Source organism: Streptomyces sp. NRRL S-87, from assembly GCF_000719335.1.
GTDB lineage: Bacteria > Actinomycetota > Actinomycetes > Streptomycetales > Streptomycetaceae > Streptomyces.
Genome location: NZ_JOGB01000036.1, coordinates 1 through 57671 on the forward strand (window position 1 = coordinate 1; position 57671 = coordinate 57671).

Sequence of the window (57671 nt, forward strand, 5' to 3'; positions counted from 1 at the left end):
CCAACCGCGCGACACCCGCACCCGCCAGCCACCGCGCCACACGGCCACCCAGCGCACCCGTACCACCGGTGACCAGGACCGTCCCCGACGGCTCCCACGACCGGTCGTCCTGACCGGAAGCAGCCCGGACGAGCCTGCGTCCGAACACACCCGACGACCGCACCGCGACCTGGTCCTCACCCGCCGCACCACCGGCCAGCACACCGACCAGCCGACGCATCGCCCGCTCGTCCCACACCTCAGGCAGATCGACCAGACCGCCCCACCGCTCCGGCACCTCCAGCGCGGCCACACGACCCAGGCCCCATGTCTGGGCCTGAACCGCGGACACCAGCCGGTCCGAACGGCCCACCGACACCGCACCCCGGGTCAGGCACCACACCGGCGCCCCCACCCCGGCATCACCCAACGCCTGCACAAGAGCAGCCGTGGCCACCACACCGGCGGACCCGGACTCGTCCAGGGCCAGGAGCGACACCACACCGGCAATGTGCTCGGCCTCGCAATCGGCCAGCAGACCCGCCAGCACGCCACGGTCGCCACCGTCCGCCCCGACCACGACCCGACGGACCTGCGCACCACGCCCGGCCAGCGCCGCTTCCACCGGCGCGGCGTCCACACCAGCGGCTTCCGCGGTCACCACGACCCACGTACCCGACAGCCGTGCGCCACCGGCCGCCGTGTCCGTCAGGGGCTTCCACGAGACCCGGTAGCGCCAGCCGTCCACCTCGGAGCGGGTGCGTACCCGGCGCCGCCAGGCGGACAGGGCCGGGACGACCTCGATCAGGGGCTGTTCACCGTCCGCGTCGAGTTCGAGCGCGGCGGCCAGGGCGGCCACGTCCTGCTGCTCGACCGCCTCCCAGAACGCGGTGTCGGCCGGGCCGGTGCCCGGACCGGAGACCCCGGCCGGCCCGGCGGCGGGGGCGTGGGCGTCCATCCAGTAGCGCTGCCGCTGGAAGGCGTACGTCGGCAGCTCGACGCGGCCCGCGCCGCTCCCGGCGAAGAACGCGGACCAGTCGACGTCCGCGCCCCGTGCGAACACGCGGGCGACGGCGTCGAGGAGGGTGAGGGTCTCGGGACGGCCGGAGCGCAGCGCGGCGGCGAGGACGGGGGCCGCGGGGGCCGGCGCGTCGGTGAGCAGGCAGTCCTGGGCCATGGCCGTCAGGACGGGGTCGGGTCCCAGCTCCAGGAAGGCGTCGGCGCCCCGGTCCCGGAGGGTGCGGACGCCGTCCACGAAGCGGACCGGCTCGCGCACGTGCCGCACCCAGTGCTCGGGGTCGGCCAGTTCGGCGGCGGTGGCGGCGGTCCCGGTGAGGAGGGAGACGACGGGGACGGTGGGGGTGCCGTAGTCCAGTACCTGCGCCACGCGGCGGAACTCGTCGAGCATGCCGTCCATGTGCGGCGAGTGGAAGGCATGACTCACCGTCAGCCGCTTGGTCTTGCGGCCCCGGGCCTCGAAGGCCTCGGCGACGGCGGTGGCCGCGTCCTCGTCGCCCGCGATCACGACCGACCGGGGGCCGTTGACCGCGGCCACGGCCACGCGCTCGTCGAGGAGGGGCAGGAGTTCGTCCTCCGAGGCCTCCACCGCGATCATGGCTCCGCCCGCCGGCAGGGCCTGCATCAGCCGGCCGCGGGCCGCGACCAGCATGCACGCGTCCTCCAGCGAGAACACGCCCGCCACGTGGGCGGCGGCGATCTCTCCCACGGAGTGCCCGGCCAGGAAGGCGGGGCGCACGCCCCACGACTCGACGAGCCGGAACAGCGCCACCTCCAGCGCGAACAGCGCGGGCTGGGTGTAGGCGGTCTGGTGCAGGAGGGCGGCCTCGGGGCTGCCCTCCTCGGCGAACAGGACGTCCAGGAGGGGGTGTTCCAGTTGCTCGGCCAGGTACCAGCAGGCGTCGTCGAGCGCGTCGGCGAAGACCGGGTGCGTCGCGTACAGTTCGCGGCCCATGGCGAGGCGCTGGCTGCCCTGGCCGGTGAAGAGCACGGCGGTGCGCCCCGCGGCGGGCTCCTCCCGGACGACGCTCGCGGGCCCGGTGCCGCCGGCCGGGGCACCGGCGCCGGCCGTGGCATCGGCGGCGGTGCTGTCGGCCAGGGCGTGCAGGCCGTGGCGGAGCGCGGTGCGGTCGCCGCCGAGGACCACGGCCCGGTGCTCGAACCGGCCGCGGGTGGCGACCAGGGAGTGGCCGATGTCGAGGGGGGTGGCCCCGGGGTGGGCGTCGGCCCAGTCGGCAAGGCGGCGTGCGGTGGCGCGCAGGGCCTCGGGGGTCTTGGCGGACAGGACCCAGGGCAGGACCTCGGGTGCCGGCGTCGCCTCGGGGCCGGGCTCGAGACCCGCCTCGGGCTCGGTCGCGGGCTCTCCGTCGGACGCTTCCCCTACGGCCGGGTCCTCGACGGACTCGTTCCTGACGGCCCCGTCCCCGACGGACGCGTCCCCGGCGCCCGCCTCCTCCTCCACCCGCTCGCCGGTGGACGGGGCTTCGGCCGGCGCCCCCTCGGCCGGCGCCCCCTCGGCCGGCGCCCGCTCGGCCGGCGGCTCCTCGATGATCGCGTGGGCGTTGGTGCCGCTCATGCCGAACGAGGAGACGCCCGCGCGGCGGGGGGTTCCGGAGGCCGGCCACTCGACGGCGTCGGTGAGCAGCGAGACGGCTCCGGCCGTCCAGTCGACGTGCGGGGTGGGGGCGTCGACGTGCAGGGTGCGGGGCAGCACGCCGTGCCGCATCGCCATGACCATCTTGATGACGCCGGCCACGCCCGCGGCGGCCTGGGTGTGGCCGATGTTGGACTTCAGCGAGCCGAGCAGCAGGGGGCGGTCCGCGGGGCGGTCCTGGCCGTAGGTGGCGAGCAGCGCCTGGGCTTCGATGGGGTCGCCGAGCCGGGTGCCGGTGCCGTGGGCCTCCACCGCGTCCACGTCGCCGGACGACAGGCCGGCGTTGGCCAGGGCCTGCCGGATGACGCGCTGCTGGGCGGCGCCGCTGGGGGCGGTCAGGCCGTTGCTGGCGCCGTCCTGGTTGATGGCGGTGCCGCAGACGACGGCCAGCACCTGGTGGCCGTTGGCGCGGGCGTCCGAGAGCCGCTCCACCAGCAGCATGCCGGCGCCCTCGCCCCAGGCGGTGCCGTCCGCGGCCGCGGCGAAGGGCTTGCAGCGGCCGTCGGGGGCGAGGCCCCGCTGGCGGCTGAAGGAGACGAAGGAGCCGGGGCTCGCCATGATCGCGACGCCGCCGGCGAGGGCGAGGGAGCACTCGCCGGCGTGCAGGGCCTGGACGGCGAGGTGCAGGGCGGCCAGGGAGGAGGAGCAGGCGGTGTCGACGGTGACCGTGGGGCCCTCGAAGCCGAAGGTGTAGGCGATGCGGCCGGAGGCGACGCTGGCGGCGTTGCCGGTGACGAGGTAGCCCTCGAACCCGTCGGCGGCGTCCTGGAGACGGGGCCCGTATTCCTGGGTTTCCGCGCCGACGAATACGCCGACCTGTCCGCCGCGGAGCGCGGCGGGGTCGACTCCGGCCCGGTCGAACGCCTCCCAGGAGGTTTCCAGGAGCAGGCGCTGCTGCGGGTCCATGGCCGTGGCCTCGCGCGGCGAAATTCCGAAGAACGCGGCGTCGAATTGGTCGGCGTCGTGGAGGAATCCGCCTTCGCGCGTGTAGCTGGTGCCGGCGCGGTCGGGGTCCGGGTCGTAGAGCCCGTCGAGGTTCCAGCCGCGTCCGGTGGGGAATTCGGAAATGGCGTCGGTGCCGGTGGCGACGAGGTCCCAGAGGGATTCGGGGGAATGCACGCCGCCCGGGAACCGGCAGCCGATGCCGACGATGGCGATGGGTTCGTCGCTGCTGACGGCTGCGGTGACGGGGGCTTCGGCGGGAGCCGCGCCGCCCCGGAGGAGGGTGTGGACGCGCTCGACGAGGCGGGCCGGCGTGGGGTGGTCGAACGCCAGCGTGACGGGCAGGCGCAGGCCGGTGGCCGCGACGAGCCGGGCGTGCAGGTCGACGGCCGCGAGGGAGTCGAATCCCAGGTCGATGAAGGAGCGGTGCGGGTCGAGGACGTCGGGGGCGGCGTCACGCAGGGAGGCGGTCACCAGGGCCGAGATGCGGTCGAGCAGCAGGGTGTGCTGCTCTCCGTCGGTCAGTCCGGTGAGGAGCTCGCGCCAGTCCTCTGGCGTGGCGTCGCCACGGAGGTCCCGGTTTCCGTCGGCCGGGGAGGCGCCGTCGGTTTCGGCTGCGAAATCCGGGGACTCGTTCAACATCGCGCGCTCCATCAATCCGTGCAGAGAAAACCGGGGATCGGTCATGACCCTGGCACGGAGATGTCGCGGCAGAAACCCCTATCGGTCCCCTAGCGGCCCCTAGTCCGATTCCCGGGGCGACCGCTGTGGGGCGACCGGAAATCGTCCGGGCGGAAAGCGGCCGGAACGCCGGCCCGGCGGACGTTGTCATACGGCGGACCTATGCGGGTGCGACCGCATAATAATGCCGCCGCTATTCGGAATTGACAAGAATGGTGGATGGGACGTCGCGGGCGCCCGCGAATGGGCACCGCGGGGGTCGGACGCGGGGTCGGACGGCCGCCCTCCCGCCGCTCCTGAGGGGGCGCCCGTCCGCCGGACGGGCGGGGACGGCCGCGTGCGTGCGGTCCCCGCCCGCGTCCCCTCCCCTACGGGCCCCTAGCCCCTAGAAGGGCCGGGGCTCGGACCGGTCGGGGACCGGCACGGCGCGTGCGGCCCGCGGGGGTGCGCGCTACTGGGTGCCGGCCGTGGTGCGGGGACGGTGTTCGAGGAACGGGGCGAGGAGGTCCGGGACGGCTTCCTCCGCCAGGGCCAGTCCGTCGGCCACGGCCACGTCGCGCACCTTGTAGACGCCGGTCCCGGCCGCGATGGCGGCGCCCAGGGTGAGCAGGCCGGCCCGGCGCTGGAAGGGCGAGCGGGTGATGGACCAGCCGATGATGCCGTCGCGCCGGACGGCCGCGGTGCGGCGGGTGAAGGTGCCGGACCGGGTGACCAGGTAGCGGCCGTGCACGGCGTGCCCGAGGTTGCGGTACGCGTCGTACGCCAGGGCCGTTCCGGCGGCGAGGAGCACCAGTCCGGTGATCCAACCGGCGTGCACCAGGGCGGGGGTGAGCCACAGGCCGGGACCGGCGAGCAGCGCCGCGGCCGCCGCGGACCAGATCACGGCGCGGTTGATCCGGCGGCGCAGCGCCGCTCGGGGGTGCGGGGCGAGCTGCGCCGCGGTCGTGGGGGCGACGGTCTCGCCCAGGACGTCGGCGGCGACGCGGCGGGCCAGGGCCAGTGGGACGGGCGGGGTGAGCCGGCTGCGGCTGCTGTTCTCGTCCTCGTCGCCGAGGCCGCTGGCGACGGCCTTCACGCGGGCGCCCCCGGCCCAGCGCAGCAGCAGCGGCTCGGCCACCTCGGCGCCGCGCAGCCGCTGCTCCTCGATGCTGACGGAACGGGTGATCAGCAGGCCGCGGCGGACCCGCAGCAGGCCGGGCTCCTCGCGGTCCAGGCGGTAGCCGCCCCAGCCCTCGATGAACGTGGCGGTCGAGCCGGCGACCCCGACGGCGACGACGACCAGGGCGGCCACGAGGAGGCCGTACCAGAGGGGGACGGAGCCGAAGCGTTGCTGGAGGTCCTTGACGATGCCGAGTTCCAGGGGGTCGATCTTCATCTCGTGCAGGGTGCGGTACACGCTGCCTGCGGCGATGAAGACGCCGCCGACGCCCCAGAGGGTCAGGGGGGCGTACCGCAGCCAGGCCCAGTCGAGTTCGGCGATCGTGGGGTCGGCGTCCGCCTCGGGGTGGTGCACGCCCTGGGCGGTCCGGCGGAGTTCGGTCAGCCGCCGGCGCAGTGCGGCCGCGTCGGCGAGGCTCAGGCCGTCCAGGGACAGCCCGCCGTCGGCGGAGCCCTGGTCGCCGGTGGCGACCTTCAGGGAGGTGAGGCCGAAGATCCGGTGCAGGGGGTTGGCGGTCAGGTCGACGCTGCGGATGCGGTCGGCGGGAACGGAGCGCTCGCTGCGGAAGAACCGGCCCCTGTGGACCTCGACGCGGTCGGCGGTGACCCGGTAGCGGGTGGTGGCGAGCCGCATCAGACCGATGCCGGCGATGACCAGGGCGGTGATGAGCAGCGTGCCGAGCGTGATCAGGACCTGGAGGGTGACCCGGCCGTCGTCGAGGAGGAGGGTCGCGGCGAAGGTGGCGAGCGGCGTTCCGATCACGCTCAGGTTGACCAGGAGGAGGCGGGGGTTGAGCCGTCCCCACTCCTCGTCCGGTGTGCCGGCCCGGGCGGGCGCGGCGGCGTCCGGCATCATGTGGCGTCTCCCGGTACGGACTGGGTGGACCTGGTGAGCTGTTCGACGAGTTCGGCGGCCCTGCCGTGCTCGAGGCCCTTGATCTTCACGGCGCCGGCCGAGGAGGCGCTGGTGACCGTGATCCCGGAGAGTCCGAACATCTGCTGGAGGGGTCCGCGCAGGAGGTCGACGGTCTGGATGCGGGAGAGCGGGACGACCCGCCACCGCTGCCAGAGCCAGCCCGAGGCGGCGTAGACGGCCTCCTCCGTGGTCTCCCAGCGGTGCACGCGGTAGCGCCAGAGGGGCATCGCGCCCATGTACAGCAGCCCCGGGACCAGGGTGCCGAGGAGCAGCCAGACGAAGACGAACCGGGCCGGCGGGATGGACAGGTAGAGGATGCCGAAGACGAGCGGCAGCGGAAGGGCGAACAGCGAGGACTGGAGGGTCCACCAGCCGATCGCACGCCTGTCGACCCGGTTGCGAGGCGGACGGAGCCTCAGTTCTGTGTTGTGTAGCACTGCTTCACCCTAGTTCGTTGATGATCTTGAACCGACGCCGGTCGGAAGCCCGCGCATCACGGCCGGCCCGCCGTGCGCACCGCGTGCCAGCGGGACAGCAGGACGGCCGTCCGGGCCGCCACCGCCGACAGCGACATCACGGCGAGCGCGCTCACGAGCACGTCCCTGCCGCTGAGTTGGTGCTCGGTGGTGAACCGGTCGAGGCGCGCGGCGTACCAGTGCTCGCTGCCGTACGCGAAGAGGACCTGCACGGTGACGAGGAGGGTCCAGACCGCCGCGTGGGCGGGACCGCCCAGGCTGCGGGCCTCGCCCGAGCCGCCCCGGTGGGCGGGGAGCAGCGAGCCCGCGACGAGCCCGCAGATGGCGCCCACGCCGATGCCGGCGAGGTGCAGCGACGGGTCGTTCCCCGCCGTCGGAAAGGAGTCCACGCACGCCACGGCGGCCGCGGCGGCCACCAGCATGGGGGCGGCGACCCTCACGGCGGTGATGCGGCGGTTGCCGGAATCCGTCGCGAGGACGGCCAGCAGGATCGACCCGCCGGTGATGAGTGCCGCCGCGAACTGCCCCACGTCCCCGCCCCGCCCTTCCCGTACCGTCCCGGTGCTCCCGGTGCTCCCGGGCCCTTGGGCGGCTCTCCCTCCGCCGGTTCCACCGTAGGTCGGCGGTCGGCGCGCCGGTACCGACCGATCGGTGGGACCGGCTGTCCACCGATCGACGGACACCGGCGGGGCTCGTGGTAGGACTGGTGGCGTGCACATAGAAACGGACGAGGAGACCGAGGACCCGCGCACGGCCGCGCACCACGGCACCGACTCGGAGCGGCGCTGGTTCGGCCTGTGGGACGGCTACTTCGCGATCTCCTACCTCGTCACCGTCGCCCTGCTGTTCGCCTCCGACGAGGACCAGACCCACCGGGCGTTCGCCATCGGTGCGCTGACGCTGATCGTTCCCTGGTACGCAGGTGTCGGCCGCAGGCCGATGGTCCTGCAGACGAAGGGCCGGCGCAACGCGGTCTTCTCGGCCGGCCTGTTCCTGCTCTTCGCCGCGTCCGGCACGCTCGACCTCGCGGGTTCCTTCGCGCTGTTCGCGGTGGTCCCGATGCTGATGATGAGCCTGCCGATGCCGTCCGCGATCGTCCTGGTCGTCGTGGCCAACCTGTGGCCGGTGACGGTGGTGTGGCTGCGCGGGGGCGAGTTCGACCCGCACATCCTCTCGGTGCTGCCGATCTCGCTGCTGGGCATCGCGCTGTCGGTGCTGCTCGGCCTCTGGATCACGCGGGTGGTGCGGCAGAGCGCCGACCGCGCGGAGCTGATCGCGGAGTTGCGGCGCAGCCGGGAGCGCGAGGCCCTGCTCTCCCGCCAGGCGGGGGTGTCCGCCGAGCGGGAGCGGCTGGCCCGGGAGATCCACGACACCCTCGCGCAGAGCCTGACCAGCATCATCAGCCTGGTCCAGGCCGCCGAGTCGGAGGTGGAGGACAACCCCGAACGGGCCGTGGCCCGGCTCGGGTTGGCCGGCCGGGTCGCGAAGGACAGCCTCGCGGAGGCCCGTGGCTTCGTCTCCGCGCTGACCCCGCCGGCGCTCCGGGAGAGCTCGCTGGTGCAGGCCGTGCGCCGGCAGGCGGACCTGCTGCGGGAGGAGACCGGGCTGACCGTGCGGTGCACGGCCCGGGGTGCGGAGCAGCCGCTTCCGATGGCGGTCAACGTGGTGCTGCTGCGGACGGCGCAGGAGGCGTTCGCCAACGTGCGCAAGCACGCCCGGGACGCCCGTAGGGTGGAGGTGCTGGTCGCGTACGTGCCGGACGCGGTACGGCTCGTGGTCCGCGACGACGGCGCGGGCTTCGACACGGACGGCGAGTGGGACGGTTTCGGGCTGCGCGGCATGCGGGCCCGGGTGGAGGAGATCGGCGGGATGGCACAGGTCAGCAGCGGCTCGGGAGAGGGCACGCTCATCGAGGTGACGGTGCCGTGCGGCGCCGGGGCGCAGGAGCGGGTCGATGGCTGAGCGCGCGCCGGTACGGGTGCTGCTCGCCGACGACCACCCGGTGGTCCGCGAGGGCCTGTCCGCCATGCTGGAGCTGGACGGGGGCATCGAGGTCGTGGGGCAGGCGGGTTCGGGCGAGGAGGCCGTGCTCCAGGCCGCCCGGTTGGAGCCGGACATCGTCCTCCTGGACCTGCGCATGGGTGCGATGGACGGGGTGGCCGCGACCGGGCACATCCTGCGGGCGCTGCCGCGGACGAAGGTGGTCATCGTCACCACCTACGAGGACGACGCCGACATCCTGCGCGCGGTGGAGGCGGGCGCCGCGGGCTACCTGCTCAAGGGCAGTTCGCGGGAGGAGCTGGTGCACGCGGTGAAGGCCGCGGCGCGCGGTGAGACGGTGCTGACGCCGTCCCTGGCGCCGAAGCTGTTCCGGGCCAGGGTGGCGGAGCCGCCGGTGCTGTCGGAGCGGGAGCGGGAGGTGCTCCAACTGGTCCGGCAGGGCCTGACCAACGCGGACATCGGACGCCGGCTGTTCATCGGCGAGGCGACGGTGAAGACGCACCTGCTCCGGTCGTTCAAGAAGCTGTCGGTGTCGGACCGGACCGCCGCCGTGATGGCGGCCCTGGAGCGCGGCCTGCTGTCCTGATCCGGACCGCGGACGGACGGGCGGGCGGACGCGCCGACGGGCTGACTCGCCGACGGGCGGACGGACCGACGGGCGGACTCGCGGACGGCGGCCTGGCAGAGGCACGGGGTGCGGGGCGGGGACCCCGTACGGCACCCGCCGCCGGGCCCGCCGCTCACACACACCGCCGCCCCCGCACCCCCCGCACCCGTTAGGCGATGCCGGGCAGGCTCAGGTCCCACAGCCGGGCCGGCAGGTCCCGGCGCCGCTTCACCTGGAGCTTGCGGTAGATCCGGGTCAGGTGCTGCTCGACCGTCGAGACGGTGACGTACAGCTTGGTGGCGATCTCCCGATTGGTGTGGCCGCGCGCAGCGAGCAGCGCGACCCGGGCCTCCGCCTCGGACAGCACCTCGGCCTCGCGGGGCGATTCCGCCTCGCGTCCGGCGACCGCCGCGGGCTCGCCGTCGCCCTGGCCGGGGGTGAACTCCTGGCACAGCGGCTGCGCCCCGCAGGACTTGGCGACGTGCCAGGCCTTGCGTACGAGCATCCGGGCCCGGTTGAAGTCGCCCGCGGCGCGGTAGGCGCTGCCCAGCTCCCCCAGCGTCCGGGCCAGTTGCAGCCGGTCGTCGCCCTGTTCGAGGATCTCCACGGCCTCGGTGAGCCGCTTCAGCCGGTACGCGAGGTCACCGCTGGTGCGGGCCAGCGCGTACAGCAGGGACCCGCGCGGCCTGCTCCCGGCCGGCCCGGCCTCGCGCAGCCGCTGCTGCTCGACGTACTCCCGGGCCCGCGGCACGTTGCCCAGGGCCAGCCAGGCCTCGGCGGCGTCCAGCCGCCACGGCGCCAGTTCCACGCCGTCCATGCCCCACGCCTGCATCAGCTCGCCGCAGGTGAGGAAGTCGCGCAGGGCGGCGTGGTGGCGACCGGTGGCGAGGTGGGCCCGGCCGCGGGCCCGGAGGTAGTGCAGGCCGATGTGCGTCTCCAGCATCGTCTCGGGGACGGGCTGTTCGAGCAGGCCCATCGCCTCGTCGAGGTTGCCCATCCGGGTCTCGGCCTCGATGAGCACGGCCAGCGGCAGGGCGATGCCCACACCCCAGCACGGCACGGATATCAGCGACATGGCCCTGCGGGCCTGGGCGGCCGCGCCCGGCAGGTCGCCCTGCCGGAGGGCGGCCTCGGCGCGTACCGCGCCGAGGACCGCCTGCCAGGTCGGCGCGCTGCGGGTGGCGCACTCGCCGAGCAACCGGTCGGTCCAGGCGAGGGCGAGGTCGATGCGGCCGGCGTAGACGAGGGCGAGGACGGCCAGGACGAGGGGCGTGAGGGTGCGGTCGCTCAGGTGGTAGCGCTGCAGCACCCGGGTGGCCTCGACGACGGCCGCCTCGCCCTGGCCGCCGCACATCGCGGTGCGCAGGGCCTGGCCGGCGGGCACGTGCGCGTCGTCCGGCATGTCGTAGGGGGCGGCGGCCGTGCCGGGGGCGGACGTGCCCGCCGGCGGGTGCGGAGCTGCGCCGTGGAGGGGGTCGGGGTGACCGGGGTCGGCGAAGACGGCCGCGACCGGGGGGCTCACGACGGACAGCCAGCTCTGCGCGGCGGCGAGGGTGCCGGCAGCGTAGGCGAACGGCACCTCCGCCTCCCGGGCCTCGCGGGCGGCGGCCTGCAGGCCGTGCACCGCCTCGGCGGCCTGCCGCGCCTCTCCCATCCAGGCCAGGCAGGTCACCGCGTGGAGGAGGTCGCGGTCGGTGAGCCGGCCGGCGCAGAACTCGCGGGACAGCTGGCGCAGATGGCTCTCCGCGGCGACCGGGCTGCTGCGCCAGACGATGCTGACGAGGCGGGACTTCAGGGCGGTGCGGCGGGGACCGTCGGGGCAGGAGTCGACGGCCAGTTCACCGCAGCGCAGAGCGAGTTCGGGGTCGTCGTCGACGAGGGCGTACTCGGCCGCGTCCTGGAGGACCGGGATGGCCCAGTCCTCCGCCGGGGTACGGGCGGCGAGCAGGTGCCGGGCCACGTCGAGCGCGGCCGCCCCCTCCTGGTGCAGCAGGCCGGCGGCGCGCCGGTGGAGGGCGGACAGTTCGCCGGGCGGGGTCGCGGCCAGCACGGCGTCGCGGGTGGCGGTGTGGCGGAAGGCGCCGTCGCGCAGCATCCCGCACCGGTTGAGGTCCTGGACGGCCAGTTCGACGGTCTTGGCGTGGGTGCCGCTCACCCGGCTGAGCAGGGTCGGCGCGCAGGCGTCGCCGAGGACGGCGATGCCCCGTGCGACGGGGACCGTTTCGGGGTCGCCGCGGTGGAGGCAGTCCAGTACGGCGCGTTCGAAGGTCTCGGCGGGTGCCAGCGGCTGGAACGGCTCGCTGTCGCCGAGGGCGGTCACACCGTCCGCCAGCAGGGCCTTGACCAGCAGGGGGTTGCCGCCGGTGGTGTCCTGGCAGTCCGCGGCCAGTCGCTGGGCGGCGGCGGTGGAGAGGCGTTCGGCCAGGATGCGGCCGGTGCCGTCGGCGCTGAGCAGGGGGAGCCTGATGCTGGTGCAGTTGGGCTGGCGCTGCAGTTCGGCGTGGAAGGCGAGTTGGGCGGGCAGCAGGCGCACCGCCTCGGTGAGCACGATGAGGACGCCGGCCTGGCGTACCCGTCGGGCCAGGCAGAGCAGGAAGGCGCGGGAGAGCTCGTCGCCGTGGTGGACGTCGTCGACCGCGATGACCACGGTGCGGTCGCGGGCGATGCGCAGCAGCGAGGCGCAGACGTGCGGGAGGACCTGCATGCCCGCTTCGACGCCGGCCGCGGTGTCCCCGTGCGCGACCGCGCCGCGGGGGTACGGGACGCCCGGGTGTCCGGCGCCGTACCCGGTGGCGGGGTGTCCGGGGTCCGGGTGCACGGCGGCGGGCCGGGTGGGGCCCTCGGCGCCCGGGAGGCAGGGGGTGCTGACGGCGTCGAGCAGTGCGGTGGCCTCGGCGTGCACCACGGGGTCCAGCGGGGCGGCGCTGTCCAGGATGCGGCGCAGGATGCCGAAGGGGAGCCACCGTTCGGCGCGCGACCCCGCGGCTTCCAGGACCAGCGCCCCTTCGGACAGGGCGTGTTCGGTGAAGCGTTCCAACAGGGTGGTCTTGCCGCCGGCGACCGGACCGCTGACGACGGCGACGCGGCCGCGGCCCCGGTCGGCGCTGCCGAGCAGCTCGGTCAGCGTCTCCCACTCCTTCTCACGCTCGACCGGTGCTGCCACCGCGGCGCTTCCTTCCCCCCGGCTACCTGAGACTGCCCTGAACTGCACTGCGTCGTGCCTCCTCGTGCTCCGCCGGGCGGGCGGGTATTCCTCTGGGGCGGTCCGTGCGGGATCGGCCTCTCGTTGCGGGGAGGCGGCCGGTCCGGCGTCGGAGTCCCTGCTGTCGGTTCGCAGCCGGGCCCGCCGTCGGTCATGCGGCGGGCCCGGCGGGCGGCTCAGCCCTGGTGGGCGGTGGCCGCGAGCCTTTCGGAAATGATCTTCAAGACGTGCGCCTGGTGCTGGGCCAGGAAGAAATGGCCACCCGGGAAACCGTGGATGTCGAACCGGCCCGTGGTGTGCGCTTCCCAGGATTCCGCCTCTTCCCGGCTGGTGCGCGGGTCGGACTCCCCCGTGAGTACGGTGATGTCGGCATTCACCGTGTCGCCGGGCGCCGCCCGGTAATTCTCGACGGCGGTGTAGTCGCTCCGGATGGCGGGCAGCACCATGCGGAGGATCTCCTCGTCGCCGAGAATCGCGGCGTCGGTTCCGCTGAGCTCGCGCATTTCGGCCACGATGCCGTCGTCATCGCGCAGATGGACGGTTTCGGGGCGGAAACTCGACGGTGATCGGCGTCCGGATGCGAAGACGCGGACGGGCGTGATGCCGTGGTCGCGCTCCAGTCGGCGGGTCACCTCGAACGCGAGGACGGCGCCCATGCTGTGGCCGAAAAGGGCCGTCGGCCGGTCCACCCAGGGCACGAGTGCGCTGGTCAGGGCATCAGCGTAGGCATGCATGTCGGTGAACCCGGGCTCGTGGCGGCGGTCCTGGCGTCCCGGGTACTGCACGCAGAGGACGTCCACGGCCGGGGCCAGGGCCCGGGACACGGGGAAGTAGAAGGAGGCGGATCCGCCGGCGTGCGGCAGGCAGACCAGTCGGATCGGGCTTTCGTCCGCGGCGTGATAGCGGCGGATCCAGCCATCGGCATTCTGCTGGGCGATCAAGGGGATGAAAACTCCGGCTTCCGGTCCGGACGCGGCGGGTGAGTTCGGTTATCCGCACCCATTCGCCGCCTCCGCACGCACGTTCCATTGCCTTATGTCTAGCAGAACGACCAGACGGCTCGTACCCCTACCCTGAACCCCTAGAGAAGTACTGGACGCCCCTTGGCGACCGAAAAACGCCAGCGGTGGCCGGAAATCACCGAGCAAGAAATGGCACGGGTCCCGTCGCGCGGGCACGGCGCCACGGCACGACGGGTTCCGGAGCCACCCGAGCCCCTCCGGGTGGCACGGCTACCGGTCGCGGGTGACGCTCCAGGCCGGCATGTGCTCGAAGAACGCCACCGCCTCCGGCCGCCAGCGCTCCCGCCACGTGGCCGCCCGGGCCGCGGCCTCGCGGGCATGGCGTTCGGCGTCGGCCCGAAGCTGCCGGTCGACGCCGTGCGTGCGCGCGACGCGGCGGATGCGGTCGAGGGTGTCGTCGTCGCAGCCCGGATCTCCCAGGGCTGCGTCGACCAGCTTCCGCTCGGTCCCGTCGCAGGCGGCCAGCAGAGCGCGGACGGCGTAGCTGCGGCGACCGGAACGGAGGTCGGAACCGGCCGGTTTGCCGAGGGACTGCGGGTCGCCGAACAGGTCGAGCCAGTCGTCGTGGATCTGGTTGGCGATGCCCAGTGCGCCGGCGTAGGCGCGCAGTTCGCCGTCGTACGGGGCGATGTCGGTACCGGCGGCGAGCAGGCCGAGGCGCAGTGGGGCGAGCACGGAGTAGCGGGTGGACTTGTACTCGGTCACCTCGTGCAGGAACTCGACGTCGGGAGCGGCGTGGAAGTCGCGCTCCAGATCGATCATCTGCCCGGTGACCGTGACGGCCCCGGTGTCGGCGTGGACGGCGGCCATGGCCAGGACGCGGTCGGCGGGCAGGCCGCTGGTGAGCAGGACGCGCACGGACAGGAAGGCCGCGAGGTCACCGGCCAGGAGGGCGAGGGCGACGGCGGTGCCGGGCCGGTCCGGAAACTCGTGGCGGTAGGCGTAGTAGGTGGAGGGGCCGCCGCGGCGTACGGGGGCGTCGTCGATGATGTCGTCGTGGATCAGCCCGTGGGTCTGCAGCAGTTCGATGCTGATGGCCGCTTCGTCCAGCCCCGGTACGTCCTCGTCGGTCACCAGCGCGGCTGCCTCGTGCAGGAGGACCACGCGCAGCCGCTTGCCGCCGCGCAGCGACATGTCGCGCACCAGGTCGAGGGCACGGGCGGGGAACGCGCCGTGCGCCGGGGTCTCGAGCACGCCGCCCGCGGGATCGGTCAGGGAGTCGAAGTACGCCGCGAAGCGGGCTTCGAAGCGCCGCCGGTGGCCGGATGCGCGCTGCCAGGCAGCGGAGAGGTCTTCGTTCACCCGCCCAGGCTCGCACCGGTCGCGCGACACGCACGAATCGCCCACCCCACACCCACCCCACCCCCGGCCCGGCGACCCCGACCGAGCGGGGGCGCCGGGTGGGTGGGGCGGGGTCAGGCGAAGTACTGGAGGCTGACCCTGACGGTGACGTCCTCCGGCCAGCCCGAGTCCACGCGGATCCGTACCCGCTCGCCGTCGAGCGGCACCACGTTGTCCACCATCATGACCGCGCCTCCCATGAACGGCTTGTTGGTGGGGTCGTACACCTCCGTGACGCCGGCGACCACGTCGGTGAACGCCGACACGCCGGGCGCCGCCAGCAGCCGTTCGAAGACGCCGTGGCCGCGGAGGGTGTAGGTGTGGCCGGTGGGCTCGAGGTCCGCCCGCGCCTCGCCCCGGCCGTCCTTGTCGGGCGGGACCGGCTGGTCGGAAGCGGTGTTCGCGTCGTTGCCGCCGACCGCCTGTCCGGTCGTGGGCTCGCGGAGATCGGTGTGCTTCATGGCCGTTTCCCTTCGACGGGGTGGGGATCCCGGACCGCCCCCGCACGTTCCGGATTCCCTTCCCATGGTGGGCCGGTCGGGTGCCGCCGCGACCCCCTGAAACAGGGGATGGACCGGTCGCCCGTCCGGGCGTCAGCCGGTCAGCGCGGCGATGAGTTCGTCGCGGCCGTCGGCGCCCGTCTTGCGGAAGAGGGACTTGAGGTGGTCGTTGACCGTGTACGGAGACAGGTCGAGGCGCCGGGCGATCTGTTTGACGGCCGCGCCGGTGCGCAGCTCGCGCAGGGTGGCGCGCTCGCGGGGGGTGATCCCGTACCAGGCGCAGAACGACGGCATCACGAGGTCTCCGGCCGCCCCCTGGAGGACCAGGGCGACGTCGCCGGCGGCGTCCGCGTCGAGCGGCTGGCCCTGCAGGGTCATCCACCGCCCGCACACGACGGGAGGGGCGCACACCAGCGGGGGCCAGGCGTCCGCGTCGTGCGCGCGGGACCGTGCGGCGAGGGAGAGCGCGACGAGGAACGCGTCGGGGACCCACTCCGGGAAGACGTGTTCGTCCGGTGAGGACAGGTGGTCCAGCCAGTCCCGGGCCGGGGGGCTGACCGCCGTGATCGTATGGTCGGGGCCGACCGTCACCACCCCGGCGGGAAGCGCGGGGACCGTGGGGAAGAGGGGGCCTTCGGTGACGTAGCGGCGTAGGGCGGCGACGAGGGCCGGGCCGAGCCGGGCCGCCCGCTGGAGGTCGTCCGGGCCGAACGGGCAGGCACCGGCGCAGCGCAGCAGCCCGAGCGCGCCCCACACCCCGTGCCGGTCCTGGAGCAGGAGCCGCAGCTCGGAGCCCGCCCCGTTCGCGGTGAGGATCTCGCGCACCCGCGGGTCGAAGGCGCCGTCGCCCGGCGGGCCGACGACGGTGGCCGGGGTGGCCTGACCCGCGAGGGCAGCCGGGCGGTTCGGGTCGCCGCCCCGGTAGCGGTGCATCACGAGGTCGGTGACGAGCGCGGGGGCGTACTCGTGCCAGAAGCTGAAGCTCCCGAGGCCGAGGCCCGTCGCCGGGTCGGTGGCCACCAGGCTGAGCCCGTCGTGGGGCAGGAGCGGGGCGAGTACCCGGGAGATCGCGGCCCCGCGCCCGCAGGAGTCCGTGCGCTGGCTCGCGGCGGCGTGCAGGTCGCGCGCCAGCCGCCCGGCGTCGAAGAACGTGAGGGCCACAAGCTCCCATTATCCCGCCGCCGCCCGCTCCGTGCGCGGGCTCGGCGGACCGGGCCCGGGCCCACGCAGCACGGCGGGGCGGCCGGCCAGGACGTGACCGGGCGGGTCCGGGTCTCCGGCCGGGGCGTGCGAAGCCGCGCCGTGGTTGCCGTGGAGCGCAGGTGGTTCAGGACACCACGGGAACGGCGTCCGTGACCTCGCTCAGCCGGACCGTGCACAGCCCGCGGGCCTCGCTCTTCACCTCCGTCACCTTGAGCTGGGTACCCGGCGTGAGGATGTACTCCTCCTCGCCGGTGAAGGCGGAGAAGCTCTTGATCCCGACCGCCCGGGCCGGCGTCACCTCGAAGAGGGTCCGCTTGCCGCGGCTGCCCAGGAACGCCTTGGCCACCTTCAGTTCGGAGGTGCACGAGGAGACGCCCCACCAGGTCACCGTCCGGCCCACCGGGTACTGCGCCCGGAGGTCCAGCGAGACCCCGCGCCACAGCGGCTGCGTGTAGGACGGCAGCTCCGAGACCGCCGAGAACAGCAGCCGCAGGTACGGCAGGTAGGGCGTGACCCTGGTGCGGTCGGGCGAGCGCAGAACGCTGTTGATCTCGCGGTAGAAGGCCGACTCACAGGTGTAGAGGTGGAGTGCGGCGATCGCGTCGGCGGACAGGCCGCCGCCGGCCGTCCGGTCCGCGCGCTGCTTGCCGAAGTCGCGGGAGCGCAGGATGTGCCCCGTGAGCCCGGACAGCGCCGCCGAGACCGGGGCGACGGCGTCCTGGAAGTCCATCAGCGGGGTGTCGAAGACACCGGTGATGGCGGGCAGGACCAGACCCTCGTCCTTGACGCTGGTGAGGCGCTCCAGGTACAGCTGGTGCAGGTTCATGGTCGACTCGATGAAGGCGCCCATGCGCGCCGCGACGCCCCCGTCCGCACCGGCCGCGCCGGCCGCCGTCTCGTTCCACCCCTTGCTCGGCAGCCAGTCGATGCGGTCGGCACCCAGCGAGGTCAGGGCGTCGTTGACCTGGGCGAAGTGGTCGCCCTCGCAGAAGATGTCGCCCTGTGCCGCCGGGTTCGCGTGGTCGAGGTGCCGCACCTCGACGTCGGGGTACTTCTGCTGGAGCCGCAGGACGACCCGCTTCAGGCTGCGGGCGTGTGCCCCCCACCACGCGAACACGACCCCGCGGTCCTCCTCGGCCGCCTCCTGCTTGGCCTTGAGGATCTCCTCGACGATCCGCTCGGCGACCGGCCGCCAGAACGCCGTGTGCTGGTCGGCCCCCATCGCCCCGTCGCCGCTCGCGGTCAGCGAGGCGTTCAGCAGGAGCACGCCCTGCGTCAGCATCGCCTGGAACCACTCCGGCGGCTGGACCGTGTCCCGCTCCTTGAGCAGCGCCCGCACGTCGGCGATGGGGGTCTTCTTGGCGATGCCGTACTTCCACATCGCCGCCGCCTTGATGAGGCACCGGATGCTGACGACCCGGCCGAACTGGCTGTCCTTCCAGTCGTTGAAGGTGTTGTCGAACATGGCGATGCCGGTGGCGCTCTCCGGCCGCGGGTACGGGTTCTGGCCGAAGACCACGACCTTCCACTTGTGCGGCGGGTTCGGCTTGAGCGCCTGGAACGTCAGCTCGCGGACCGGGACCACCTCGTGGCTGCGCCCCTTCCCGATGAACCGCTCGGCGTCCGGCTGCGCCTCGATGACCGGCTTCAGCAGCGGGAGCCAGGCCTCCCCGCCGCCGTCGAAGAGCTCGGTCAGGGCGAGGGGGTCGTTCGCGTCGGGCTGGGGCTGCGCCGGCGCGCCGGGAGCCGGGACGCCGGTCGTGGATCCGGTCATGTCGGAGGCGCTTTCGCTCGTCGTGGCAGAGGGAGAGGAGGGGGCGGCGGAGGGAGAAGAGGGGGCGGCGGAGGGAGCGGGAGCCGCGGCTCCGGTGGCCGGCACAGGGGCGACGGGCGTGACGGGCGTGACGGCGGCCGGCGGCACGATGCGCACCCGCCGGTCGACGGGCGCGTCCTCGATCCCGCGGAGCTGGGAGATGATCGTGGCGCGCAGCTCGTCGTCGTCCTCGAACCAGTGGTCGTGGAAGAGCGTGTAACCGGTCCACATGAGGTTGGCGCACACCCGGGCCGGCACCTGGCCGGTCTGCGCCCCCAGCCCGACCAGCGCCACGGACCGGATGCTGCCGGGCTCCTTCCGGTTCTGCCGGTGGACGGCCTGGAAGGCGGCGGCGCAGGCCAGCGCCACGTTCAGGGTGGCGCTCACGTTCTGCGAGGACCGCACCATGGTCGGCGTCGAGATCAGGTACCGGGGGACGGTCGCGCCGGACGGGACGCAGACCGCGCTGCCCACCGGCACGGGTCCGGCGAACCGGTCGCGGATCGCCCGCTGGACGCGCACCTGGATGCCGGAGCCCAGGTACCGCTTGATGACGGCGTCGACGCCGCCGTCCATCCGGCCCCGGGAGTTCGTGGGGGTGACCCAGGCGTCGACGTCCTCGTCGAGGATCGAGCCCTTGCGGATCTCGATTCCGGGGGTGTCGGCGAACGCGGCGCGCCACGCCTCCACCACGCGCTCGTTGACGTCCGTCAGCACCACCCTGAGCGCGGGCAGCACACTGCTCTCGGTCATCGTCCACTCCTGTCGTGCAACAGCGGTTCCAAGACCTCGAACGTATCTCCCACCACTGACAACGCGGCCCTGCCGGGGGGCCGGTGACCTGCCGTCATGTTCCGGTGCGCCCGCGCCGACCGCCCGCCGCCCACGCCCCTCGCACCAGCGGTGGAGCCGGGCGGGTGCGACCACTGTCCGTAACCGCCGGGCGGCGCGGCGCGTACGGCGCACGCCGGATACGTCCGACCTGGGGGCGGCAGGGAAGGGGCGCGCGCCGCCGTTCCTCCCCTGCCACGGTCCGCGGCGTACGATCGGAGGAGCGGCCGGACCGTGGGGGCCTGGCCCTCGGAAGGCGGCAACCATGCCCTGGGACGAGTCGCAGCGCGCCTGGGCGACGGTGGCACTGGTCCTTTTCGTCGTGATCGGCGACGCCGCCGTCATCGTCCTGATGCACGTGCTCTGAACCCATCCGGACCACCACCGGCCGCACGAGGACTACGGAGGGACCAGCGTGGCGATCCTGCGGATGGACAACGTCGGCATCGTCGTCGAGGACATGGACGCGGCCGTCGCGTTCTTCGTCGAACTCGGGATGGAGCTGGAGGGCCGGGCGGAGGTCGAGGGCCTGTTCGCCGACCGGTGCACCGGACTCGACGGCGTCCGCTGCGACATCGCGATGGTCCGGACCCCGGACGGTCACAGCCGGATCGAGCTGGCGAAGTACCACAGCCCCGCGGCGATCAGTGACGGCCCGCGCAACCGGCCGCACAACGTCCTGGGCACCCACCGCGTCATGTTCGCGGTCGACGACATCGAGGACACCGTTGCCCGTCTGCGCCCCCACGGCGCCGAACTCGTCGGCGAGATCGCCCGGTTCGAGGACAGCTACCTGCTCTGCTACCTCCGCGGACCGGAGGGCGTCATCGTCGGCCTCGCCGAGCAACTGGCCTGAGCCGTCAGCCGTCCCAGCGGTGAGGAACGTGCGGCGCACGGTGCGCCGGTGAGGTCGGCGTCGGTGAAGGGCCGAGGCGGGCCGGCTCAGGGGACCGAGCGGATGCGGCGGACCAGGGCGGAGCCCACGACGGCCAGGGCTCCCGCGAGCGCGTACAGGGCCGTGTACCCGCCGACGTGGGTGACCATCGGGGCCGCGATCACGGGGGCCAGTACCTGGGGCAGCGCATTGGCGATGTTGATGAGGCCCAGGTCCCTCCCTCGGTCCTCCGCGGTCGGCAGCACGGCCGTGAGCAGGGCGAAGTCCACGGCGGTGTACACGCCGAAACCGAGCCCGAGCACGAGCGAGGCGACGATCGCGCCGGTCCACGTCTGCCATACGGCGAGCAGCACGGTGGCCGCGGAGATGACCAGCCCCGACCGGATGACGTACGGCTTGCGTCGGCCGCTGCGGTCCGACCGGATGCCGCCGATCACCACCGTGGCGAGCAGGGTGATCGCGTTGAGCGCCGTGAGGATGAGTACGCCGTTGTCCGCGTCGTCCCCGTAGTGCACGGCATCGGTCAGGTAGTAGAGCAGGTACATCGTGCTGATGGAGTACGAGAGGTTCATCAGGAACCGCGTGAGCCAGGCCCACCCGAAGTCGGGATGGCGGCGCGGGTCGATCCAGAAGCCGCGGAGGAACGCCCCCCACCGGAAGTCCGGCCGTGCGTGGCGGGAGAGCGGGCTGTCGCGCCGCATCAGGACGTACGGAACGGCCGCCAGCACCGAGAAGACCGCGCAGACCACGTATCCGGCGGCCACTCCGCCCGCGACCGCGGCCAGCGCCGTGCCGGCCAGGATGCCGGCGACCTGGGAGACGCCGAGCCAGCCGCCGACCAGGCCGCGCCGGCGCGGCGGCACCTGGTCGGGGACCGCCGCGGTGAGGGCGGCGAACGCCGCGTTGAGGGCGAGCTGCACCAGGCACCAGCCCGCGATCACGGTCGCGACGCGGTGTGCGCCGGCGAGGACGAGCAGTCCGGCGGCCCCGCCCACCGTTCCGGCGACCACCCAGGGGATGCGCCGGCCCACGGCGGCCGTCGTACGGTCGGAGAGCGCGCCGAAGACGGGGTTGGCGACCATCGAGACGGCGGCTCCCACGCCGGTGACCAGGGCGAGGGTGGACGCCTTGTGGTCGGGGGTGAGCTGTTCGGCCTGGCGGGCCAGGAGCAGTTGCAGCGGTCCGAACCAGCCGATCCAGACACCGAGGTTGGCGAGGGAGAGCGCACCCACCCAGCGTCCGCCGACCGGGCCCCCGGCCCCCGCCGCTGCCCCCGTCCCCGTCACTGCCCCTGCCCCCGCCTTGGCCGCCGCCTCGGCCCCCGCCCCGGCCCCCGCCCCGGCCGTCGGGGCTGCCGGCCCCTCGGCCGCCGTGCCTCCGGCGGTCACCTGCCGCTCTTGATCAGGTCGCGGTACCAGGCGTACGACTCCTTGGGCGTCCGCTCCAGCGTCTCGAAGTCGACGTGGACGAGCCCGAACCGCTGCCGGTACCCCTCCGCCCACTCGAAGTTGTCGAGGATCGACCAGATGAAGTAGCCGCGGACGTCGGCGCCCTCCGCCATCGCCTCATGCAGCGCCCGCACGTGCCCGTCGTGGTAGGCGATCCGGCGTGCGTCGTCGACGCGGCCCGTCCCGGGGTCCGGACCGTCACCGTACGAGCAGCCGTTCTCGGTGATGTAGACGGGCGGCAGCCGGTCGCCGTAGCGCTCGCGCAGGGTGGCGAGCAGTTCGCGCAGGCCGTCCGGGACCACCGGCCAGCCGAAGTCGGTGAGTTCGCGTCCCTCGATCTGCCGGATCTCGAAGGGGAGGTCCGCCGGTATCTCGATGCCGCCGAAGGAGGACGGGGCCGGGGCGGCGGAGGCGGGGGAGGCGATCGGCCGGGGGGCTCCGACGAGCATCGGGTTGTAGTAGTTGATCCCGTACCAGTCCAGCGGTGCCGAGATGGTCCTGAGGTCCTCCGCCACCGGCCCGGGGAGCAGCGAGGCCAGGCCCTCGTCCGGGTACGCGCCGGTCAGGACGGGGTCCGCGAAGAGGTGGTTGGTGAGCGTGTCGTACAACCCCGCGGCCTCCCGGTCGGCCTCGCCGTCGCCGGCGGCCCAGACGGGACTGTGGGAGACGGCGATCCCGATCCGGCGGGCGCCGGCCGCGCGCAGGGCCTGGACGCCCAGGCCGTGGGCCAGGAGCTGGTGGTGGGCCGCGGGCAGGGCGTCGAAGACGAGGCGCCTGCCGGGGGCGTGTTCGCCGAGACCGTATCCGAGGAGGGTGACCTCGGCGGGTTCGTTGATGGTGATCCACATGGGGACGCGGTCGGCGAGGCGCTCCGCCACGACCGAGGCGTACGCCGCGAACCGCTCGGCGGTGTCGCGGTCGAGCCACCCGCCGCGCTCCTCCAGGGCGAGCGGGGTGTCCCAGTGGAAGAGCGTGGGCACCGGGGCGATGCCCGAGGCGCACAGTTCGTCGACGAGGCGGTCGTAGAAGTCCAGCCCCTCGCGGTTGACGCGGCCGATGCCGTCCGGCAGGACGCGGGACCAGGAGACCGAGAACCGGTAGGCACCGACGCCCAGTTCGGCCATCAGTGCCACGTCCTCGCGGTAGCGCCGGTAGTGGTCGGTCGCCACGTCCGCGTGCGAGCCGTCCTTGACGCGTCCGGGTTCCCGGGTGAACGCGTCCCAGGAGGAGGCGCCCCGTCCGTCGGCGGTGGGGGAACCCTCGATCTGGAAGGCGGAGGCGGAGACTCCCCAGAGGAAGCCGGCCGGGAACTCGGGCACGGGCGCGGTCATGCGAACTCGCTTCGGTCGGCGGGACACGGATCCCCGAACGGGGCCGCGCGGAACTGACGGAGGGGTTGCTCACGGCACTGTCGGGTCCCCGGGCAGGTCCTGTCAATGGAAAGTGAACAATCCTCAACTATTGCCTGCGGGCCGCCCCGTGGCGTCCCGGGGCGGGGGGTTCCGCGGCCGCGCCGCGGAAGCGGCCGTCCGTGGGACGCCCGGCCGTGGGACGCCCGGCCGTGGGACGCCCGGCCGGTGGCCGGGGCTCGGTCGCGGAATCCCTGCGGCGGGGCCACGGTGGACGTATGGACGGAAGGCCGGGGGCGCGGCGGGAGGGTGCGGGGCACCGGGCGCTGCTGCTGCCGGGCGGCCTGTGCACCGACGAGTTCTACGGCGATGTGATCGCCCGGGCCGCGGCGGCCGCGGCCGGGCTGGACCTGGTGGCGGTGACCCTGCCGGGCTTCGGCCGGACCGCACCGCCGGCGGACCTGTCGATGGAGAACTACGCGCGGCTGATGGGCGACGTGTCGGCCGCCGAGGGCTGTGACGTGGTGGTGGGGCACAGCCTGGGCGCGAACGTCGCGATCGAGATGGCCGCGCTCGGCGTCTTCACCGGCCCCCTGGTCCTGCTGTCACCGACGTTCTCCAAGGCGGACGAGGCCGCCTTCCTCGGCGTCCTCGACCGGGTGGGCCGGGTGCCGGCCCTGGGTCCCCTGGCATGGACGGTCATGCTGAGGGCGATGCCCCGCACGATGAGGAAGGAGATGCTGAGGGGGAACGTCCCGGCGGACCGCGCGCGCGTGCTCGCCGACGACCTCGGCACCAACGACCCCGCCTTCTGCCGCCGCGTCGTACGCCACTACTACGACTACCTGGACCGGCACCCCGCACTGGCGCCCCGTCTGCGCGACTCCGGAGTCCGGGCCTGGGTCGTCCGGGGCGACCGGGACGAGATCGGCCTGACGGACGAGGAGCGCCGCCTCCTGGAGGCGGCGCCCCGGATCACGCTGGTGACGGTCCCGGACGCGGGCCACATGGTCCTGGTGGAGCAGCCGGCACAGGTCGTCGAGGTGATCATCGAAGCGGCGCGCGCCGTGCCGTCCGCGGCGTGACCGGGGCCGGAGGCCGTGCCACTGCTCGGGCGCCCACGCGTGGAACCGCTCCCCCTCGGTGAACCCCGGCTTCGCCGCGAGGCGCGTCGAGCGGGCGTCGGCGGTCGGGGTGGCGAGCACGACCGCAGCCGGGTTCAACCGCAGGACAGCAGGCCCTCCTGCGCCTTGGCCGACAGGATCCGGTGGACGCTCTGGTCCACGTGCCGGGCGAACGCCTCGTCCTGGGCCGTGCGCGTCCGTACGGCGTTGGCCATGGTGGGGACCAGGCTCGGGTTGACGGTCAGGACCAGGTCCCCGCCGGCCTTCAGGAAGTCCACGGCGCGGTTGCCCGGGGGCACGGCCTTGACCGCCACGGCGTTCCCGAGGTCGTCTGAGATCACCACGCCCTTGAAGCCCAGCGTCGTACGGAGCATGCCCTGGATCACCGGGGTGGAGAACACCGCCTGGTGGTGCGGGTCGATCTTGCTGTACGTGGCCAGGGACACCATGACGAAGGGGGCGCCCGCCTTGATCCCCGAGCGGAAGGGCTCGATGCTCGCGCTCCCCGTGCCCGTCTCCGTGTCGGTCACGCCCGCCGTGGTGTCGGTGTTGCCCGTGACCCTGCCGAGTCCCGGAAAGTGCTTGAGCGTGGCCAGTACGCCGGCCTGGGCGGAGCCCTTCAGGAACGCGTCGCTGTGGACGGTCACCGTCGCGGGCGTGAAGCCGAACTGCCGGCCGTACCGGCCGATCGGCGCGTTGGCCGTGCCCAGGCTGGCCGGTACGACGTCGGCGACGGGCGCGAGGTTGAGGTCCACGCCGGCCGACTTCAGCTCTCCGGCCCACTGCTGGGCGCGGGAGCGGAGGACGTCGGGCGACCAGGTCCCCTGGACGAGCGCGCGCGGAATCTTCGAGAACCCCGGGCCGGACAGGACCTGCACCTGGCCGCCCTCCTGGTCGGTGGCCACCAGCAGGCGCACCGGGCGCCCGGCCACCGTGTCCGCCCCGGCCTGGAGGCCGTCGACCAGGTTCCTGGTCGCTGCCGTGCCCGCCGTGCTCCGCCCGGCCAGGAAGACCGACCCGACGTGGTTCTCCTGCAGCACCCGGATCTGGCTCCGGTCGGGCTGCGCGGCGGCGATGCCGCCCATGAAGAGCTGACCGATCCGTTGCGGCTCCGTCATGGCGTCGAAGACGGTGTCGGCACAGGTCGCGGCCGTCGTCGTACTGGCCGCCGTACCGACCGCCGCGCCGGGCGGCGGAGACTCGACCACGGCCCTGGAGGGGCCGGCGCAGCCGAGGCACGCGGCGACGAGCGAAGCCGTCACGAGCGGGATGCGCCAGGTCGCCCTCACGCGGGGGGAAGCCGCCTGCTGCGCTGTCATACGAGCCCCTTCCGGGACGCTGACCGCGGACCCGGGCCGTTTCCCCGGTCGAGATCACGTGGCCGGCCCACCCAACGTACCTCCATCCGAGGGTGCCCGCCTCGGCGGCGCCGGGACGGTGCGGCAGGGGGCGGTCCGCCTGGGTGCGGTGTGCCCGGGGGCGCCGGGCGCCCGGTCACCCGGTGTCCACGTCGGGGAACCCGGTCAGGCGGCGTCGACGGCGGGGAAGGTGAAGGCGTAACCCTTCTCGGCGAACCACGGAAGGACCCGCTCCAGTGCGGCCACCGTCTCGGAGCGGTCGCCGCCCCCGTCGTGGAAGAGCACGGTGGGTCGGTGCACCAGCAGCTTCTCCACGGATTCGATGATCGACGGCACGCCCGGACGGCTCCAGTCCCTCGGGTCCACGCTCCAGCCCAGCGGCCGCATCCCGTGCTCGGCGGCGATTCGGCGGCTGGCCGGCGTGAAGGCGCCACCCGGGGCCCGGTAGTAGTCCACGCGCACGCCGGGGGCCGCCTTCTCGATCATCGTCTTGCCGCCGACGATCTCCCGCTCCTGGTAGGCGACCGGTTTGCGATCCATCGCGGTGTCGTGGCCGACCGAGTGGTCACACAGCCGGTGCCCGCGCGCGGCGACCTCCCGCACCAGGTCGGGGTGCTCCTGCGCGTGCTTGCCGATCATGCAGAAGACGGCCTTGACCCGGTAGTGGTCGAGGACGTCGAGGACCTTGGGGGTCCAGACCGGGTCGGGTCCGTCGTCGATCGTGATGGCGACCGAGCGCTCGGCACCCGCGGCCGTCCTGGTGATCGTCACGGGCGGCATCGCCGGCCGGGCCTTCGACGGCTTGGCCACCTCCCCGCCGCCGCCCGCCGCGGCGTACGAGGGAGCGCACATCAGCACCCCGGGGATGAGCACGGCCGCTGCCAGGCCGGCACGGTGTGCCCGCCGGCGGATACGCCTCCTGCTGATGGCCATGGATGTCGCTCCCGTGTCGCACCGAAGTCCCCGCCCGGAAGCCTCAGGCAACGCACGGGACGTCCCCGGCCGCGATCGCCCCCTCAGAGCCGGGTACGCAATGCCCCCGCTCCGATTCTGCGCCAGCCGTCACCCTGCCCACCACAAGCTGGACCAAAATGTGCGTACCGCCACATCACGCGACTTTCCCGGTCCTTCACCACTGGTACATGTACTGGTGCCACGTGTCGTGATGGCCGGTGCCGTAGTACGTCCACGTGTCGGTGTCGAGCAGCACCACGTGGCCGCCCCAGTACACGCTCTCGTCGAGCTGGAAGACCGCCCACCATCCGGTGTCCTTGGTCGGCGTGTCGCTCGTGCGGACCGCTTTGGACTTGAACCAGGACCACATGTCCCGGGCCCGGATGGGCCGGCGGGCGTAGGTGTAGCACCGGGCGTGGATGTGCGGGTTGGGAGCGGAGAGCTCCGTGTATCCGGCGCGGATGAACGCGTCCGAGAGGAAGTGGGCGCAGTTGTTGGCGAAGGCGTCGCCGGCGACGCACCTGTTCGTCCAGTGGGCTCCGACGGTGGAGAGGGGCGGGGCGAGCACCCGGGCCCGGGTCGCCGGTTCCGGTCCCACCCCCGCCGCCGCGTAGTGCGGGGCGCCCGGCCCGTGCGTGTCGGGCGGCGGAGCCAGGTGCTCCATCGCTTCCGCGTTCGGGGGCCCGAAGGGCCGCCTCGCCGGCCTCGGCCCTCCCGGGACCACGGGGCTCGGCGGCGGCGCGACGTCCTCCATGGCGACCATGAAGGAGTCCGGCGGTTCACCGGCGCGCATCCGGCCCAGGCGGAACGCCGTGGCGCCCCTGCGCACGTACACCCGGATCCGGTCCTCGCCGACGGTCTCCCGGTCCATGATGTCGGACTTGGCGAAGGAGTAGACGCGGTCGCCGGACTCGACGATCAGGATGTTGCCCGGGATGTTCCCGTCATCGCGGACGTAGCCCTCGAAGGGGACGGTGGAATCGCGTTTCGACGCCCGTTCCATGAGCGAACTGAGGTCGTCCTGCTGACTCTTCATGATGTTCTCGGCCATGTCGTCGTTCGCCTCCTGAACGCGGGCGTGCGGCCGTTGGCGTCCCCCTGCCCCCCTGTCTCCACTACCTGTGACGTCCCGTCAGGGAGCCACGAAGCGGAACTCCGGCCCGTAGTTCTTGCCACTGCCGTCGGGGAGCGGGACCGCCATCAGCTGTTGGGCGGGATCCTGCAGCTCGGACATCTGCCCTATCGCGGTGAACAGCAGCTCCTGCCCGTCGGACTCGTCGTGCTGCAGCCACGCCTGACCCAGCGTGCTCAGCAGGGTGCTGTAGAGCCGGTTGAACTCGTCGAGGCGTTGCGTCGTCGCGGCGTCCGGCGCGGAAGGTCCCGTGCGGGGCCACCCCCCTTCGGGCACGGTCCCCATAGGCAGCGCGTCGGGCATCGGGATCTCCGCCCCCTCGAACTCGAACTTCCCGGTCACGGGGTTCTCCGTCAGCTTGCGCTGGTGGAAGATCTCCAGGAAGGCGTAGTAGTGGGCCCGTTCTCCCTGCGTCCCCGGGAACGGGTTGTCGGGCGAGGCCGACGTGCCCTCGCCCTGTTCCTTGATCACGTCGATGGCCGACTCGACCGCGGCGAGCGTGCGCAGGGGCCTGACGTTGTTCCCCGCACCGTGATGGGGCATGTCCAGGGTCAGCTGCCGGGCGCCGGTGATCCGTTCCGGGTGCGCGCGGAACGCCTCCAGGAGCGCGGTGTAGAAGGCCCCGATCGACGTGTGCTCCGCCACGGCCAGCACGAGCGGGTGGTCCGGCTCCTCGATGCGGGAGTACATGTACGCCGCGTCCTGCGTCAGTCCGCCGAGGGAGACGCAGAGTTCGGGCCGTACGCCGCCCGGCAGTGGGCCGGGGTACGTCGGCACCACCCTCTCGTCGGCGAGCACGAGGTCCCCGCCGAGCGTGGTGAGCAGGTTGCACGCCAGACCGAAGTGCGACATCTCGTCGAAGACGATCTCCCGGATCGTGTCGAAGACGGAGCCGTCCCCCGTCGAGGTGTCGATCGACCACAGGCCGCACAGGTACGGCGGGAGCGTGGCGAGTTCCAGCAGGACCGCCTGCTGCGCCGCGTCCCGCATCCAGTCGGCGTCACGCTCCTCCGCGGGCTGCTCCATCAGTTCGACGATGCGGTTGCTCCGGGCGTACAGCAGCGGGTTCACCACCGGTCTCCTTCCGGACCAGTCCCTCCAGGGCGGGGGCGGGCGGAGGCGGACGGGTCGTCCTGCCGCGCCGGCCGCTCCGAGAGCGTGACGAGTGCGCGCAGGCGCAGGGGGGTGAGTCGAGGAGGGAGGGGGAAGAGGGGTGCGTCTGCGGTCCTGCAGGGTGCTCCCGAGAGCGGGAGTTCGCTCTTCACGCCATCACCCATGGTAGGGCGGAGCGCCGCTGTCGGCGCGCCGCCGTGCTCAATCCCTGCGGGCCGGCGGGACGTGCCGGAGGGCGTTGCCCACGCCGTTCACCGGGGGTGCCGAGTGGCGGTGCCGGCGGCGCAGCCAGACGTACAGCACCAGGCAGGGCAGGACGAGGCCGCACACGCTGAGGACCAGGAACGCGGTGAAGGTGTTGATGTGGCGTACCAGCCAGGCGAAGTTCTGCCCGAAGAAACCGACCACGAAGGACAGCGGGAGGAACACGGTCGCGACGATCGTCAGCCGCTCCATCGTGGCGCTCTGCCTGAGGTTGATCTTGTTCTGCTCGACGGAGATCACCGCGATGTTCGCTTCCAGGACGGTGGTCAGGAGGTCGCGTTGGGCGGCGACCTCCTCGTTGACCAGCAGCAGGTGGTCGTGCACGTCGCGGAAGTAGGGCAGGAGCCCGTTCGGCGACCTGCCGGGCAGCAGCCGTCGGGCCAGCACGGCGAGCAGCGGGTGCACGGCCCGGTAGAAGTCCGTGGCCTCGCGCCGCAGGGAGTAGATCCGCTCCGTCGGGGCGACCGTCCCGGAGAACACCGTGGCCTCGATCTGCTCGATGTCGCGTTCGAGCTCCGTCACGACGGGGGCGTAGCTGTCGACGACCTGGTCGAGGATCGCCCACAGTGTCGAGGTGCTCCCGGCCCGCAGCAGTTCGGGGCGGTGCTCGAGCCGGGCGCGGGCACCGGTCAGTTCGCTGGCGATGCCCTGGCGAACGGTGATCACGAAGTGCTCGGCGAGGAAGACGCTGATCTCGCCGGTGTCGATCTCCTCGCGCTCGTCGTCGTAGCGTGCGGTGCGCAGGATGATCAGCTCCGTCCCGTCCTCGTACTGCTCGGCCTTCGGTCGCAGGTGGAAGGCCTGGGCGTCCTCGACGGCGAGTTCGTGCAGTCCGAAGCTCTCGCGCACGCGGGCCAGTTCCTCGGGGCTCGGTTCGAACATGCCCAGCCAGACGAACCCGCCCTGCCCGCAGCGGGCGGCCGCCTCCTCCAGCGGCATCGGGCCCTGATGCTGCCGGCGTCCGTCCCGGTAGTGGGCACAGTCGACGATCATGGTCTACCTCCCGGTCGCCCGATCCGGAGTGGGCCCGCTCCCCACGCTAGAACGTCCGGCTTGCCGGAGGGCTCGGGCGCGCCGAGCACCCCGCGGCCGGCGCGCGCCGGTCGCTCCGGTCATCCCGGTCACCCCGGTCACCCCGGGCGCCCACCGCCCGGGCGCCCTGCGGGCCGGTGGGGGCCTCAGCGGCACAGGGCCGTGTCGACGAGTCGCTCGGCTCGCTGCAGTGGAGCCTCGTCGACCGGCTGCGCGGTCACCGCGATCGCGGCCGCACGGCCGTCCTCGGTGACGCCGCCCCGGGTCTCGTACCCCGGAATGCTGCCCCCGTGGCCCCAGTAGAGGCCCCCGCACGAGAGGGGCCTGCTCGCGATGCCCAGTCCGTACCGCGCGCCGGGACCGAAGGTGTCCTCCGCCGGGACGGTGGTGCGCATCTGGGCCAGCTGGGCCGCGGGCAGCAGCCGGCCGCCCAGGAGCGCGGTGAAGAACCGGTTGAGATCGGAGTTCGTGGAGACCAGCTGACCGGCGGCCCAGCCCCATGAGGGGTCCAGTTCGGTGACGTCCTTCAGCGGGCCGCCCGCCGACTCCTGGTAGTAGCCGTGCGGATGGGGCTCGCGGATGCTCGTGACGCCGGGCGCGGGGAAGTACGTGTGCCGCAGCCCCAGGGGCCGGATCACGCGCTCCTCCAGTTCCCTGGCGAAGGGCCGGCCCGTGACCTTCTGCACGATCAGCCCGGCCAGCACGTAGTTCGTGTTGCTGTACTCCCACTTGGTGCCCGGCCGGAAGTGGCCCTCGTGCCGCAGGGCGATGTCCACCAGGTCGCGCGGCTCGTAGTACCCGGGCCTCAGGTCGTACGCGGTGTAGTTGGGCAGACCGCTGGTGTGCTGGAGGAGCTGGCGGACCGTGATGCGGCGCCCGTCGATGCGCTTCCCGCGGACCAGCCCCGGCAGGTAGGTCTCGATCGGGGCGTCCAGGCCGACCTTCCCCTCCGCGACCAGTTGCAGCACGACCACCGCGGTGAACGTCTTGGTGTTGCTGCCCACCCGCACCTGTCCGTCCCGGGGCACCTTCGAGCCGGTGGCGATCTCGCCGACGCCGGCCGTGTACGTACGGACGCGGCCGTCCCGCCCCGTGACGGTCGCCAGCGCCGCCGGCAGGCCGTCTCCGCGGACCAGGGCGTCGAGCCCCCGCTGCACGGTGTCCGGCCGGGCGGCGGCGACCACCGGCGGTGCCAGTGCACCGAGCGTCAGCGCGCCGACGGCCAGCGCGGCCGCGGCCGACACCGCCGTGCGCCTGCCACCCGGCCGCCGGCCGGTCGGCCGCCACCACTGCCCGGTCCGCACCTGCTCGCCCATGGGCCAACTCCTCTGGATCGGCTGCGAATGCGGCGGAACGTCCCGCCGCGTCGATCATGCGCGGGGAGGAGCCGTGAGGGCGATCACGCCTGCCCCCGGAGAGGGGGTGGGGGTAGCCCCCGGGGAGGGACCGAAGGTGGCCCCCGGGGACGGACCGACCAGGGCGGTCCGGAGGCGCAGCGGTTCGGTCACCGGCGGGTGCCCAGGACGTCGGCGAGGTCCACGTAGCCGGTCTCGTCGCGGCCCGAGTCCAGGTACGCGTCCACGGCCGGGGCCGCGGCGAGGCGCTGCTGCCAGGCGCGTACGACGTCGTGGAGCGGGGTGAGGCTGTAGCTGTGGCGGGCGTCCTCCGCGGCCTTGGCCCAGTCCCGCTCGAAGGCGGGCACCCACACCTCGGCGCGGCGGTCCTCGCGCAGCCGGGCCCGTAGGCGGGCGGCCGCGGCGGGGGCCGGCGGCGGTGCGGGGGCTTCCTCGGGCTGCGCGCTCACGCTGTCCTCCTGCCAGACGTCCTGCCGCCACGGTAGCGGCGTCCGCGGGTCACCACTGACCAGCGGAACGATTCGGCAATTCCGACGCGCCGCATACGCAGACCTGTCGACCCTTTTACGCCATATAGTGCGTACGCATTTATCTCGCCTCGAACTCTATTTCTCTTTTCTGACAATTTCCGCCATGATGTTCGGTTTTATTCAGGAGGAGGCGGCGTGGTCATCAGACATACGTTTCGTCGGACGTTCGGGAACAGACGGGGTGCGCGCCGCGCGGGCGTCCTCGTCCTGGCCCTGCTCTTCGGCTTGGTGGCATGGGTCGGCGCTCCGGCCGCACATGCGGTGCCGACCGTGCCGGTCTCCGTCACCGTGACGAGTGTCGACGGGGTCGGCGACGACCTCGACGGAATCGGCCGCAGCGACGCGGACTTCTACGCCGGCGTCGAATTCGGCACGGGGACCATCAACGCCACGACGACCGCGGGCAACAGTTTCGGCACCCACGTCGACGACGCCCCGCACATCACCCCCTTCTGGGTGCTCTCCGGGCTCGTCGATCCGTTCACCGTGAACGACGTCCCGACGGCGAACCTGACCCTGTCCGTCTGGGACCACGACGACTGCGACACGCCCTTCTGCACGGACACCGGCGTGACGGAGTCGGACGACGACCGGCTCGACATCAAGTCCGGTGCCGGCGAGACGGTCGCCGTGGCCCTCGACCTGCGGACCGGCCGCTGGAGCGGGGACGTCAACTGGCCTTCGAACTGCGTCACCGGGGACGGCGGCGAGGCCGTCAAGGTCTGCTTCGACATCAGCGTCGACTCGGCGAGCGGGGACGCCGACGGCGACGGACTGCTCGACGGCTGGGAGCGCAACGGCTACAACGACGACGGCAACAGCACGATCGACGTGGACCTGCCGCGCTTCGGGGCCGAGCCCGACCACAAGGACCTCTTCCTGGAGCTCGACTACTCCGCCGGGCAGGCGCCCGCGCGTGACGACGTCGAGGCGGTGCGGGACGCCTTCGCCGACGCCCCGTTCGACAACGTCGACGGCACACGGGGCATCAGGCTGCACGTGGACACGGGCAACCTCGTGGATCTCGGGGCCCGCAAGGGCCAGGCGCCGGGCACCTGCACGGACATGATCGACAACAACGGCGACGGACAGACGGACGCTGCCGACGTGGACTGCAGCAACACGAACGGCGGTTCCGGGGAGTACCTGGAGACGAGCGTCGAGGACCCGCAGCCCAACTGCACCCTTGCGGACACGGGCAACCCCGACTGCCTCGTCGGCGACGACCTCGGCGGCGGGAACCAGTTGCCCCAGCATCTGAACAACTGCGGTCTCGACGGGGCCTTCAGGAACGCGAAGGACGGTGGCGGCGCCTTCCCGACGGCCAACTTCAACAGGAACCGCAGGCTGATCTTCCGCTACGCCATCAGCACCCTGTCCGATCAGGACACCGACGGCCGCGGGCCCGACACGGGCTGCGCGTCCGGTGGGCAGGGAGAGCTCGGCGGCAACGACTTCGTCGAGTACAACCACGACGGCGGCACCCTGATGCACGAGCTCGGGCACAACCTGAACCTCGACCACGGTGGCGACGAGGACAAGAACTGCAAACCGAACTACATCAGCGTGATGGACTACGACGAGCAGTTCGGGATCGGCCGCGTCCGCGGCGGAGCGATCATCGACTACTCGCCGCCGAGGATCGCCCTGAACGGCAGCCCCCGCGGCTTCGCGCCACTGCCGAAGCTGAAGGAGGACGCGCTCAACGAGAACGTCGTACTGGACTCCACCGACAACGAGAACACCATCGTGTTCAAGGACGGGGCGGGCCGGCGGCGCACCGGCCCGCTGACCGGCGGCATCGACTGGAACGGTGACAACGCCGACCCGCCGTTCGAGTCGACCGTTCCGCCGACCAACATCAACACCTCGAGCCCGCCCGGGCCGGTTCCGGCCCCGCCCGCGCCCGCGCCCCAGCGCCCCGTGGACTGTGCGAGCAACACCAGCAACACCGACGCCAACATCACCGGGCACCACGACTGGAACCGGGTCTCGCTCCCGTTCCGCCAGTTCCCCGCCTCGCGGAGCGGAGCGCTCGAACCCCTGGACGAGACGCTGCCGACCCTCGCGGACCGGGACATCATGACCGCCCAGGCCAACACCGCGGACGTCAGCGTCGCCATCGCCGACACCCCCGACCCGGTCGGAGCCGGCGAGCAGCTGAAGCTGGGCCTGACCGCGACCAACCACGGGCCGAACCCGGCCCACTCGACCGAGGTGACCACCACCCTCCCCGAGGGCGTCGAGTTCGTGGACACGAGCGTGCCGTGCGTCCGCTCCGGCCGCGTCGTGACCTGCAACCTCGGCAGCCTCGCGGCGAACACGTCCACGTCCTTCGACATCCGTGTGAACATCCCGGCCGGCTTCCTCTACCCCGGCGGGCAGAAGACGATCACCACCACGGCGAGCGTCGACAACCTGTACGGCCCCGACCCGGAGAGCGGGAACGACCGCGCCTCGCAGGACACGCTCGTCATCACCAAGGCCGACGTCAAGATCACTGACGTGAGGACGAGCTCGCCGCTCGAGGTCCTGATCGGCCAGTCCGCGCAGGCCGCGGTCGAGGTGACCGTCGAGAACGGCGGACCGTCCAGCCCGGTGGACGCCCTGCTCACCGGGACGGCCACCGCGAGCAGCGGAGCCGGTGTCGTGCCGGCGGCGACCTCCGCGCCGCAGACCGCCCTCGCGGTCGGCGCACCGCGGACGGTCAGCCAGACGTTCAACCTCACCTGCCGGTCCCCCGGCTTCAAGACGGTCTCGTTCGACTACGCGCTCGCGCTGACGGACCCGAACGGGGTCGACCCGGTCCCGGCGAACAACACCAGGTCCGTGTCGTTCAGGATCGACTGCGTGGTCCCGATCGCCGTCAACGTCCGGCCCGGGGGCTTCCCGAACTCGATCAACCTCCTGACCGACGCGACGCTCGCGGCGCTGACGACCAGGGCCGGCGAGTACGGGCTCCCGCTCTCCTTCGACGCGACGTCGATCGACCCCCTGTCGGCCCGCTGGGGCCTGCGGGGCAACGTGTTCAACACGGGCACGGTGTCCGGCGCCAGGGAGATCCACGACAGGGGCCACATCGAGCGCTCCTACGAGCTGGACGAGCGGACCCGTGACGCGGACCTGGACATGGTGATGCACTTCAAGCCCGCCGACAGCGGCTTGACCCCGCAGTCCACCGAGGCCTGCCTGAAGACGGACTTCCGGTCCGCCGACGGCACGCGGTTCCGCGCCCTGGGCTGCGACTCGGTCCGGATCACACCCTAGCCACCCCGCACCCGCCGTAGCGGCGGGCGAAGGCAAGGAAACCACCAGGGCCCGGCCCTGGTGGTTTCCTCGCGCTGCCAGACGTCGCGGGCAGGCGGGACCTTCGACAGGGCCCGGCCCAGCTAGGGGCGGTGGGCCATCAAGTGGGCGTCGAGGAAGCCGCGTTCGGAGGCCGGGTCGTGGAGGAGCCGGGCGAAGGGGACGAGCCCGGCCCCGGTCAGCAGCTCGGCGAACGAGTCCGCCGGCCAGCTGTAGGCGGGCGTCACCTTGTGGTCGAAGCGGACCGGCTCCGGGCCGTCGGTCGCGAAGAACGAGACGAGGAGCAGCCCGCCCGGGGCCAGGACGCGCACCTGCTCGGCGAGCAGGGCGGGCAGGGACGCGGGCGGGGTGTGGATCATGGAGTAGTGGGCAAGGATGCCGCCCAGCACGCGGTCCTCGACCGGCAGGGCCTCCATCCGCCCCTCCTCGAACCGCAACGCCGGGTGGGCCCGCCGTGCGTGGTCCACCATGGCCGGGGAGAGGTCGAGCCCGAAGGCGTCCAGCCCCAGGTCGTGCAGCATGGCCGTCAGGTGGCCGGGCCCGCACCCGACATCGGCGGTCCGCAGGGTGCCGGTCGCGCGTACGAGTTCGGCGAAGGTGGCGAGCATGGCGCGGGTGAACGGTCGCGTCTCCAGCCGGTCGGCGAACATCGACGCGTACAGCTCGGCCATCCCGTCGTAAGCGACCCTGGTCTCGTCCTGGTGTCCCGCCACGGGGCAGACGCTAACACCCGCGCGGGCCCACGCAGAGGGGCGGTGCGGCGATCGACGGGGGCAAGGGGCGGGTGAACGGGACGGCACGGTGCGTCTTCCAGCGGCTCCGCGCGCGGCCCCCGTCGCTACTGTCGGGGCATGACCTCTGATTCCCTGCGCTCCGTCACCGTCGAGCGGACCGGCCCTGGCCGGTTCACCGCCACCAACTCCCGCGGCGACACCGTGACCTTCAGCACCGGCTCGGCCGGGGGCTTCACCCCCGTGGAGCTCTTCCTCGCCGCGCTCGGGGGCTGTTCCGCGGCGGACGTGGACGCCGCCACGACGCGGCACGCCGAGCCGAGCGTCTTCTCCCTCACCGTCGAGGGCCACAAGGTCCAGGACGAGGGCGGCAACCTCATGACCGACCTGGAGGTCGCCTTCACCGTCGCATTCCCCGAGGGAGAGGGCGGCGACCGGGCCCGGGCGATCCTGCCGCGCGCCGTGAAGACCTCGCACGACAAGCTCTGCACGGTCAGCCGCACGGTGGAGGCCGGGACACCCGTCGTCGTGAAGGTCGTCGGCGGGGGCTGAGCCGGCAGGAGGCGGGCGCGCGGGCCCCGCGATCCTGGCCCCGCCCAGGCGTCGCGGGGCCCGGCGGGCCGGGCGGCCCCCACGCCGGCGGACCGGACGCCGGCTCGGCGGCAAGCCGGCTGCAAGTCCACGGCAAGGGGCTACCGGCACGGTCGTTGCGTCGTTCGTCCGCAGTCGATCCATGGAGCCAGTCGCCGTGTCCCCGAGCCGTGCCCTCCCCGAACGCGCCCCGAGCGGGCGGCCGCCGCAGGAGCGTCCCCCCGTCCGTGATTCCGTCCGCAATTCCGTCCCCGGCTCCGTCCCCGGCTCCGTCCGCGGTTCCGTCCTGGGCTCCGCCCCGCTGGACGCGCTGGACGCGTACCGCACCTGCGAGTTCGCCACGCTGACCAGGAGCGGTACCCCCATGGCCTGGCCCACGGCGGTGGCCCGGCGCGCGGACGGGACCCTGCTCCTGACCACGTCCCTCGCGTTCGCCCAGAAGGCTCTGAACGTCCGCCGCGACGGGCGCGTCGCCCTGCTCTTCTCCGATCCGACCGGCAGCGGCCTCGACCCGGCCCCGCAGATCTTCGTGTCGGGCCGCGCGGAGTGCCGGGAGGAAGTGATGACCGGACCTCAGGGGACCGAGGAATACTGGCGAATGCTGTTCGAGCGGCAACCGCACAGCCGGGCGTACCTCTCGGCTCCGATGAGGCCGCTGATGCACTGGTACTACCTGCGCCTGATCATCACCGTGGTACCCGAGCAGGTGATCGTGCGGCCACCCCGGGACGCGCTCGCGGCCGGAGCCGCGGCGGTCCCGGCCGGCTGGGCCGGCTCCGCGCCCGCACCCGCACCCGGGCCCGCGAGCGGGACCCGCGTCGGCAGGAGCCGGGGCGCCGCCCGGGTCGGCGGCAGCGGGAGCGGGGCCGCCGGACCGCGGATCGGGGGGCTGGTGGGGGCCGGGCAACTGGCCCGCTGCGCAACGGCGGTACTGACCGCCCGGGACGCCTCCGGGGCTCCCGTGCTGGCCCGGACCCGGCCGCTGCCGACCGCCGCCGGATACCTGGTCGACGTACCGTCCGACTGCGCCGCCACGCCCGGCCCGGCCTCGCTGCTGGTGCACCGGCACGACGAGCTCCTCGACAAGATGTACAACGCCGTCGTCCGCGGCGAGCTGCACCGGACGGAGGCGGGTTGGCTCCTGGCGCCCTCGTCGGTGGTGGAACCGATGGGCTCCGGGCGGGCCGTCGATGCCGTACGCGTACTGCGGCGCACCAAGCGGGCCACCGACCGGTACCTGGACCGCCGCGGTCTGCGACGCCCCAAGGTGGAGTGGGACCTGTTCCGTGCCCTGTCGGAGTCCGCGGCGCGGCGGGAGGGCACGTGACCGCGCAGGACGGGCCGGAGGCGCAGGACGGGCCGGACGGGGGCGGGCAGGTGCCGCGCGCACGCGTCCCGCGCGGCCGGGCCCGGCTCGTCGCCGCGCTCACCCGGCTGCGGCGCCCGGGCGGCGGCGGTGGGGACGGTCGGGACGGCGGGGACGGTGGGGACGGCGGGGACGGTGGGGACGGCGGGGACGGCGGGGACGGTGGGGACGGCGGGGACGGCAGGCGTGACAGGGGCTGGAGCGGCGCCGACGCCCCGAGCGGCGACCTGCGCCTGCGCGAGGTGATGCGCTCACCCCATCACTGAGGCGGGCTGGCGCGCGGCGCGGCGCGGGCCGCCCGGGCGCTCACCCGGCGCAGACCCGGCGGTCGCACCGCGACGCCACCGCCGTGTCACACGTGACACACGGTAACGAATCTCGTACGTTCGACCACGTCCCGTTACGCTACCGCACGGGGTGGACCGCGCTCCGGGGTCGGCCGCACGCCGCCGCCCCGCCGGCGGCACGCCCGCCAGGAGGTGCCGGTGATCGACCGCATCTGGCTTCAACCACCCCTCGCCATCGCCCGGTTGGGATCCTCGCCGGTGCCCTGCGACAACTACCGCTACGGACCCAGCGACCTGACCCCGCGCGGTACGGGCAAGACCACCGCCGAGCCGGTGGAGAGCCTCGACCTCGCCGCCGACGGCACCCTCACCCCCCGCACGCCGGAGAAGGTCCTGTTCAAGGACGCGGACGGCTGGCGGCCGGTGTGCCCGTTCTTCGAGGTGCACGGCAGCTGGACCACCGCGGAGGGCGAGACCCGCACGGGGGTCCTCACCACCGACGTCCTCGCGGCCTTCGGGCTGGGCCTCGGCGACGTGCGCTGGGAGGTCTCCGTCGCCAACCTCAAGGCCCACCACCTCACCCAGCAGCCGGACGACCGCGTCGAGGCCCGGGTCGAGGTCCGCGGCGACGACCACCAGCGCCACCCGCTCTCCGGGCGCTCGCCGCAAGGCGTCGCCCAGCCGCTCGTCCCGGCCGGCGCCGCCCTCCCGCTCGGCTCGGTCCAGGTGCCCGCGCCGAACGCCGGACTCCCGGAGCTGCGGCTGCGGTTCACCCCGGGGAAGGGGTTCGTGTACGGGCCGACGAACCTGGCCGAGCTCGCCGCGAACACCGCCTACCAGCTCCCGCCCGAGCGGCTGGTCCTCAATCCGGAGGCGCCCTGGTGCACGTGGCAGCTCAGTGACATCAGCGACGACGAGCGGACCTCGCCCCCCGGCCTCTTCGCGGGTGCGGAGCGGCAGATCCGGGCGAGCCTCGGCATGGTCGACGACGTCTGCGACGGCACGGTCACGGTGACCCTGCCGGGCGGCCTCACCGCGACCGCCCGCATCGTCGCCAGCCCGCCGGACTTCGCACCGGACCGCAGGCCCTTCGTGTCCCTCGCGGACGGGCTCGCCGACCGGGTCAAGCGGGCCGAAGTGAGCGATCCCGCCTACATCGCCGACGAGGGACGGACCGCGCTCGAGATCCGCGATCTCTTCGAACGGATCCTCGAGACGATGGGCAACATGAACGTGGACGTGCAGAACCAGCGCGTCCTCGATGTGTACGGCGGGGTCGCGTGGACGGTACCCGAGCCGCTGACCGGCGTCATCCTCGCGCTCACCGACCGCGGCCGCCGGCGGCACCGCCGCTTCGTGGCGCTCGAGGCACTGGAAGACATGGTGCGTGAGCAGCCCGACCTGCTCGATCGCGTGGTCCGGCCGCCCGCCGAGGACCTCCCGCCCAGCTACACCGACCGCCGCATGCCGATCGGGATGCGGGGTGCCGACGCCGGGCCGCTGCACCTGACCCGGCGGCAGTACGACCTGCTGAACGCCTGGGCCCAGGGCCTGCGCGAGCGGACGGAGCCGGGCACGTGACCGTACTGCTCCAGATCGGGCGCCGGCCCCCGGACCTCCCGGCCCAGGCCACGGGCCTGCTCCCGGACGGGCCCGGGTCCCAGGTGCGGGTCCTCCGGAGCGCGCACGGGGCCCACCTCTTCGTCGTCGACGGCAGCCGCCTGTACGACCTTCCCGAGGACGTGGCCGTACGGCTGGAGGAGTGGCTCTCCGCCCCGGAGGGCACCCTCGACGGGATGGCCCGCGAGCTGGACCTGCCGCTGTGGGGGACGCCGCGGATCGACGGCTCTCCCGCCGCACCCCCTCCGCTGTCCTCGATCTCCCTCAACGTGATGCAGGCCTGCAACCTGAGCTGCGGTCACTGCTACGCCGACGAGGGCCGGTTCGGCGGCACCGCCCGGGCGATGCCCCGGTCCACCGCGTTCGAGGCGGTGGACCGGCTGCTCGCCGAGGCCGCTCCCGGCTCGGACGTCGTCGTGGGCTTCATGGGCGGCGAGCCGCTGCTCGCCCGCGACCTGGTGCACGAGGTGGTCCGGTACGCCGTCCGGGCCGGGACCGCCACCGGACACCGGGTCCGCTTCTCCCTCACCACCAACCTGACGACCGTACGGCCCGACGACGCCGCGCTGTTCGCGGAGCACCCGTTCACCGTCACGGTCAGCCTGGACGGGGACCGCGCCGGCCACGACGCGCTGCGCAGGGCGCCGGGCGGGGCCAGCGCGTACGACCGGCTGCGGGCCGGGCTCGACACCCTCGGCCGCCACGGCCGTCCCCGGCACCTCTCCGCGCGCGTCAGCGTCACCCCGCACACCGGCAGACTGCTGGACATCCTCGAGCACGGCATCGCGCTGGGCTTCGACGAGGTCGGCTTCGGGGCCGTGGTGAGCGCCCCCGACGCCGCGTACGAGATCACCGCCGGGGCGTTCGCCGGCTTCCTCGACCAGATGACCTCCTGTGGCGAGCGGGCCCTCGCGGAGCTGTCGGCCGGACGCCCCTACCCGTTCGGCAACTTCCAGACCGCCATGGAGCAGCTGCACCGTGGGGCCCACCGCCCCTACCCGTGCGGGGCCGGCGCGGGGTACCTCAGCGCCTCCGCGGACGGGGGCCTGTACGCCTGCCACCGGCTGGTCGACGACCCCGCCTTCGCGATGGGCTCGCTCGCGTCCGGACCCGACACCACCGCCCGGCAACGGCACCTGGCCGAGCGCCACGTGGACCGGCAGGAGCCCTGCCGGTCCTGCTGGGCCCGCTACCTGTGCGGCGGCGGCTGCTACCACGAGGTCAGCCGCCGGGGCCGGCCCGGCTGCGACTACATCCGCGGCTGGCTGGCCTTCTGCCTCCGTGCCTACGTCGAACTCGGCCAGGCCGCGCCCGGGTTCTTCGAGCAGCGGTCCGCGGCGTCCCCGCTCACGAGCAGTGCCAGCACCGTCTGAAGGCCTGAAGGAGCCCCTCCATGCCCGACCTGCCGACTCCCGCGGGGAAGATCCTCCCGCGCAACCTCACCGCCCGGGCCGACCATGTCGTACGCGGCAACCCCGCCAACAGCCGCCCGGAGAGCGGGGTCGACAACTGCTTCCCAGGGCTCGAGTTCGACCAGCGCAACCTGGACAAGGCCTTCTTCCCGGGGATGCTCTTCGACTTCCACCGCTACAACGGTTCGCGGGCGCTGGAGGTCACCGGCGGGGTGGCCGCCGCCGAAGGGCTGACCACGGCGGACCTGACCGGCGACAACCAGGTCTTCATCGGGGCCCTGTGCGGGCGGACCCGGGTGGACCAGACCGACGCCCACCTGGAGCCGGTCGACTGCCGGGAACGCGACGGGCTGGACGTCTGGCGGCAGGTGCACGACCTGCTGCCCGGCCGGATCGCCGTCCTCCTGCTGGGGCGCCAGACGTCCGTCGCCACGCTCGGAGCCGCCGCGGTCGGCAACCTCAACACGCTGCGCATGCGCGGTGAGAGCTTCGTCCGCCGGGCGCCCGACGGCCGGTTCCAGCTGGCCGTGCTGGTCGCGGACCGGGCCCGGTACCTGGACGAGAACGGGGTCATCGACCCGGAGGCCTACGGGCCGGGAGACCTCACCCGCAGCCTGTGCGCCCCGTGGCAGTACGACTTCCGCGACTGCGGTTGCTTCTACTGGGCCGCGTCGAAGCCCGACGTCGCCAGCAACGCCGACGAGAGCATCCCGCAGATGAACTTCCTGCGCGCGGACCGCACACCGGTCCCGGACCTCGACACGGACGCGCGGGACCTCGGCAGTCCCCGCAGGCGGCTGGAGTTCGGGTACGCCCGGATGATCAGCGACTGGAGCGTGCTGCCCGTGGTGCTCAACGGCCGCGAGGACGACGGCATCGGCAACCCGGCGCCGCCCGACGTCCCGCTGCTCGACCGGGCGACCGTGATCAGCAGGCTCAAGGGACTGGCGACCGTCGAGCACGCCCTGAGCGTGGAGTACCTGTACGCGCACTACACGCTCAACGCGCCCAGGGAGCTGCCGGACACGGCGAGTCGGCTGATGCGGCGGATCCACGCCGCGGCCTTCGAGGTGTTCGAGGTCGCGGTCGACGAGATGCGGCACCTGCGCTGGGTCAACGAGGCCCTCGGAACCCTGGGCGAGAAGCCCGTCGTGGGGCGGGCGGCGGAGATCGTGCGCGACACGGTCCATCCCTTCGAACTCCGCCCGCTGACACCCGCGCAACTGCAGTGGTTCATCGACGTGGAGGCCCCCAGCCAGCAGGTGGGGACCGGGCTCGACGGCATGTACGTCCAGCTGCACCGGAGCATCGTCAAGCAGCCCGACGTGTTCCCGGAGGCCGACAGACTGGCCCATCTGATCAAGCTCGTCATCGACGAGGGCGAGGAGCACTTCCGCCGCTTCACGGCGGTGAAGCAGCACTTGGCCGGTCTCGATCCCCTCGTGTACCTGCGGACCCTGCGGCGGCCCGGCGCCCAGGACCGGCTGGGCCGGTTGCTGCTCGACCTCAGCGACCTGTACTACGCGGCGCTGCTCGGCACCCTCCGGGCCACCTTCGCGCTCGGCGACCAGGCCGGTGGTCTGCTCATCGGCCAGGCCCGGGTCACGATGGAGAACCTCCACGAGATCAACCACCTCCTCGCCTCCCGCGGCATCGCGCCCCGCTTCACCCTGCCGCCGGCCTTCGGGCCGGACGCGGGCGGGCTGCCGCCGGAACTCGCCAACGGCCAGGCAACCAGGGAAGCGGCCGTGGCGGCGATCCGGGCCCTGAGCGACATCGGCGAACTCGACGGGGACCTGCGGGACATGGCGAACAGTCAGCAGATCGAGACCGCGGCCCTGTTGGACGTGCTGGACCTTCAGGCGTGAGCCGGCCCGTCGAGATCGGCGGGGGCGGACTGGCCGAGCTGACCTGCGCCCGGCTGCTGGCCGGGCGCGGGCACCGGATCCGCCTGCCACCGCCCGGGCCCGGCGCGGCGGGGGCGGTGGCGGCCGGTGCGGGCACGCCGGGAACGGCAGGGCAGGGCAGGACGGGCCCGGGTACTGCGGGGTCCCGGCCGCTGCTGCTCACCGGGCCGGCCCTGGAACTGCTGGACTCCCTGTGGGGTCCGGGACTCCTCGACGGCACCTGGGAGGTGACGCACCGCCAGGTGCGCTGGGGCGACGGGCCGCCGGCCCGGTTCGCGCAGCCGGGCCGGGTGGTGGACGGGGTCGAACTGGCCCTCCGCATGCGCGAGCGGCTGGCGGAGCACGACACGGACCCGGGCGCGGCGGATCCGTGGGAGGGCCCGCCCTGCTGGGTGGTGACCGCCCGCGCGGACCGGCCGCCGGCGCGCTCCTCGCCGTGGGGACCGAGCCGCACGCCGACCGGCGGGGAGCCTGCCGGGGCACCCGTCGAGCCGGCCGTTCCGCCCCCGGTCCGGTCCCCCGCCGCGGAGGTCACCCCGGAGCCCGAACGGGTCGCCGGGCGGCGCAGGTTGCTGGCAGGGACGGCGCCGCTGCGCGTCGGCGCCGACGAGCGCACCGCGGTCCTCGGCACCGCCGAGGGGGGCTGGGCGCACCTCACCCCGCTCGGGTGCGGCGCCGCGCTCGTCCAGGCGATGGTGCCCGGTCCGGCCGGGGACCCCGTCGCCCTGCTGGCCCGCCTGGCCGCCGAGACCGGCCTGGGTGCGCTCCTGCGCCGCCCGCCCCGGTCCGCCACCGCCATCCCGGCCGCCCCGCTGCTGCACCCGTCCCCCGCCACGGCGCCCGCCGGGGACGCCCCGGGCCGGCTGCTCGTGGGGGCCGGAGCCATCCGGTACGACCCGCTCAGCGGCACCGGGACCGCGCAGGCCCTGCGTACCGGCATCCTGGCCGCGGCCGTCGTCGACGCGGCCGCACGGGGAAGCGCCCCGCCGCGCGCGCTGTGCGCGCACTACGCCGCCCGGCTGCGCGCCGCGTACGCCGAGCACCAGCGCAGCTGCGCCCGGTTGTACGGGAGCGCCTTCCCCGGGCCCGCCTGGTCGGACGAACTCGACGCCGCGCGGGCGTGCGCCGCGCCCAGCCGGGGGTGACCTGGACGGGGCCCGCTCCCCCACCGGGCGGGGCGCCGGACCGGCCGCTACCGCCGGGCGGGGGTCCTCGTGGTCGCCCAGGGTGCCCCTCGGGCGGGGGGAACACAGGCTGCAAGTGGAGGGCCCTGCCCTCCGACTACCCTCCATGGCGCACGGTCTGGGGTTTCATGGCCCGCTGGACCGCGGCTGGCGTCGTCGGGCATATCCGCGATCACCTACGCGGCCGGATCCGCCGCGACATGGGCAACGGGCCTCGTGCCGTCGCCATGGTCGTCGATTCCCAGAGCGTGAAGGCCGCTGAGACCGTCGGCAAGGACTCACGCGGCTACGACGCCGCGAAAAAGATCAGTGGCAGGAAGCGCCACCTCGTAGTGGACACCCGAGGGCTCCCGTTGCTGGTCATGGTGACGCCCGCCGATATGACCGACCGTGACGCCGCGAAGGAAGTCCTCCTCCGCCTCCGCCTCATGCACCCTGAATCACCATCGTCTGGGCCGACTCTGCCTACGCCGGCGAGCCGCCAGGCGTGAATCCGGTGTTCCAGACGACATCGCCTACCCCGTATGTGCGGTAGGCCGTGTAGCTGTCGCGGTAGGTGTCTGGCACCGCCCGGGCGGCGAGATGAAGCGACTGGGTATCCGCCACACTGTCGCTGCCTGGTGGACCACATCTGCTCCATCCCGACGCAGCATGGTCAGCAGCTTGCCGAAGCAGCGCGGGCTCAGTCCCGCGAACGGGGCTATCCAGGACGGCTCCGACGCCGTGATCACACTCGCCACTTCATGATCATCACCCGAGCTGGCTCCATGCCGTGACAATCCCGCAGCTACGCTGACCGGGGCAGTCCACAGTGAGTAAGACCGGGGGAAACCGTGAACCGACCGCTGCTGTTCCTCGACGTGGACGGGCCACTCAACCCTTACGCAGCCAAGCCGGAGAGACGTCCCGACGGCTACACCACAATCCGAGTTCCCAGGAACGACGCCCATGGGGACGACAGGGGCCTCTCGTCCCGACGGCGCCCCCTGCGGGTCTGGCTCAACCCAGAGCACGGGCGAAACCTGCTCCAGCTCGGTTTCGAGCTGTGCTGGGCCACCACATGGATGGACGACGCCAACCGGTGGATCGCACCGGTCCTCGGCCTTCCGGAACTTCCCTTCGTCGACTTCGGCGACGTCCTACTTCAAGAACGCCCCGATGGAGTCCACTGGAAAACCGGACCGCTGGTGGACTACGCAGACGGCCGTCCTTTCGCCTGGGTGGACGACGAACAGAGCGAGCTGGACCAGACGTACGTGACCGCCCACCACCAGGGAACCGGGCTCCTGCACCACGTCAACCCACGGATCGGCCTCCGGGAGAACGACTTCCACACGCTCGCCGGCTTCGCCCGGTCCCTGAGCACCTCACGAACCACCAGCTGAGCACCCCACCAGCTCTTCAGACCGCTCCGCACCCGCAGCCAAGATCTTTGCGGGACAGCCCTTAGCCATGATCTACGCTTTCGAACCGTTTCGCGCGTTTAAGGGCTGTCCCGTATCTGCTGGTCACGGAGCTGCCCACGCTGCGGAAACTGCGTAGCTACTGAGTTCGCGGTTCCGGTATCGTCCGGTCTCTCGACCCGCCAGACCAGCGGCCTAGTGTTCAGAGATGCACATGACCAGCCAGCAAGCAACGACGACCCTGTGGCGCCCCGCCGGCCCCAAGGAGCTGGATCTTGTTCGGCAGCTGAACTACCGTGCGTGGCCGCCCCGGCTGCCTGAGCAGCCGATTTTCTACCCGGTCCTGAACGAGGACTATGCGATCAGGATCGCGCGGGACTGGAACGTGAAGCACGACGGCGCCGGCTTCGTCACTCGTTTTGAGGTCGAGTCGGAGTTCTTGAGCCGGTATCCCGTCCAGCAGGCCGGCGGGCAGACGATCCTCGAGCTCTGGGTTCCGGCTGAGGAGCTGGACGACTTCAACGCCCACATCGTCGGCGAGATCCAGGTGGTCCACGAGTTCCGCTGAGGCGGGAAGGGATTGCCCGTCGTCGTGGTCGGCCGACCGCTTCCCGGCAACCGCAATGACTGCAAAGCCTGGGAGGAGACCGGGGCCAAGGCCGCCGTCGTCGGCAACACCATGACGATCGGCGACGGCGGCCACCCGGGCACTGGCCTCGTGATGCCTCACCGCCGTCGCAAGGGCGAGGAACTACCCGAATGGAAGCAGGCACACAACAAGTGCCACAAGCAGGTCCGGGCCCGCGTCGAGCACACCTTCGCCCGCATGAAGACCTGGAAGATCCTCCGCGACTGCCGCCTCAAAGGCGATGGAGTCCACCACGCCATGCGCGGCATCGCCCGCCTGCACAACCTCGCTCTCGCCGGATAAGCGAGCGAGACGTCCATACGGTCCTGAGTACGCGTCAGGCCGCCCCCGTTCACTGCCAGGCGGCCGCCACCTATGTGCCGCACCAGCCTATGCCTCGCCCCCGGCGAAGGGGAAGCATTCCTTCTGGGTTCACAAACAGGCACTCAACTTGTCGTTTAACCGTCGAGTGGCTCCTGCATCGCCTCGTGGACCGCGAGTTCCTCTGGAGTGCCGAAGAAGGCCGGCCCGCAGCCGACGGGAAGGCGCTCCAAAACCATGGCGATGGCTTGCGAGACCGTCTCCGCAGGCCCCACGTCCTGAGAGCGGAGAGGACCTGATACCCAGTAGCTGCCTCCGGCAGCAGGCTGGATGTAGGGGATGTCCCACGTCCACCGTTGTTCGGTGCAGCGGCTGAAGTGCAGCTCGCCCATGCCGGTCCAGGGGAACAGCTGCCGCAGGCGCGGTTCGGCGTAAGCGGCTTCCAGCAGCTCCGGGCGCACGCGTCCGTCAGCGCGGACCTTCTCCCAACCTGCTTCGACAGCGTCACCGCTCGATGGCCCCAGTGTCATGGGGACATCATCATCGTCATCCCTGAGGCTCACCGCGTGGGGTGGGGCTTATTCGTCGCGGTTTGGTGCCGACCTTGTGGTGGGCGGGTCGGGTGTAAGACTCGCCGGTGGCGAGGACGCGGCCGACGTCGTAGCGGGTGGCCACCTGTCGATTCTTCGAGCCGAGCGGGCGGCCGGGGCCGGGCCTGGTGGGCTTTGGTGCACCGGCTGGCGTGCCTGTCTTCGCACGGAGGTTCCTGAACCCCCGCCGGACTCGAGCTGGGGTGAGTCTGTTCGGTTCGGCCGGCCGCTCCCATGGTCGGCGGAGGTCCCGCGCGAGCGGGCGGGCGAGGCGGAGCTGGGCGTGTGCGGCCAGGACGAGCCAGGTCCAGCGGTCGGCCGCCGCAGAGTCCCGCAGCTTCGGCCTGTCCAGCCGAGAGTCTGCTTGAGACGGCGAAAGGTGTGTTCCACGTCGAAGCGGCGCAAGAAGGCCTGCCAGCACCGGTCGACGTCGGCAGGGCCGGCTCCGGTGCCCACCACCACAGCCAGACGGGCTTGTTCACCCCGCCGCTGGGCAGCTTCTCGACCGCCAGGTGGATCACGGTGCCCTCGATGATGGGCAACGGTCCCTCGTGGTCGAGCCAGGCTGCCCGGCGGGTCAGGCGAGGGTGGAGCCGGTCCCACGCCTGTGCGGTGGCCGTCCCGTACCGGCCGGTGTTGGTGACGGTGACCGCGGTCGTCTCGCTCCATGTGGCCGGGTCGCCGAAGACGAACTCGCCCGGCACGGGCTTGCGCATGACCCGGTCCAGGTCCCCCTCCCGCCACTGGTCGGCGTCCACGAGACGTTGTACGACCTCTCGGACTTGATCGGCGGTGATCGCAGCCCAGTCAGCGCCGGGTCCCAAGCGAATCGCGTCCAGCAGTGCTGTCCACGAGGTGCGGCCGGTCTCCAGGGCGGCGACGATCGAGTACGGCCAGCCGGGCACCCTCTGATGCTTGCCCAGGCCGCGGCCGAAGGTATGGCAGAAGGAGCGGTCCGAGGAGGTGTCGGCGTCCGGCCGCAACCACGGCGAGACGTCCACCGCCAGCACCAGCCGACCGTCACCGGCTCGCGGAAGCGGGACACCGGTCAGCGCTCGCCGCAGCCGGGCGACGTCGATCCGACCGTGGTTGATCCCGGAGTACAAGGCCCCGTGCCCGCGCCGATGCTCGGGCGCGAGCGCCAAGTCCACGAGAGTGCGGACCGGACCGTCGGTACACAGCAACGCGTCGGACAACTCGAACAGAGCGTCGCTCCGGGCGGTTAGACACGCGTACAGCTCCGCGCGGAACTCCACCACCGTCAACGCGCCTCGTCCAACTTCATGCTCGACCAGTCCCACGATCCCGGCCTCCATACTGCGCTGGCTCAGCACAGGATCGGCCCGCGGCGCCTCACACCGCTCGTGAACTGGGAAAACATCGAGCAAGTTCGACCCTCGTTCGACGGCGAACCATAAACGACAAGCTCAACCGTGGGGCTGTGCGAGGGCGCTGTCGAGGACGTCGAAGAGTCGCTCGACGTCCTGGCGGGTGGTGTGGAGGTGAGGGCTGATGCGGAGGGACGTGCCGCGGGCCCCGACGAACACGTCCGCCTCCGCCAGCTCCGCCACCACGCGCCCCCGCAGGTCTTCGGGGACCGTGATGCCCAGCATGTGCGGTCCGCGCGGGACGGGCGTGGGCAGCGCCCGTTCGCGGGCCTCGGCGGCGACGAGGGCGGTGACGACCGACAGGGCGTCGGCGACGGCGGGAACCGTCCAGGCCGACAGCTGCCGCAGGGCGGCGGTGGCCATCGGGGTGAGTTCGAACGCGGTCCGTCCGCCCGCGTCGAAGCGCCGGGCGCCGGGCTGGTAGTCCGCGCGGTAGTCCACCAGTCGGGCGAAGTCCTCGGAGCCCTCGCGCAGGATCCAGTTCTCCTCCAGCGGCCGCCCCTGCTGGTGCTCGGGAGCGACGTAGAGATAGCCGAGCCCGAAGGGTCCCAGGAGCCACTTGTAGCCGACGCTCACGACGAAGTCGGGGCGGAGCGCGCCCGTGTCGAGCGGCACGGCCCCGGCCGACTGGCTCGCGTCGACGACCAACGCGGCCCCGGCCGCGCGGGCGGCCCGGGCGACCGGTTCCAGATCCAGCAGGGCCCCGTCGGTCCAGTGGACCTGCGGTACCGAGACCACGGCCACGGTCTCGTCCAGGGCTCCGAGGACCGCCTCGGTCCACGTCCGGCCGCCGTCCCGCCGGACGGTGAGGAGGGAGGCCCCGGTCCGTTCGGCGAACCGCCACCACGTGTAGATGCCGGAGGGGTACTCGCCGTCGAGGACCAGGACGCGGCTTCCGGCGGGCGCGGTGAGATTGGCGGCGGCGACCGCGAGGCCGTAGCTGGTCGCCGGGACCAGGGCGATGTCGTCGGCGGTCGCCCCGATGAGCCCGGCGAAGAGGGCCCTGCGCTCCTCCGCCCCGTCGAACCAGTCGGCGGTGCGGATGCGCCACGGCTGGGCGCGCTTGCGCAGGGCCGCGTCGCCGGCGTCGCGGGCGGCCCGCAGGGTGGGTGCGAGGGACGCGGTGTTGAAGTAGGCGACGTGGTCGGGGATGTCGAAGAGGTCCCGACCGGTGCCGAACGCCATGGGTCCCTCGCTCGTCATCCCGGATCCCCCTGACGCCGTCGGATCAACACGTCCCCACCGTGCCAGCACAGGGGCCCGCGGGGGCCACGACCTCGCCGGGGAGCCGCACGGAGCCGCCCAGGATCACCCGTCGTGGCGCCCCGGTCGACGTCCTCGCAGAGCGGCTGCGAGCCGCACGAGGGGCGCCGGGTCGGGTTCGGGAAGACCGTGCAGGGCCGTCCGGCTCGGGGGCCGCCGTGCCCCGTCCGGTGAGGGCGGTCAGGCGGGGCGCGGGACGTAGGCCAGGCCGTGGGCGCCGGGCTCGCCGAGCTTGGCGATGTCCAGCCGGGCCAGACGCTCCAGCGTTTCCAGGTCGACGACGTCGACGGTCGAGGAGACGACGCAGGACACGTAGCCGAGCCGGCCGTCAGGGGAGGAGGTGATGGTCAGCGGGAAGAGTCCGACCTCGACCTGGCCCACCTGCTTGCGGGTGTCGGCGCAGAACACGGTGAGGCGGCCCGGCGCGTGGCGTCCGAGCTGCGCCCCCGGGTCGGCCGTCATGCGCAGCTCGCCCGCGAGGAGCCTGCCCGTCGAGGTGAGGTGCACCGGCAGGACGACGTCCTCCGTGGGCAGGGTGTCGACGACGGACGCCGCCCGGGGGTCGACCACGCGGATTCCGGTGGCCGGCCGCCCCTCGGCGCCGGCGGAGAAGTTGCCGTACGGCGCGGCGACGAAGGCGTGGGCGCCGTCGGCGGACACGGCGAGCCCCTCGCTGCCCGGGACGTCGACCTTCGCGGTGAGGACGCCCCGTTCGAGGTCCACGACGGACACGAACGGCGCTTCCTTGTTGGTGGCGTAACCCGTCCGCCCGGCGGGGTCGATCGCGAACCAGTGCGGGCCGGGCGCGTCCGTGTCGATCCGGCCCAGGGGCCGGCGGGTCGCCGTGTCGACCACCACGACACCGCCGGGCCGGTCCTGCCCGGCCTCCACGCTCACGTAGAGCCGCCCGCGCGCCGTGTCCAGCGCCAGCCCGTGGGGTCCGTGTTCCGGGGCGAGGTCGACGACCTCGACGATGCGGCGGCTGTCGGGATCGATGACCGCCAGCTCGGTTCGCCGGCCGCCGTTCGCGTGGTAGTAGCCCGAGTGGTAGGTCAGGGTGCACCACAGCAGTCGCTGTGTGGGGTCGTAGCACAACTCGTGCGGCTCGGCGGGGACCTGTACCGCGCCGAGGTGCCGGTCGGAGGCGGCGTCGAAGAACGAGACCGTCGGTCCGCTCTGGCTGACGACGGCGAGTACGTCGCCCTCTCGACCGGTACGGGGGGACTGCTGCACAGCGGCTCCTAGAACGGGGCGAAGCGGGAGTGCCGCGCGTCTTCGCGGGCGTCTCCACTCTCCGGCGCCGGCGCCCGCGACAGCAATGCAAAGATGGGCAACCAATCATTGCCGTACACGCAAGAACCCAGCTCAGGAGGCTCATTGATGGACCTCAACCTACTGCGGGTCCTGGACGCCCTGCTCCACGAGAACAGCGTGACCCGCGCCGCGGCGCGCCTCGGCACCTCGCCCGCGGCGGTCAGCCGCACCCTGGCCCGGCTCCGGCGCGCGGTCGGCGATCCGCTGCTGGTCCGAGCCGGACAGGGGCTGGTCCCGACCCCGCGCGCCGTGGAACTCCGGGAGGAGGTGGGCGCGTTGCTGCGCAGCTGCGACAACGTGCTGCGGCCCGGTGCCGGGTTCGACGCCGCACACCTGCGGCGCACCTTCACCGTGCAGGCCACGGACCTGCTCCTGGCGGGCGTGGCCGGAAGCCTGGTGGAGCGGATCCACGCGGAGGCCCCTCAGGTGGACGTCGTCTTCCTGCCGGAGGCGATGGAGGGCGGTCCCGGGCTGCGGCAGGGCTGGGTGGACGTCGAACTGGGCGTCCTCGGACACCTGGACCCCGAGATCCGGACGCGGCAGCTCGCCCGGATGCCGCTGGTCGGCATCGCCCGCAGCGGGCATCCCCTCTTCGACGGGCGGATCGACGCCCGGCGGTTCGCCGCCGCCGACCACATCGGCATCTCCCGCCTCGGCAAGCGCCTGGGGCCCATCGACAGCGCCCTCGCCGAACTCGGACTGCGCCGTCGAACCGCGGTCGTCGTGCCCAGCCACACGAGCGCGATGATGCTCGCCCGGGACACCGACCTCGTCGCGCTCAGCCTGGCCGACTGGCTCCCCGGTACCATCTCGGCCATGGGCCTGCGGACGTTCCCGGTCCCCCTGGACCTGGAGCCCCTGGACCTCGGGATGGCCTGGCACCCGCGGAACGCGGCGGACCCGGGTCACCGCTGGTTCCGCGAACACCTCGCGTCCGCCGTCCTGGCGCCGGCCGGGCCGGGGCGGGGGCCGGCAGCCGCTCCTGCTCCCGGCTGAACCGCGCGGAGGGCTCAGGCGGTCAGGCCGGCCCGCCCGAGGGCCGCCCGGGAGAGGTCGTCGATGGCCTGCTCGTCGCCCCGCCGCCACGCGTCGGCGAGTCCCCCAGGCGGCACCGGGATCCCGGCCAGGTCCTTCACCGGCCCGGTCAGCGCCCGCAGCGCCAGCAGGTCGGCCCCGCCGGGGGCGTCGAGCAGGCTGCGGATCCGGGCGGTGCGACGGATCCAGCGCACGCGCGGGGGAAGCCAGAGCACCAGCACGAACGCCACGGAGAAGAAGATCAGGGCGAACGTGGTCAGGTCGGCGACCCGGCCGACCAGGTCCTGCAGTGACTGCCCGGCGGCCGAGAGCCCGTCGCTGGCCTCGGCGGCGGCCTGCAGCGGCTTCTTCAGGACGTCCCCGACGAACGGTACGTCCGAGGCGGCGTCCCCCGCGTCGCCGAGGCCGGAGGCGAGGCTTCCGCCCGCGTCCTCCACCTTCTTCCCCGGCTCCGCCAGCAGCATGATCGCGTCGTGCACGGCCAGCGCGAACCACACCGCGAGCGCCACCAGGACAACGGCCGTCACATCGGCCAGCACCTGCCGGCACAGGCGTGCTCGGGTCTGGGCGTAGAGGCGCATCGGCGTGCTCCTGTTCCGGCGGCATCGACGGACGGGACGGGTCGGAACCCTACGGTGCGGTGAGGGTCGGTCAGAAGCCCCGGAAGCCCCGGAAGACGCCGCTCTCGTCGGCCGCGTCGGCGAACTCCTCGTAGTCCATGGCGGCCAGGGAGAGGTTGTTGTCGATCGACCAGAGCTCCGCGGCGACGACCCGCAGGCTACGGGGCGGTTCCGCGGCGACGTCGATCGTCAGGAGCGGCAGTTCGGCGGTGCTGAGGGCGGCGGTGTCGGCGACGGCCACCAGTCGGACCCCGGAGGCGTCGGGTGCCCGGTCGAGGACCTGCTCGGGCGTCAGGCCGCGGTAAGCGGGGTCGTCGACGGTCACGACGTCGGCGTGGACGCCGTCGGCCGTGGGCGTCTCGAGGGTATGGCACAGCGTCTCCCAGGCCTCCGGGTGGTCGAAATCGGTGCGGACCAGCAGTGTCGCCACGCGTGGATCTCCAGGTCTGTCGGGCCGGTCACCGGGTGGGGAGAGCGGCGGTGTACACGTCCGTACGGTTCTGCGGTGCGCCGGAGTGGGTCTGGGTCAGCACGGCCCGGACGCCCCTGCCGTCCGCCGCCAGCCCCTGGTAGTCGCCGAGGAAGTAACCCCCGGCGAACGGCGCCTGCAGCCAGTCGAAGACCCGTGAGATCCGCCGTTCGGTACGGCGCCGCAGGTTTCCGTGCGGCAGCGTGGCCAGCTGGTAGGCGGTGGGCAGGGTGGTGGTGTCGCCCGGCTGGAGGAAGCGCAGGTCGTAGTAGGTGAGGGCGACCGTGCCACGTTCGTCGACCGCGATGGACGGGGAGAAGGCCGGCACGCCTTCGGGGCTGATCAGCTCGGGGGAGCCCCAGGTGCGTCCGCCGTCGGTGGAGCGCACCAGCTGGACGGCGTCGAAGCTGCCGGCGGAGAAGTCCGAGCCCTCGTACGCCATGTACAGCGTGCCCGTCCTCGGGTCGACGGCCGGGCTGGGCAGGGTGGACGCGGCGCGCAGCAGCTTGGTGGGGTCGTTCGGGTCGACCTCCGGCACCGAGGTGTCCCGGGCCACGGTGACCGGGGTGCTCCAGGTCTCGCCGGCGTCGGTGGAGGTGACGACCGCGTAGTGGGCTTCGACGACGGCGGTCAGGTCGTCGGCGTACGTGATCTGGTCGAAGAAGTCGTACAGGGTGCCGGTGCGCCGGTCCACGACGATCAGGTGGCCGATGGTCTGGGTGTTGGGCACGGTGCTGGTGTCGACGAACTCCCGGGCCCCGCTCCAGGTGCGGCCGCCGTCGCGGGTGAGGGAGATGTAGCCGGGGCCGTCGAGGGAGCCGGGGCCGGGCGGGGCGCTGTCGAGGCGGTTCCAGACCTGGTAGGCGGTGCCCTTCCGGACCGGGTCGGCGGTGAGCGAGGGCTTGTCGTTGAAGAACGGCTGCTCGTCGACGTGCGTGGTGGTGAGGTGCTGCCAGGTGCGGCCGCCGTCGCGGGACGTGGCGGCGAGGAGGCCGCTGCGCGTGCTCTTCACGAAGTCGACACCCTCCCCGCCGGCGTAGACGGTGCCGTCGGGTCCGGTGCTCACCCAGGGGTCGGTGGCCCGTTCGAAGTCCGCGCCGCCCGGGGCGCACAGGCTGAACGGCAGCGTGCTTCGACGGAAGGTGCGGCCGTCCGTGGTCCAGGAGGCCACCAGGCCGCGGGCGCCGCCGTCGTTCCAGCGGTCCTGCTGGAACGCGGTGACGACGCGCTCGGGGTCGCGCGGGTCGACGGAGACGTACGGCTCGACCTCGGTGCCCGGGTAGACGACGCTGTCGGGGGACCTCGCGCCGATGGTGCAGTGCGCGTACGGATCGCCGTGGGAGACCTTGGTCAGCGCTGCGCCGTCGGGGCTCCGGTCCGCCGCGGCAGGGGTCGCGCCGGTGAGCGTGCAGAGCAGGAACGCGGCGGTGACGGCGGCGGTCGAGGGCAGGAAGGCGCGCATGCGGGATCTCCTCCGAGCCTCGGGGGCCGGGGTGGGGGACCGCCGCCATCGGGACGGCGTGGGGCGCGGAGGCGTACCGGAACGCGGGGGTCGGACGACTCCGCTTGATCCTCTTCGGCGTCGTGGCCCCTGCCCTTGATGGGCCGGACGGCGGAGTCCTCGCCGGTTCCGTCGGGCGGGCGGGGTCCCCGCGGTCCCGTCGGGCGGGCGGGGTGCCCGGCGTGCCGGCCGGCGCAACAGGCCGGGCTTTCCGTGTCAAGTCCCGCGGTTCCGTGGCGTGACGCGGCGTTCGCGCACGTGATCTCTTTGAGGAGAACCCCGGGCAGCCCTTACCACGAATGGAGAAGTGCCATGTCCAAGCCCTTCCGGATGCGTCGCACCGTCCTCGCCGTGTCGTCTTTGGTGCTGTTGGGCGCCGGTGTCTCGCTGCCGGCGACCGCCCTGGGGGCGACCGCGGACGACCCGCAGCAGATCGTCAGACTCGACCCGGGGGAGATCGCCGAATTCGTCGCCGATGAGGGCACCACGACCGTCACGTGCGGTGATGTCAGCGGCACGGACAGCGCGGCGGTCAAGAAGGAGGTCAAGCAACGGCTCCTGGAGAAGCTGCGGGAGAAGCTGGCCGACTGAGGCCCCGGCCGGAGCGGGGCATGCGCCGCCGGACGGCGCCCTCGCGGTGCGCGGCACCCCTTCAGACCGCGCCGGCCCCCGGGGACCGGTCCGGGCCGCCGATCGGCAGGCGCACCACGGCCGTGGTGCCCGGGCTGCGCAGGGTACCGGCGGCGGACGCGCCGAGCAGGGCGGCGTCGTGGTGGGCGAGGACGAGGGTCCGGCCCCCGGTGTCGAGCTCCGCCCGGCCCGCCAGGACGACGACGAGCAGGATCTCCTGCGACCCGGTGGAGAGGGACGAGGTGCCGCGGACGACCGCCGTGTCGGCGGGCGCGCCGCCCCGGCGGTGCATCACGTTGAAGTTCACGACCGGACCGTCCAGGAGGCGGCAGTCCGTGGGGACGTCACCCGGGAAGTCCCGCGGCGCGTAGCGCTCCGCCAGCCGGTGGCGGACGCCGCCCACCGTGAGCTCGATGCCGTTCCCCTCGACGACGGTGAGCGTACGGTCCACGGCGGGGAAGACCGAGTACGGTCCGTCGGCGGCCACGTCGGCGAGGCTGACCCGCCAGACGAAGTCGTCCATGCCCGCCCCCTCGGGCCACGCCGCGATCTCCCGGGTCACGCCGCCGCCGTTCTTCCAGGGGACGGCGCTCCGGTCGACGGCCCGTAGAACCCTGACCGGCCACCCCGCGGGGGCGCCCTCCTCGGACGTCACGTCGTACTCCTCCGGTGCCGCGCTCTCCCGTTCCGCCATGACCGCATCCTGCCCGAACCCGTGCGCACGGCGCACACGGCGCAGCGTGCGCCGACGCCGCCCGGCGGTGCGAGTGGTGGGGGCCGGTCACCGTCGCAGCACCGCGCACCGCGCACCGGGCTCCGCGCAGCACCGCGCGGCTGACGACCGACGTACCCGTCAGCCGTCAGCCGTCAGGCTTCAGCCATCAGGCTTCAGCCATCAGGCGTCGCCTCCGAGACCGCGGTCGGGTGCGCTCATGTCCCCCGTGGCGGGCGTGCCGTCTGCGAGCCCGTAGCGCAGGTACACGGTGCCCTTCGGGCTGGCCACCGGGGGTGCGAGGAGCGTGACGTTGGTGGGCACTGCGCCGTCGTCGAACACCTTCTTGCCGACGCCGAGCACGATCGGGTGCAGCCAGAGGTCGAGACGGTCGAAGAGCTTCTCGCGCAGGAGGGTCTGCACGAGGTTCAGGCTCCCGACGACCTTGACGTGCTCGTGCCGGTCACGGATCTCCCGCACCGCGCCGGCCAGGTCCGGTCCGAGCTGCGTGGACCCGGCCCACGACAGGTCGGGCTCGCCGCGCGAGGCGACGTACTTCGGGACGCTGTTGAAGAGCGTGGCGATCTCGTTGTCCTCGCCGCCCTCCTGGTGGGGCCAGTAGGCGGCGAAGATGTCGTACGTCCGCCGGCCGAGCAGGAGGGCGTCCGTGCCCTCGTACGCGGCGCCGACCTGCGCCCCGGCGACCTCGTCCAGCAGCGGCGCCTGCCAGCCGCCGAACGGGAACCCCACCGGGTCCTCGTCCGGGCCGCCGGGCGCCTGCCCGACGAGGTCGAGGGTCGCGAACATCTCGATGTGGATGAGCCCCATGGCGTACTCCCGATGAGTCGGTTCTCTCCGTCAAAGAGATAGACCTCCGGGAGGCCGCGGACTCATCGCCGCGCCGGAACCGGAACGGTCGTCTCCGGTAGCCTTGCGCCCCGCCGGAGGCGCACGCGACGCGCCGGCCGCCCATCTCCGCTCACGCCCGGGAGGACCCTCGTGTTCGAGGTCAACGAGTACTTCGACGGTTCGGTCAAGTCGATCGCCTTCACCCAGGAGGAGGGGCCGGCGACCATCGGCGTCATGGCTCCCGGGGAGTACGAGTTCGGGACGTCCGCCCCCGAGACCATGCGCGTGGTCAGCGGCGCCCTGACCGTGCAGCTCCCCGGCACCGACGCCTGGGAGACGTTCGCCGCCGGCGGCCACTTCGACGTCCCGGGCAACAGCACGTTCCGGCTCACGGTGGCGGTCGAGACCGCCTACCTCTGCGAGTACCGCTGATCCGGCCCGAGGTGGCGAAGCACCCCCACCCGCCCCTGTCGTGCCCGTTCCCGTACACGGCTCGCCTCCCGGGTCGGCGGAGGTGGGCGGGCTCCCGGGCATGGGCCGGTCGGGCCCCTGTCGGGGCCGCACGACCCACGCGGACGCCGGTCGCGCCGCCCAGACTGGAGGCGGACCCGACCAGGAGGCCGCCATGAGCACCCCGTCCCCCGGCA

General features: G+C 73.1%; 45 protein-coding genes and 4 pseudogenes. 19 read left to right on the plus strand and 30 right to left on the minus strand.

Annotation, left to right across the window (positions count from 1 at the left end; all coding sequences use genetic code 11):
* From IF43_RS0122710 to IF43_RS0122725, 4 genes are all read right to left on the minus strand, one after another.
* Nucleotides 1-4234 (minus strand): beta-ketoacyl synthase N-terminal-like domain-containing protein (locus IF43_RS0122710; RefSeq protein ID WP_324605122.1); only part of this gene is annotated, 4234 nt, incomplete at its 3' end.
* Nucleotides 4235-4724: 490 nt separating this feature from the next.
* Complete coding sequence (locus IF43_RS0122715; RefSeq protein ID WP_037889611.1) at nucleotides 4725-6287, minus strand: PH domain-containing protein; 1563 nt, start codon at nucleotides 6285-6287, stop codon at nucleotides 4725-4727.
* Nucleotides 6284-6784, minus strand: a complete 501-nt coding sequence (locus IF43_RS0122720) for a PH domain-containing protein (protein ID WP_030203718.1) — start codon at nucleotides 6782-6784, stop codon at nucleotides 6284-6286. Before IF43_RS0122720 ends, IF43_RS0122715 begins: the two co-directional genes overlap by 4 nt.
* A 56-nt stretch (nucleotides 6785-6840) precedes the next feature.
* Complete coding sequence (locus IF43_RS0122725; RefSeq protein ID WP_030203719.1) at nucleotides 6841-7353, minus strand: hypothetical protein; 513 nt, start codon at nucleotides 7351-7353, stop codon at nucleotides 6841-6843.
* 181 nt (nucleotides 7354-7534) lie between these two features.
* On the opposite strand from IF43_RS0122725, the gene IF43_RS0122730 reads away from it, so the two are divergent.
* A complete protein-coding gene (locus IF43_RS0122730) occupies nucleotides 7535-8785 on the plus strand; it encodes a sensor histidine kinase (RefSeq protein WP_051795866.1) in 1251 nt (416 codons plus the stop codon).
* Nucleotides 8778-9410 (plus strand): response regulator transcription factor, encoded by a 633-nt coding sequence (locus IF43_RS0122735; RefSeq protein WP_030203721.1) that lies wholly within the window; start codon nucleotides 8778-8780, stop codon nucleotides 9408-9410. The genes IF43_RS0122730 and IF43_RS0122735 overlap by 8 nt, the downstream gene beginning before the upstream one ends.
* A gap of 190 nt (nucleotides 9411-9600) precedes the next feature.
* Here the strand turns inward: IF43_RS0122735 and IF43_RS0122740 are convergent, their stop codons facing one another.
* The 6 genes from IF43_RS0122740 to IF43_RS0122765 form a co-directional block, all read right to left on the minus strand.
* Nucleotides 9601-12594, minus strand: coding sequence for a LuxR family transcriptional regulator (locus IF43_RS0122740; RefSeq protein WP_037889614.1), 2994 nt, complete (start codon nucleotides 12592-12594; stop codon nucleotides 9601-9603).
* 215 nt (nucleotides 12595-12809) lie between these two features.
* Nucleotides 12810-13574 (minus strand): thioesterase II family protein, encoded by a 765-nt coding sequence (locus tag IF43_RS0122745; RefSeq protein WP_030203726.1) that lies wholly within the window; start codon nucleotides 13572-13574, stop codon nucleotides 12810-12812.
* A 291-nt stretch (nucleotides 13575-13865) separates the two neighbouring features.
* Nucleotides 13866-14957 carry a polyprenyl synthetase family protein gene (locus IF43_RS0122750; protein WP_030203730.1) on the minus strand — a complete coding sequence of 364 codons (1092 nt, stop codon included), beginning with the start codon at nucleotides 14955-14957 and terminating at the stop codon, nucleotides 13866-13868.
* 113 nt (nucleotides 14958-15070) lie between these two features.
* Nucleotides 15071-15457 carry a hypothetical protein gene (locus IF43_RS0122755; protein ID WP_030203732.1) on the minus strand — a complete coding sequence of 129 codons (387 nt, stop codon included), beginning with the start codon at nucleotides 15455-15457 and terminating at the stop codon, nucleotides 15071-15073.
* 132 nt (nucleotides 15458-15589) lie between these two features.
* The gene (locus IF43_RS42935) at nucleotides 15590-16657 is read right to left on the minus strand and encodes a helix-turn-helix transcriptional regulator (protein ID WP_051795870.1); all 1068 of its coding nucleotides are present in this window, start codon (nucleotides 16655-16657) and stop codon (nucleotides 15590-15592) included.
* Nucleotides 16658-16823: 166 nt separating this feature from the next.
* On the minus strand, nucleotides 16824-19265 hold the full coding sequence (locus tag IF43_RS0122765) for an ADP-ribosyltransferase domain-containing protein (RefSeq protein ID WP_234332467.1): 2442 nt from the start codon (nucleotides 19263-19265) through the stop codon (nucleotides 16824-16826).
* Between the two features lie 493 nt (nucleotides 19266-19758).
* Between IF43_RS0122765 and IF43_RS0122780 the strand changes: the two genes are divergently transcribed.
* Nucleotides 19759-20199, plus strand: a complete 441-nt coding sequence (locus tag IF43_RS0122780) for a VOC family protein (protein ID WP_030203737.1) — start codon at nucleotides 19759-19761, stop codon at nucleotides 20197-20199.
* A gap of 86 nt (nucleotides 20200-20285) precedes the next feature.
* On the opposite strand, the gene IF43_RS0122785 is transcribed toward IF43_RS0122780, so the two are convergent.
* Both IF43_RS0122785 and IF43_RS0122790 read right to left on the minus strand, forming a co-directional pair.
* Nucleotides 20286-21524 carry an MFS transporter gene (locus IF43_RS0122785; protein ID WP_051795892.1) on the minus strand — a complete coding sequence of 413 codons (1239 nt, stop codon included), beginning with the start codon at nucleotides 21522-21524 and terminating at the stop codon, nucleotides 20286-20288.
* Between the two features lie 98 nt (nucleotides 21525-21622).
* Complete coding sequence (locus IF43_RS0122790; protein ID WP_030203739.1) at nucleotides 21623-23017, minus strand: glycoside hydrolase family 1 protein; 1395 nt, start codon at nucleotides 23015-23017, stop codon at nucleotides 21623-21625.
* Between the two features lie 296 nt (nucleotides 23018-23313).
* Between IF43_RS0122790 and IF43_RS0122795 the strand changes: the two genes are divergently transcribed.
* Nucleotides 23314-24120, plus strand: a complete 807-nt coding sequence (locus IF43_RS0122795) for an alpha/beta fold hydrolase (protein ID WP_030203740.1) — start codon at nucleotides 23314-23316, stop codon at nucleotides 24118-24120.
* 134 nt (nucleotides 24121-24254) lie between these two features.
* Here the strand turns inward: IF43_RS0122795 and IF43_RS0122800 are convergent, their stop codons facing one another.
* The 7 genes from IF43_RS0122800 to IF43_RS0122830 form a co-directional block, all read right to left on the minus strand.
* The gene (locus IF43_RS0122800) at nucleotides 24255-25478 is read right to left on the minus strand and encodes a glycoside hydrolase family 3 N-terminal domain-containing protein (protein WP_030203744.1); all 1224 of its coding nucleotides are present in this window, start codon (nucleotides 25476-25478) and stop codon (nucleotides 24255-24257) included.
* 204 nt (nucleotides 25479-25682) lie between these two features.
* Nucleotides 25683-26450, minus strand: a complete 768-nt coding sequence (locus tag IF43_RS0122805) for a polysaccharide deacetylase family protein (protein WP_051795873.1) — start codon at nucleotides 26448-26450, stop codon at nucleotides 25683-25685.
* A 196-nt stretch (nucleotides 26451-26646) separates the two neighbouring features.
* A complete protein-coding gene (locus IF43_RS0122810) occupies nucleotides 26647-27522 on the minus strand; it encodes a hypothetical protein (RefSeq protein ID WP_030203750.1) in 876 nt (291 codons plus the stop codon).
* A gap of 81 nt (nucleotides 27523-27603) precedes the next feature.
* Nucleotides 27604-28674, minus strand: a complete 1071-nt coding sequence (locus IF43_RS0122815; RefSeq protein WP_030203753.1) for a ferritin-like protein — start codon at nucleotides 28672-28674, stop codon at nucleotides 27604-27606.
* Nucleotides 28675-28917: 243 nt separating this feature from the next.
* Nucleotides 28918-29973, minus strand: coding sequence for a magnesium and cobalt transport protein CorA (locus tag IF43_RS0122820; protein ID WP_078910366.1), 1056 nt, complete (start codon nucleotides 29971-29973; stop codon nucleotides 28918-28920).
* A gap of 185 nt (nucleotides 29974-30158) precedes the next feature.
* Nucleotides 30159-31328 (minus strand): serine hydrolase domain-containing protein, encoded by a 1170-nt coding sequence (locus tag IF43_RS0122825; RefSeq protein ID WP_030203757.1) that lies wholly within the window; start codon nucleotides 31326-31328, stop codon nucleotides 30159-30161.
* Nucleotides 31329-31516: 188 nt separating this feature from the next.
* Complete coding sequence (locus IF43_RS0122830; protein WP_030203759.1) at nucleotides 31517-31816, minus strand: DUF6247 family protein; 300 nt, start codon at nucleotides 31814-31816, stop codon at nucleotides 31517-31519.
* A 216-nt stretch (nucleotides 31817-32032) separates the two neighbouring features.
* Between IF43_RS0122830 and IF43_RS0122835 the strand changes: the two genes are divergently transcribed.
* On the plus strand, nucleotides 32033-35164 hold the full coding sequence (locus IF43_RS0122835) for a DUF11 domain-containing protein (protein ID WP_158939467.1): 3132 nt from the start codon (nucleotides 32033-32035) through the stop codon (nucleotides 35162-35164).
* Nucleotides 35165-35286: 122 nt separating this feature from the next.
* Here the strand turns inward: IF43_RS0122835 and IF43_RS0122840 are convergent, their stop codons facing one another.
* Nucleotides 35287-35916, minus strand: a complete 630-nt coding sequence (locus tag IF43_RS0122840; protein WP_030203764.1) for a class I SAM-dependent methyltransferase — start codon at nucleotides 35914-35916, stop codon at nucleotides 35287-35289.
* 138 nt (nucleotides 35917-36054) lie between these two features.
* Between IF43_RS0122840 and IF43_RS0122845 the strand changes: the two genes are divergently transcribed.
* The 8 genes and pseudogenes from IF43_RS0122845 to IF43_RS40990 all read left to right on the plus strand — a co-directional run.
* Entirely contained in the window at nucleotides 36055-36486 is a 432-nt protein-coding gene (locus tag IF43_RS0122845; RefSeq protein WP_030203770.1) for an OsmC family protein, read from the plus strand.
* Nucleotides 36487-36811: 325 nt separating this feature from the next.
* Nucleotides 36812-37852: a pyridoxamine 5'-phosphate oxidase family protein gene (locus IF43_RS0122850; protein ID WP_030203773.1), complete on the plus strand. Its 1041-nt coding sequence runs from the start codon at nucleotides 36812-36814 to the stop codon at nucleotides 37850-37852.
* Nucleotides 37849-38157 (plus strand): hypothetical protein, encoded by a 309-nt coding sequence (locus IF43_RS41775; protein ID WP_030203777.1) that lies wholly within the window; start codon nucleotides 37849-37851, stop codon nucleotides 38155-38157. Before IF43_RS0122850 ends, IF43_RS41775 begins: the two co-directional genes overlap by 4 nt.
* Nucleotides 38158-38376: 219 nt before the next feature.
* A complete protein-coding gene (locus IF43_RS0122860; protein ID WP_030203780.1) occupies nucleotides 38377-39759 on the plus strand; it encodes a hypothetical protein in 1383 nt (460 codons plus the stop codon).
* On the plus strand, nucleotides 39756-41171 hold the full coding sequence (locus IF43_RS0122865) for a radical SAM protein (protein ID WP_051795875.1): 1416 nt from the start codon (nucleotides 39756-39758) through the stop codon (nucleotides 41169-41171). The genes IF43_RS0122860 and IF43_RS0122865 overlap by 4 nt, the downstream gene beginning before the upstream one ends.
* Before the next feature lie 20 nt (nucleotides 41172-41191).
* Nucleotides 41192-43078: a ferritin-like domain-containing protein gene (locus IF43_RS0122870; protein WP_030203784.1), complete on the plus strand. Its 1887-nt coding sequence runs from the start codon at nucleotides 41192-41194 to the stop codon at nucleotides 43076-43078.
* Nucleotides 43075-44262, plus strand: a complete 1188-nt coding sequence (locus IF43_RS0122875) for a hypothetical protein (RefSeq protein WP_030203785.1) — start codon at nucleotides 43075-43077, stop codon at nucleotides 44260-44262. The genes IF43_RS0122870 and IF43_RS0122875 overlap by 4 nt, the downstream gene beginning before the upstream one ends.
* Before the next feature lie 101 nt (nucleotides 44263-44363).
* A pseudogene (locus tag IF43_RS40990) lies at nucleotides 44364-44779 on the plus strand (IS5 family transposase); the annotation flags it as partial.
* 139 nt (nucleotides 44780-44918) lie between these two features.
* Here the strand turns inward: IF43_RS40990 and IF43_RS40995 are convergent.
* Nucleotides 44919-45041: pseudogene (locus tag IF43_RS40995) on the minus strand (IS5/IS1182 family transposase); the annotation flags it as partial.
* Nucleotides 45042-45134: 93 nt separating this feature from the next.
* Here IF43_RS40995 and IF43_RS0122885 point away from each other — a divergent pair.
* The 3 genes and pseudogenes from IF43_RS0122885 to IF43_RS0122895 form a co-directional block, all read left to right on the plus strand.
* Entirely contained in the window at nucleotides 45135-45686 is a 552-nt protein-coding gene (locus IF43_RS0122885; protein WP_030203786.1) for a hypothetical protein, read from the plus strand.
* Nucleotides 45687-45918: 232 nt separating this feature from the next.
* Nucleotides 45919-46272: a hypothetical protein gene (locus IF43_RS0122890; protein ID WP_037889643.1), complete on the plus strand. Its 354-nt coding sequence runs from the start codon at nucleotides 45919-45921 to the stop codon at nucleotides 46270-46272.
* 18 nt (nucleotides 46273-46290) lie between these two features.
* Nucleotides 46291-46635: pseudogene (locus IF43_RS0122895) on the plus strand (transposase family protein); the annotation flags it as partial.
* A 155-nt stretch (nucleotides 46636-46790) separates the two neighbouring features.
* On the opposite strand, the gene IF43_RS0122900 reads toward IF43_RS0122895, so the two are convergent.
* The 4 genes and pseudogenes from IF43_RS0122900 to IF43_RS0122915 all read right to left on the minus strand — a co-directional run bounded on the left by IF43_RS0122900 (nucleotide 46791) and on the right by IF43_RS0122915 (nucleotide 51127).
* Nucleotides 46791-47183 carry a DUF6193 family natural product biosynthesis protein gene (locus IF43_RS0122900; protein WP_234332469.1) on the minus strand — a complete coding sequence of 131 codons (393 nt, stop codon included), beginning with the start codon at nucleotides 47181-47183 and terminating at the stop codon, nucleotides 46791-46793.
* Between the two features lie 16 nt (nucleotides 47184-47199).
* Nucleotides 47200-48559, minus strand: a pseudogene (locus tag IF43_RS39740) (transposase).
* A 111-nt stretch (nucleotides 48560-48670) separates the two neighbouring features.
* Nucleotides 48671-49834 carry an aminotransferase class V-fold PLP-dependent enzyme gene (locus IF43_RS0122910; protein ID WP_199922766.1) on the minus strand — a complete coding sequence of 388 codons (1164 nt, stop codon included), beginning with the start codon at nucleotides 49832-49834 and terminating at the stop codon, nucleotides 48671-48673.
* A 240-nt stretch (nucleotides 49835-50074) separates the two neighbouring features.
* Nucleotides 50075-51127, minus strand: coding sequence for a YncE family protein (locus IF43_RS0122915; RefSeq protein WP_030203797.1), 1053 nt, complete (start codon nucleotides 51125-51127; stop codon nucleotides 50075-50077).
* Between the two features lie 147 nt (nucleotides 51128-51274).
* Here IF43_RS0122915 and IF43_RS0122920 point away from each other — a divergent pair, with 147 nt between their 5' ends.
* The gene (locus IF43_RS0122920; protein ID WP_037889620.1) at nucleotides 51275-52204 is read left to right on the plus strand and encodes a LysR family transcriptional regulator; all 930 of its coding nucleotides are present in this window, start codon (nucleotides 51275-51277) and stop codon (nucleotides 52202-52204) included.
* Nucleotides 52205-52218: 14 nt separating this feature from the next.
* On the opposite strand, the gene IF43_RS0122925 is transcribed toward IF43_RS0122920, so the two are convergent.
* The 3 genes from IF43_RS0122925 to IF43_RS0122935 all read right to left on the minus strand — a co-directional run bounded on the left by IF43_RS0122925 (nucleotide 52219) and on the right by IF43_RS0122935 (nucleotide 54794).
* Nucleotides 52219-52824, minus strand: coding sequence for a hypothetical protein (locus tag IF43_RS0122925; protein WP_030203802.1), 606 nt, complete (start codon nucleotides 52822-52824; stop codon nucleotides 52219-52221).
* A gap of 70 nt (nucleotides 52825-52894) precedes the next feature.
* Nucleotides 52895-53293: a hypothetical protein gene (locus tag IF43_RS0122930; RefSeq protein ID WP_051795878.1), complete on the minus strand. Its 399-nt coding sequence runs from the start codon at nucleotides 53291-53293 to the stop codon at nucleotides 52895-52897.
* Nucleotides 53294-53321: 28 nt separating this feature from the next.
* Nucleotides 53322-54794 carry a sialidase family protein gene (locus IF43_RS0122935; protein ID WP_051795881.1) on the minus strand — a complete coding sequence of 491 codons (1473 nt, stop codon included), beginning with the start codon at nucleotides 54792-54794 and terminating at the stop codon, nucleotides 53322-53324.
* Nucleotides 54795-55145: 351 nt separating this feature from the next.
* On the opposite strand from IF43_RS0122935, the gene IF43_RS0122940 reads away from it, so the two are divergent.
* The gene (locus IF43_RS0122940; protein WP_030203806.1) at nucleotides 55146-55424 is read left to right on the plus strand and encodes a hypothetical protein; all 279 of its coding nucleotides are present in this window, start codon (nucleotides 55146-55148) and stop codon (nucleotides 55422-55424) included.
* Between the two features lie 61 nt (nucleotides 55425-55485).
* On the opposite strand, the gene IF43_RS0122945 is transcribed toward IF43_RS0122940, so the two are convergent.
* Entirely contained in the window at nucleotides 55486-56157 is a 672-nt protein-coding gene (locus tag IF43_RS0122945) for a HutD family protein (RefSeq protein WP_078910369.1), read from the minus strand.
* Nucleotides 56158-56358: 201 nt separating this feature from the next.
* The gene (locus IF43_RS0122950; protein WP_030203808.1) at nucleotides 56359-57003 is read right to left on the minus strand and encodes a dihydrofolate reductase family protein; all 645 of its coding nucleotides are present in this window, start codon (nucleotides 57001-57003) and stop codon (nucleotides 56359-56361) included.
* Between the two features lie 171 nt (nucleotides 57004-57174).
* Between IF43_RS0122950 and IF43_RS0122955 the strand changes: the two genes are divergently transcribed.
* Nucleotides 57175-57456: a pyrimidine/purine nucleoside phosphorylase gene (locus IF43_RS0122955; RefSeq protein ID WP_030203809.1), complete on the plus strand. Its 282-nt coding sequence runs from the start codon at nucleotides 57175-57177 to the stop codon at nucleotides 57454-57456.
* Nucleotides 57457-57671: the final 215 nt, after the last annotated feature.

Bases quoted from the DNA above. Each gene is read 5' to 3' on its own strand.
- IF43_RS0122715 (WP_037889611.1), bottom strand. From the start codon at position 6,287: ATGATGCCGGACGCCGCCGCGCCCGCCCGGGCCGGCACACCGGACGAG.
- IF43_RS0122735 (WP_030203721.1), top strand. From the start codon at position 8,778: ATGGCTGAGCGCGCGCCGGTACGGGTGCTGCTCGCCGACGACCACCCG.
- IF43_RS0122755 (WP_030203732.1), bottom strand. From the start codon at position 15,457: ATGAAGCACACCGATCTCCGCGAGCCCACGACCGGACAGGCGGTCGGC.
- IF43_RS0122765 (WP_234332467.1), bottom strand. From the start codon at position 19,265: ATGACCGAGAGCAGTGTGCTGCCCGCGCTCAGGGTGGTGCTGACGGAC.
- IF43_RS0122790 (WP_030203739.1), bottom strand. From the start codon at position 23,017: ATGACCGCGCCCGTGCCCGAGTTCCCGGCCGGCTTCCTCTGGGGAGTC.
- IF43_RS0122795 (WP_030203740.1), top strand. From the start codon at position 23,314: ATGGACGGAAGGCCGGGGGCGCGGCGGGAGGGTGCGGGGCACCGGGCG.
- IF43_RS0122800 (WP_030203744.1), bottom strand. From the start codon at position 25,478: ATGACAGCGCAGCAGGCGGCTTCCCCCCGCGTGAGGGCGACCTGGCGC.
- IF43_RS0122805 (WP_051795873.1), bottom strand. From the start codon at position 26,450: ATGGCCATCAGCAGGAGGCGTATCCGCCGGCGGGCACACCGTGCCGGC.
- IF43_RS0122810 (WP_030203750.1), bottom strand. From the start codon at position 27,522: ATGGCCGAGAACATCATGAAGAGTCAGCAGGACGACCTCAGTTCGCTC.
- IF43_RS0122820 (WP_078910366.1), bottom strand. From the start codon at position 29,973: ATGATCGTCGACTGTGCCCACTACCGGGACGGACGCCGGCAGCATCAG.
- IF43_RS0122825 (WP_030203757.1), bottom strand. From the start codon at position 31,328: ATGGGCGAGCAGGTGCGGACCGGGCAGTGGTGGCGGCCGACCGGCCGG.
- IF43_RS0122845 (WP_030203770.1), top strand. From the start codon at position 36,055: ATGACCTCTGATTCCCTGCGCTCCGTCACCGTCGAGCGGACCGGCCCT.
- IF43_RS0122870 (WP_030203784.1), top strand. From the start codon at position 41,192: ATGCCCGACCTGCCGACTCCCGCGGGGAAGATCCTCCCGCGCAACCTC.
- IF43_RS0122890 (WP_037889643.1), top strand. From the start codon at position 45,919: ATGACCAGCCAGCAAGCAACGACGACCCTGTGGCGCCCCGCCGGCCCC.
- IF43_RS0122900 (WP_234332469.1), bottom strand. From the start codon at position 47,183: ATGACACTGGGGCCATCGAGCGGTGACGCTGTCGAAGCAGGTTGGGAG.
- IF43_RS0122910 (WP_199922766.1), bottom strand. From the start codon at position 49,834: ATGACGAGCGAGGGACCCATGGCGTTCGGCACCGGTCGGGACCTCTTC.
- IF43_RS0122920 (WP_037889620.1), top strand. From the start codon at position 51,275: ATGGACCTCAACCTACTGCGGGTCCTGGACGCCCTGCTCCACGAGAAC.
- IF43_RS0122925 (WP_030203802.1), bottom strand. From the start codon at position 52,824: ATGCGCCTCTACGCCCAGACCCGAGCACGCCTGTGCCGGCAGGTGCTG.
- IF43_RS0122935 (WP_051795881.1), bottom strand. From the start codon at position 54,794: ATGCGCGCCTTCCTGCCCTCGACCGCCGCCGTCACCGCCGCGTTCCTG.
- IF43_RS0122940 (WP_030203806.1), top strand. From the start codon at position 55,146: ATGTCCAAGCCCTTCCGGATGCGTCGCACCGTCCTCGCCGTGTCGTCT.
- IF43_RS0122945 (WP_078910369.1), bottom strand. From the start codon at position 56,157: ATGGCGGAACGGGAGAGCGCGGCACCGGAGGAGTACGACGTGACGTCC.
- IF43_RS0122950 (WP_030203808.1), bottom strand. From the start codon at position 57,003: ATGGGGCTCATCCACATCGAGATGTTCGCGACCCTCGACCTCGTCGGG.